Here is a 43,712-nt window from a genome sequence, read left to right as displayed (position 1 = left end):
CCGGGCGCGTTTGCCCGTGAGCACGAACAGCGCATTGGCCACGGCCGGCGCCAGCGGCGGCACACCGATCTCGCCCACGCCGCCGGGCGAGCGCTCACTGGGCACGATCCAGGTTTCCACCAGCGGCGCCTGCGCCAGCTTCACCATGGGATAGTTTGGGAAGTTGCTCTGCTGCACCTTGCCGGCCTGGATGTCGACGCGGCTGTACAGCGCGGCCGTCAGCCCGAAAATCACCGCGCCTTCGATCTGCTGCGCCACGATGTTGGGGTTGATGACGGTGCCGCAGTCGACGGCGCAGACGACGCGGTGCACGCGCGGCGCCCTGTCCTGCAGCGACACTTCGACCACCTGCGCCACGATGGAGCCGAAAGACTCATGCAGCGCGACGCCGCGCGCGCGCCCGGGCGCCAGCGCACCGCCCCAGCCGGCTTTTGCCGCGGCCAGATCCAGCACCGCCAGGTAACGCGGCGTTTGCTGCAGCAACTTGCGCCGGAATTCGACTGGATCCTGGCGGGTTTGTGCGGCCAGCTCGTCCATGAAGCTTTCGATGAAAAAGGCGTTATGCGAATGCCCGACCGAGCGCCAATAACCCACCGGCACGCCCATGCGCGTGGCCACGTGGGCCATGTGCTGGTGCGCAAAGCCGTAGGACTGGTCGAACAAGCCCTCGTCCGTGGTCTTGTCGGGCAGGTCGAACGGGCCCGACAGGTAGGGGATGGCACGCTGCATCCAGCGCGGGGTGATGGCGTCGCCGGCCGATTTGATGCGCAGACTCTGAACCTGGCCCTGGCCATCGAGCGCGGCGCGCAGCATGGCGACATTCATCGGCCGGTAGAAATCGTGCGTCGTGTCTTCCTCGCGCGACCACGCGAGCTGCACCGGGCGGCCGCCGCACGCCATGGCCACGCGCACGGCCTGAGCCACGTAATCCACATCCAGCCGCCGGCCAAAGCCGCCGCCCAGCAGCATCACGTGCAGCGTGACCCGGTCCACCGGCACCCCCGCCACCCTGGCCGCGATGGCGCGCGCCGGGCCGGGCGCCTGGGTCGGCGCCCACACATCCACCTTGCCGTCCAGCACCCGCGCCGTGCAGTTCATCGGCTCCATCGTGGCGTGTGCCAGGTAGGGCGCGCTATAAGACGCCTCCACCAGACGCGCGGCCTTCGCTTCCGCCGCGGCTATGTCGCCCTGGCTGAAAAACGTGATGCCTTTTTCCGCCCGCAGTGCAGCGCCTATCTGGGCCTCGATCTGCTTCGAATCGAGCGCTCCCTCAGCGCGCTGCTGCCACTGCACCTGCACGGCCTGCACGCCCTGGCGCGCGTGCCAGGTGGTTTGGCCCACCACGGCAAAGCCGGCGGTCGAGCCGGCATAGGCGGGCAGCGGCACCAGTTGCTGCACACCCGGCAGGGCCAGTGCGGCTTTGGCGTCAAGCGGCCCGGGCGCGCCGCCCAGCATCGGGCACAGGCGGATCGCGGCGTACAGCAGGCCGGGCGGGCGCGCGTCGAGGCCGAAGCGCGCGCTGCCATCGACCTTGGCGGGAACGTCGCGCCGCGGCGCGGGCCGGCCGATCAGTGTCCAGTCCTTGCGGGCCTTGAGTTTTACCTCGCCCGGCGGTGTGGCCGCCGCGAACTTCGCAAGCTTGCCATAGGTGGCCGATTTGCCGGAGGGGTGGGACACCACCCCGTCCTTCACCGACAGCTCGGCCAGCGGCAGCTTCCACTGCGCTGACGCGGCGCCCAGCAGCGATGCGCGTGCCGAAGCTGCGGCCACGCGCAGCACGTCCCACATGTCGGCCACGCTGGACGAGCCGCCGGTGGCGTTGATGCCCAGTTCGCGCGCCAGCTTGCCCACCATCCAGCGGCCCAGCCTGACCTTGAGGGGCCGGGGCTCGGCCTCCAGCTCCAGTGGATGGAACGGCAGGCTCTCCTGCAGCATGGCGACGTTGCCATAGATCGTGTCGAAGCCTGCCTGCTCGATGCGGACACTGCCGAGTGGCACATCCAGCTCTTCCGCGGCCAGCATGGGCAGCGCGGTGTACACGCCCTGGCCCATCTCGCTGCGCGCCATCGCCAGCACCACACTGCCGTCCGCGGCGATCTTGATCCAGCCGTTCAGCGCGACGTCGCCCGCCTCGGGCAGCATCAGATCCGGCGAGCCCAGGCGCGAGCGCGCGGGCAGGATGCTCCAGCCGACCACCAGCGCGCCGGCGGTGCCCGCGGCGCTCAACAACCAGGTGCGGCGCCTCATGAATGACTCCCGGCATCGAGCAATGCCACCGCCACGGCGGGCAGGCCCGCGGGCGAACGCGCTGGCGGGCGGCTCTCCGCCGCCCGGTGAATCGCCGCGCGCACCCGCTGGTAGGTGCCGCAGCGGCAGATATTCGTCATGGCCTCGTCGATGTCGGCATCGGTCGGCTGCGGCTTGGCTTCGAGCAGCGCCGCGGCGGCCATCAGCATGCCGCTCTGGCAGTAGCCGCATTGCGGCACCTGTTCGGCAATCCAGGCCACCTGCAGCGGATGCGGCTGCTGCGACGTGCCCAGCGCCTCGATGGTCTGGATGCGCTTGCCCGCCACTGCGGACACCGGCAGCACGCACGAGCGCACGGCCTGGCCGTCGATGTGCACGGTGCAGGCGCCGCAGGCCGCCACGCCGCAGCCGAATTTAGTGCCCGTCATATTCAACACATCGCGCAGCACCCACAGCAGCGGCATATTGGGATCGGCATCGACCTGGACCGGCTGGCCGTTGATTTGCAATTCCACAGGATCTCCTCAAGTTAAGCGGCGCGCCAAGGCGCTGACAACCCACTATAGAACGCCCCTGATGGCGGCGATAGGGAGGGCTCCCGGTAAACGCACCGGATAATCGCTCCCCACATGGCACTTATTACCCTTCTCGACGCCCAACTGGCCTTTGGACACGTCGCACTGCTCGATAAAACCGGCTTTTCCCTTGAATCCGCGGAACGTGTGGGCCTGATCGGCCGCAACGGCGCGGGCAAGTCCTCGCTGCTCAAAATCCTGGGCGGGCTCGAAAAGCCCGACGACGGCACGCTGCAGGTGCAGCAGGGCCTGCGCATCGCCTTTGTCGCGCAGGAGCCCGTGCTTGACCCCGACGCTACGGTTTTCGTAGCTGCCAGCGCAGGACTGGCGGGGGTGATTGCCGTGCGGGAGCAATATTTGTCGGGCGCCGACGGGGTCGACCTGGATGCCCTGCAGTCGCAGATCGAGGCCTTTGACGCCTGGAACTGGGAGCAGCGCGTGGAGGAAACCCTGCACCGCCTGCACCTGGACCCGCAGGCTGTCATCAGCACCCTGTCGGGCGGCACCCGCAAGCGCGTGGCGCTGGCGCAGGCGCTGGTGGCCAAGCCCGATGTGCTGCTGCTCGACGAGCCGACCAACCACCTGGACCTGGACTCGATCGAGTGGCTGGAGGATTTGCTGGTCGATTTCAAGGGCAGCATCGTCACCATCACGCACGACCGCAGCTTCCTGGACCGCGTGGCGACCCGCATCGTCGAGCTGGACCGCGGCCAACTGCGCTCGTACCCCGGCAACTTCGGCCAGTACCTGCTGCAAAAGGAAGATCAACTGGCGCAGGAAGCCGTCATCAGCGCCAAGGCCGACAAGCTGCTGGCGCAGGAAGAAGTCTGGATCCGCAAGGGCGTGGAGGCGCGCCGCACACGCAGCCAGAGCCGCATCGGACGCCTGCAGGCGATGCGCGCCAGCCGCGCGGCACGGCGTGACGCGCTGGGCAGCGTCAACCTGGACGTCGCGACCGGCCAGTCGAGCGGCAAAATCGTGGCCGAACTGAGCCACGTCAGCAAGGCCTTCGGCGACAAGATCATCGTGAAGGATTTCAGCGCCACCATCCTGCGCGGCGACAAGGTGGGCCTGCTGGGCCCGAACGGCGCCGGCAAGACCACGCTGCTGAAACTGATCCTGGGCGAGCTGGCGCCCGACAGTGGCCGCCTGCGCCAGGGCACGAATCTGCAGGTGGCCTATTTTGACCAGATGCGCAACACGCTCGATCTGGACGCCACGCTGGAAGACTTCATCAGCCCGGGCAGCGAGTGGATCGAGATCGGCAACCAGCGCAAGCACGTCAAGAGCTACCTGGGCGACTTCCTGTTTTCGCCGGCGCGCGCCAACTCGCCGGTGCGCTCGCTGTCGGGCGGCGAGCGCAACCGGCTGCTGCTGGCGCGCCTGTTCGCGCGCCCCGCAAATGTGCTGGTGCTCGACGAGCCGACCAACGACCTGGACATCGACACGCTGGAGCTGCTCGAAGACCTGCTGCAGAACTACGAAGGCACGGTGTTCCTGGTCAGCCACGACCGCACCTTCCTGGACAACGTGGTCACCAGCATCATCGCCTGCGAGGCCGAGCCCGCCCGCCCCGGCTTCTGGCGCGAATACGAAGGCAGCGTGCAGGACTGGCTGGTGCAGTCCAAACGCACGCGCGAACTGGCGCAGCAGGTGCAACCCGCGCCCGTTCAGAGTCAAATCGCCCCCAAACCCAGTACCGACGGGCGCGCTGCGCTATCAAAAAAGAAGCCGAGCTACAAGGAACAGCGCGAGCTGGACGGCCTGCCCGCGCTGATTGCCGCGCTCGAGGCCGAACAACAGTCGATTGCCGAGCAACTGGCCGATGGCAGCCTGTACGCCAGCGATGCCGCACGCGCCGCCGCGCTCAACGCGCGCAACGCGCAGATCGAGCAAGAACTGATGAGCGCGCTGGAACGCTGGGAAGTGCTGGGCAGCGCGGCCTAAACGGCCGGCAAGGGCTAAAGGCCTGAAACACCAACAAACTTAGTTCATCGCATCGCGCAGCCGCGCGAACACCTTCCAGAACGCCACCTCCTGCGTCGTCGCGAAGTTGATGCGCATCAGCGTGCTGGGCTGGCGGCTGGCGTGGAACAGCGCGCCGGGCGCCAGCAGGTAGCCCTCGTCGAGCATGCGCTGCGACAGCGCGTCGGTGTCCACACCGGTCTCGACCCAACCGAACAGCCCGGCCGGCTCGGCCGCAAAGGTGCAGCCGTGTGCCAGCGCCAGCTTCACGCTGCGCGCGCGCGCCAGATCGAGCCGGGTGCGGATGCGCTCGGCGTGGCGCCGCAGCTGGCCCTGGTCGATGCACCAGGCCAGCGCCTTCTCCAGCAGCGCGGGCGTGGTCAGCGTGGCCAGCAACTTGGTGTCCAGCAGGCGTTCGACCAGGTTGGGCGGCGCCGCCAGAAAGCCGACGCGCCAGTTGGGCGCCAGGATCTTGGCAAAGCCGCTGACATAGATCGTGCGCTGCAGGCCGTCGAGCGCGCACAGGCGGGTGGCGTGCACGGGCGCCAGGTGGCTGTAGGTGTCGTCTTCGACGATATGGAAGTTGTGCTCGTTGGCCAGTTGCAGCACGCGGTGCGCGCTGCCCGGCGTGAGGCAGTAGCCGGTCGGGTTGTGGAACACGCTGACGCTGACAAACAGCTTGGGCGCATGCGCCGCGCAGTACTGCGCCATCACGGCCAGGTCAGGCCCGTCGGCGCGGCGCGGCACCGGCAGGATGCGCATGCCCAGCGCAGACAGGCGCGCAAATTCAACCGCCCAGCCGGGCTCCTCCACCATCACATGGTCACCGGGGCGCAAGAGCGTGCGGCTCACGACGTCGAGCGCATGGGTGGCACCCACGGTGGTGACGATCTGCGCCGGCAACGCTGGCACATTGAGTCCCGCCAGCTTTTTGGACAGCGACCGGCGCAGGCCGCTGTCGCCCGCGGGCTCACCGTATTGCAGCGAGAACTCCTGCAGCGCGCGGGTGCCGGTGACCTTGCGCACCGCCGCCGGCATGAAGGTGGTCTCCAGCCACTGCGGCGGCAACACGCCCATGCCGGGCTGCGGCTTGTCGCTGGAGCCGTGGAACATGCCGCGGATCAGCGCGGTGGCGTTGACCGGTGCGTGGGGTGAGGGTGCGCCGGCTGTGATTTTTGCAGACGCTACTTGATTCATAGCGCCTGGTGCATGCGTATCAAGGGCTGCAGCCATTTCCCGCACAAAAAAGCCGCGGTTCTTGCGGGCCTCGACCAGGCCCTGCGCGAGCAGCTGGTCATAGGCCGCCACCACGGTGGACGGGCTCACGCCCTGCTGCTGCGCGCACTGGCGCACGGAAGGCAGGCGCGCGCCGGGCGCCAGCAGGCGGTTGCGGATGCGCTCGCCAAAGCGCGTGGCGAGCTGCTCCGTGAGCGACTGGGCGGCGGTTTTCATCAGCATGGCAAGACCTTTGCAAGACCGCTGGGGCAGGCGTTAAAGTGGCGCTGTGCTGCCAAGGCGGACCATACAGATTCTCAAGTGAGGCGATTAACTGTATTGGTTGTGTACTGGTTTCGACTATAAAGTAGGACGCCTGCACAGGCAAGCCCTTCACGCCCTCACGATCCGGAACCTTCCATGAACGCCACCGAATTCACCGCGCTGCTGGTGCTCTCCACCGCCATGAGCTTCACGCCGGGGCCGAACACCACGCTGTCCACCGCACTCGCGGCCAATCACGGCCTCAAACGCGCGCTGCCCTTTGTCTGCTCGGTGCCTATCGGCTTCGGTGCGCTGCTGGGCGTGTGTGCGCTCGGCCTGGGCGCGCTGCTGCTGGCGCTGCCGCTGCTGGGCTGGGTCGTGAAGATCGTGGGCGTGGCCTATTTGCTGTGGCTGGCGTGGAAGTTGATCCAGGCCACCGGACTGGCCTCGGCCAATGCGGCGCAGATGAACGTCGGTTTCTGGCAGGGCGCGAGCCTGCAGTTCATGAACATCAAGGGCTGGATGCTGGCACTGGCCATCATGGGCGGCTGGATCGCCGGGCGCGACCATCCGGGCGCGCGCTTTGCCATCGTGCTGCCGGTGCTGCTGGTCTTTACCTTCGCGAGCACCCTGAGCTACGCGCTGATGGGCTCGCTGTTGCGCGACTGGCTGGCCGGCCCGGCACAGACCGGGCGACGTCTGCGCTGGTTCAACCGCGCCATGGCCGCCGTGCTGGTGCTGACCGCCGGCTGGATGCTCACGGTATGAACGCCACCAGCAAGGGCCTGTGGCTCGGCACGCTGGGCGTGCTGATCTTCTCGCTCACGCTGCCGCTGACGCGCATGGCGGTGGGCTCGGTGGCGCAGCCGCAACTCTCGGGCGTGTTCATCGCGATGGGCCGGGCCGCGGTGGCGGGGATCCTGAGCCTGTTTTTTCTGCTCGCCACGCGCGCCCCAAGGCCGCGGCGCGGCGACTGGCCGCTGATCCTGGCGACCTCACTGGGCGCCGTGTTCGGCTTTCCGCTGTTCACCTCGATCGCCATGCGCTATGTGGAGGCAGTGCATGCCAGCGTCATGCTGGGCGTGCTGCCGCTGGCCACCGCCATGGTCGGCGCCTGGCTGCACCGCCAGCGCCCTTCGGCCGGCTTCTGGCTCTGCGCTGTGGTCGGCAGCGCGCTGGTGGCGGCTTTTTCGATGCTGCACGCGGGCAACGCGAGTTCGTCCGCCGGCATGGGCGTGCATTGGGCCGACGCGCTGCTGCTGCTCGCCATGCTGTGCGCCGCGGTCAGCTATGGCGCGGGCGCCAAACTCGCAGGCCGCATGCGCGCCGACCACGTGATTTGCTGGGCGCTGGTGATCGCCCTGCCCCTCAGCCTGCCGGCTGTCCTCGCGGCGTGGCCGCAGGGCGTCATCACACCGCAGGCGTGGTGGGCCTTTGGCTATGTGGCGGTATTCTCGATGTGGATCGGCTTTTTTGCCTGGTACCGGGGCCTTGCGCTCGGCGGCACCGTGCGCGTGAGCCAGGTGCAGCTGATCCAGCCGTTTTTGAGCATGCTGTTTGCCGTGCCGCTGCTGGGCGAGACGCTGGACGCGGTGACGGTCGCGTTTGGGCTGGCGGTCATCGCCACCGTCTTTATCGGCAAGAAAATGCCCGTTGGAACCGCCGCCAAAATGGCAACTGGAGTGATCCCATGAGTTTGAACCTGCTTGATCAACCCGGCTTCTGGCAGCTGGCCGCCCGCGCCGAAAAAATGAACCCCTCGGTGATCCGCGAGATCCTGAAGGTGACCGAGAAGCCCGGCATCATCAGCTTTGCGGGCGGCCTGCCCTCGCCCAAGACCTTTCCGGTGGCCGAGTTTGCCGCGGCCTGCGCCAAGGTGCTGCGCGAGGATGCGCACGCCTCGCTGCAGTACGCGGCCAGCGAGGGCTACGGCCCGCTGCGCGAGATGGTCGCCGCCGCGCTGCCCTGGCCGGCGGACGCCGCGCAGGTGCTGATCACGACCGGCTCGCAGCAGGGACTGGACCTGCTGGCCAAGGTGCTGATCGACGAAGGCAGCCGCATTCTGGTGGAGACCCCGACCTACCTGGGCGCGCTGCAGGCCTTCGCGCCGATGCAGCCCGAGGTGGTCAGCGTGCAAAGCGACGACGAAGGCGTGGTGATCGACGATCTGGAGCGCAAAGCCAAAGGCGCGCGCTTTCTCTACGTGCTGCCCAACTTCCAGAACCCGACCGGCCGCACCATGACCGAGGCGCGCCGCGCGGCATTGTCCGGGCGCGCGGCGGCACTGGGCCTGCCGCTGGTGGAAGACAACCCGTACGGCGACCTCTGGTTCGACGCGCCGCCGCCCGCGCCCATGACGGCGCGCAACCCGGACGGCTGCGTGTATCTCGGCTCGTTTTCCAAGGTGCTGGCGCCGGGGCTGCGGCTCGGTTACCTGGTGGCGCCGAAGGGGCTGTACCCCAAGCTGCTGCAGGCCAAGCAGGCGGCCGACCTGCACAGCGCCGGCTTCAACCAGCGCGTGGTGGCCGAAGTCATGGCGGACGGTTTTCTGGAGCGCCACGTGCCCAGCATCCGCGCGCTGTACAAGTCGCAGCAGGGCGCCATGCTGGCCGCGATGCGCGAGCACATGCCCGCGGGCGTGAGCTGGAACACCCCGGCCGGCGGCATGTTCCTGTGGGCGCGCCTGCCCGAGGGCATGGACGCCGTCCGGCTGCTGCCCAGGGCGGTCGAGCACAACGTGGCCTTTGTGCCGGGCGCGGCGTTCTATGCCGACCACGGCGACCCGCGCACCCTGCGCCTGAGTTTCGTGACCGCCAGCGTGGATGAAATCAGGATAGGCGTGGCCGCGCTGGCACAGGCCATCCGGCTCGCCGGCCAGAAGTAGCCGCCATGCAGCGCCCGTTCAAACAGGTCGATGTGTTCACCGCCGAGCCCTACCTCGGCAACGCGCTGGCCGTGGTGCTGGACGGCGCGGGCCTTGCCGACGCGCAGATGCAGCGTTTTGCGCGCTGGACGAATCTGTCGGAGACCACGTTCGTGCTGGAGCCGACCGCGGCGGGCCGGGCAGCGGGCGCCGACTACCGGGTGCGCATCTTCACGCCCGGCGGCGAGCTGCCCTTTGCCGGGCACCCAACGCTGGGCAGTTGCCATGCATGGTTGCAGGTGGGCGGCCAGCCGCAATCGGCTGACATCATCACGCAGGAATGCCAGGTGGGTTTGGTGAAGATTCGCCGCGATGGCGAGCGGCTGGCGTTTGCCGCACCGCCGCTCCAGCGCAGCAACCCGGCGCCGGCCCTGCTGGCCCAGGTCAGCCAGGCATTGGGCCTGCGGCCGGCCCAGATCGTGGCCGCGCAACTGCTGGACAACGGCCCGGTCTGGCTGGGCCTGTGGCTGGACAGCAGCGACACGGTGCTGGCGCTCGCGCCCGACCACGCACGGCTCAGAACTTTGGGACAAAAAGTGGGCGTAGCCGGCACCTATTCTGCGCAATACGCTACGCCTTTGATAGCGCGCTCGAATCGCGAGGCACGTGCCTTTGCGGGCCGCACCGAGCCCGCCGCGGCCGCACCGGACCTCGAGGTGCGCGCCTTCGCCGCGCCGCTCGGCGTCAACGAGGACCCCGTCACCGGCAGCTTCAATGCGAGCCTGGCACAGTGGCTGATTGCGGATGGCCTGGCACCCGCGCGCTACCTGGCGGCGCAGGGCAGTTGCCTGGACCGCGCCGGGCGCGTGCACATCGAGCGCGATGCAGGCGGTCAGGTCTGGGTCGGCGGCGAGTCGGTAACCTGTATCGAAGGCACGGTGACGCTGTGAGCGCGGCCCTTGATCACCTCGTGGTGATGGCGGCCAGCCTCGATGAAGGCGTGGCCTGGTGCGAGGACCGGCTGGGCGTCGCGCCCGGGCCGGGCGGCGAGCACCCGCTGATGGGCACGCACAACCGCGTCTTGGGCCTGGCGTCACCCGAATTTCCGCGCGCTTACCTCGAAATCATTGCTATCAACCCAGGAGCAATCCACGCACTCCTGGCGGGGGCCAGACGCTGGTTTGACATGGATGATGCGGCCTTGCGCGCACGCGTCGCGCAGCATGGGCCGCAACTGATTCACTGGGTGGCCCGTGTGCCCGACATCCAGCCAGCCGTGGCCGCCCTGCAGGCGCTGGGCATCGAGCGCGGCGCCGTGCTGCAGGCCAGCCGCGGCACCTTGCGCTGGCAGATCACCGTGCGGGACGACGGCCAGCGCCTGTTCGACGGTTGCCTGCCGACACTGATCCAGTGGGGCGACGTACACCCGTCACACACCATGCCAGGCAGCGGCATTGCGCTGCATGGCTTGCGCGTGGTGCACCCCGAGGCCGACGCCCTGCGAGCCGCGTACCGCGCCATCGGACTGGCGCATGTGCCCATCGAGGCCGGGCCGGCGCGCCTCACCGCCCAACTGCAAACTCCCGACGGCCTGCTGGAAATCCACTCATGAACCTGCCCACCCTGCCAGACATCGAAGCCGCCGCCCGGGTGGTGTACCGCGAATTCCAGGCCACGCCGCAGTATCGCTGGGGGCTGCTGTCCGAGCGGCTGGGCACCGAGTGCTGGGTCAAGCATGAGAACCATACACCGGTGGGCGCCTTCAAGCTGCGCGGCGGGCTCACTTATTTCGACCAGTTGCGCCAGCGCGGCGAGCTGCCGCGCGAGGTCGTCAGCGCCACGCGCGGCAACCACGGCCAGAGCATCGGCTGGGCCGCGCGCGCGCATGGCGTGGCCTGCACCATCGTGGTTCCGCACGGCAATTCGCTGGAGAAAAATGCGGCCATGCGCGCGCTCGGCGTTGCGTTGATCGAGCACGGACAGGACTTCCAGGAAAGCCGCGAGTTCGCCATGCGGCTGGCGGCGGGGCGCGGCGCCCACATGGTGCCGAGCTACCACCTGGACCTGGTGCGCGGCGTCAGCACCTACTGGTGGGAATTTTTCAAGGCGGCCCCACAGCTCAACGTCGTGTACGTGCCGATCGGCCAGGGTTCGGGCGCGTGCGCGGCGATTGCCGCCAGGCTGGCGCTGGGTCATCGGGCCAGGATCATCGGCGTGGTCAGCGCGCACGCCACCACCTATGCCGATTCGCTGGCCGCGGGCCGCGTGGTGGAGGCGCCCGTGACCACCGTGCTGGCCGACGGCATGGCCTGCCGCGTCGCAGACCCCGTCGCGCTCGACATCCTGGCCGCGCACATCGACCACATCGTCAAGGTCACCGACCTGGAAGTGGCGCAGGCCATGCGCGACCTGTACACCGCCACCCACAACGTGGCCGAGGGCGCGGGCGCCGCCGCCTTTGCCGGCGCCATGCAGGAGCGCGGTCAACTGTCCGGGCAGGCCGTCGGCGTCGCGCTCAGTGGCGGCAATGTGGACAGCGGGACTGTCGCCAAGGTGCTTCTGAACGCAGCTTGAGGTCGCCCCCGGGACAAGGGGCGCAGACCCGTTTGCCCTAAATTGCAGGCATGGGAACCCTTTACCTCGTGCGCCACGGCCAAGCCTCGTTTGGCGCCGAAGACTACGACCAACTGAGCGATCTGGGCAAGAAGCAGAGCGTGCGCCTCGGCGAGTATTTCCGCCAAAAAGGCCTGACGTTTGATGCCGTGCTGACCGGTACCTTGCACCGCCATGCGCAAACCTGGGCAGGCATTTGCGAGGGAATGGCCCCCACGCTCGGCACTGACGTGTCCTCGCTGCCCCCCGAGGGGGCCCTCGCGGCTAGGGGCGGCCCGTCGCCGCTCATGCCGCAAGCGCTGCTCTGGCCCGGCTTGAATGAATACGACAGCGAAGCGGTAATCGGTGCAATCCATCCGCACAAGCTGGAGAAGCCCGACTCGCCCGAGATGTACCGGCACCATTTCCGCCTGCTGCGCGATGGTCTGGCCCAGTGGATGGCAGGCGTGGTCAGCCCCAGGGGTATGCCGAGCTACACGGAATTCGCGGCCGGTGTGACCAGCGCGCTGGACCACGTGCGTGCCCGCCACCACGGCGGCCGGGTGCTGATCGTCTCCAGCGGCGGCCCGATTGCCACCGCGGTCGGCCATGTGCTGGGCACCACGCCCGAGACCACGATCGAACTGAACCTGCGCATCCGCAACGCCTCCGTCACCGAATTCGCCTTCACGCCCAAGCGCCACATGCTGCTGACCTACAACACCCTGCCGCACCTGGACGCGCCGGAGCACGCGGACTGGGTCACGTATTCATGAAGCCGTGATGCGCTACTAACGCAGGTGATGCACCTCGGCCTGCCCATAGACCGGGGTCTCGATGCCTTCTTTTCGCGCCTTGAGCTGCAGCGACAGGAACTGCGAGTAGTGGCGCGACTGGTGCAGGTTGCCGCCGTGAAACCACAGGTGCGGCACCTGGGTCGGCTTCCACATGTTGCGCAGCTCGCCCTCCCAGGGACCGGGGTCCTTGGGCGTGTCCGAACCAAGACCCCAGACCTTGCCCACCTTGTCGGCAATCTCCGGCGAGATGAGGTCGGCCAGCCAGCCATTCATGGAACCATAGCCCGTCGCGTAAACCAGCAGGTCGGCCGGCAGTTCCGTGCCGTCGGAGAGCGTGACCGAGTGTTCATTGACCCGCTCGATGTTCACGCCGCTCTTGAGCTTGACGCTGCCGTTGGCCACCAGTTCCGAGGCACCCACATCGATGTAGTAGCCCGAACCGCGCCGCAGGTATTTCATGAACAGGCCGGAGCCGTCCGCGCCGAAGTCGAGCATGAAGCCGGCCTTCTCCAGCCGCGCATACAGATCGGCATCGCGCTTCTTCATCTCCTCATACACCGGGATGTGAAAGGTGTGCATGATCTTGTAGGGCACCGAGGCAAAGATCAGATCGGCCTTGTGGTGATCGATGCCATTTTTCACCGCCTGCTCGGAATACAGGCCGCCCAGCGCCAGTTCCATCAGCGAATTCGAGGGCGCGATGTGGGTCGAACTGCGCTGGATCATGGTCACGTCGGCGCCGTTTTCCCAGAGTGCAGCGCAGATGTCATGCGCCGAGTTGTTGGAGCCCAGCACCACACATTTTTTGCCCTTGTAGGCCTCGGGTCCGGCGTGCTGGCTGGAGTGATGCTGCTCGCCCTTAAAGTTCTCGGCACCGGCGATCCTGGGCACGTTGGGACGGCCCGACACCCCCAGCGCGAACACCAGTTCCTTGGGCCGCAGCGTGATCTCCCGGCCGGCGCGCTCGACCACCACTTCCCACTCCTGCGCGGCCTCGTTGTACCTTGCCTTTTTGGCGGTGGTCGAGCCCCAGTAGTTCAGCTCCATCACCTTGGTGTACATCTCGAGCCAGTCGCCAACCTTGTCCTTGGGCGCGAACACCGGCCAGTCGTCCGGAAAAGACAGGTAGGGCAGATGGTCGTACCACACCGGGTCGTGCAGGCACAGGCTCTTGTAGCGCTTGCGCCAGGAGTCGCCGGGCTTCTCGTTCTTCTCGACGATGATGGCCGGCACGCCAAGCCGGCGCAGCCGCGCGCCCAGCGCAATGCCGCCCTGGCCGCCGCCGACGATCACCACATAAGGCTGCTCGGTTGTTCCCAGGGTTTCGGCTTCTTCCTGGCGTTTCTCGAGCCAGCTCTTGCGGCCCTTTTGCACGCCGTGCTCGGCACCCTTGATGCGGTGCTCACCCTTGCGCTCCTCGAAGCCCTTGAGTTCGGTCATGGTCGTCAGCAGGGTCCAGGCCTTGCCATCCTTCAGCCGCAGGTGGCCGCGGCCACGCGCCACACCGGTCTCGAAGGTGAACCAGGCGTCCGTCACGCCGTCGGCCTCGGTCGCCTCGCCCTCCAATGCGAAGTTCGACGGTTTGGTGTCGGCCAGGCGCGCATCGAGCATTCTGCGGATGGCGTCCTTGCCCTCCATCGTCCTGATGTTCCAGGTCCATGAGACCAGATCGCGCCAATAACTCTCGTCGGCAAACAGCGCCAGCGCGGCGTTGATGTCGCGCTGGCCCAGCGCCGCTGCCAGCTGTGCCAGCCATTGCGCTGCCTGCTGGGTCGGTGAATTCACACTGTCCGTCATGCTTCTTGTCTCCGGTGATGTGCAACGCCGGAAGATCCCGGCCCGACATGGAGTGCAAGCCCCGTGCCCGTCGTGCAAACGCGCCGGCCCGGGCGCTTAACTGCTTGATGGCATTGGATTTTCCCGCTCCCGGCAGCTCTGCTGCGGTGCGACACACTGGCGTGTGCAGGCGTCACACTGAGACAGGTGTCACAGCTCCGGGTGTGACACCTGAACGGCGGCTCAAGGCAACGCCTGATCGTCCCGCTGGTTGGGCGAGCTGATACCCCAGCGCTTCATGCGCCGGTACAGCGTCATGCGGGAGATGCCCAGTTGGCGCGCCACCGCAGTCACGTTCCAGCGCGCGGCACGCAATTGCTGCAGCAGTTGCGTCGCCTCGCTGGTGGCGGCCGCTGTGCGCGGCGCCAGTGCCTGCGGAGCCGCCGCCGTACCCGGCGTATCGGGCAGGTCGCCCAGTTCGATGTAGCCCTGGCTGCAGACCGTGCGGGCGTACTCGATCACGTTGCGCAGCTCGCGCAGATTGCCCGGCCAGCGGTGTGCCAGCAGCCAGGCACGCGCAGCGGGCGCGAGCTCCGGCGCGTCCTTGAGCGCGGCGCCCGACACATCCTGACCCAGCATGCGGTCCAGCATCCAGCCCAGGTCGCGCCGCTCGCGCAGCGGCGGCAGCATGATGTGGGCACCGTTGAGGCGGTAGTACAGGTCGTCGCGAAAACAGCCCTCGCGCACCAGCGCTTCCAGGTCGCAGTGGGTCGCGGCAATCACACGGATGTTCACCGGCATCGGCCGCGTCGCGCCAATCGGCAGCACCTCGCGCTCGGCCAGCACGCGCAGCAGGCGGCCCTGCAGGGCGCGCGGCATGTCGCCGATCTCGTCGAGGAACAGCGTGCCGCCATCGGCCTCCTGAATCAGGCCACGCTTGCCCTTGGGGCCGGCACCCGAGAAGCTGCCGGGCAGGTGGCCGAACAGTTCGCTCTCGATCAGGGTTTCGGGAATGGCCGCGCAGTTCACCGCCACGAACGGCTGGCGTCGGCGCTCGCTGCTCTCGTGCAGCGCCTTCGCGAAATACTCCTTGCCGGTGCCGGTCTCGCCCGTCAGCAGCATGCTGACGGGTGAATTGACGAGCCGGGCCGCCCGTTCGATTTGCCGGTCCAGCGCCGGGTCGCCGCCCGACAGGCCCGCCAGCGGAGCCGGCAGCTTGCGCTCCAGGGCCTGGGCCGGCGCGGCCCCGCGCACCGGCGGCGGTGCGACCAGCATGAACAGCAGCCGCGCACTGCCGGCCAGGGTGATGGCCCGCTGGTCGCTCGGACGCACGCGCACGAAGCGCCCGAGGTCATTGAAGGAGGCATTGAACAGCCGCTCGAACGGCTGGCCCAGCACCGGCGGGCCGTTCGTGTCCGCCTCGAGCAACAACTGGGCACGCCGGTTGTGGCCGATCACTCGGCCCGCGCTGTCCACGGCCAGCAGGTACTCGGGATTCATGTCGAGAAACTGGGGCGCGCCGCTCAGGCGCAGGATCCAGTCATGACGAAAGCGGTGCAGGAAGCTCGCATTCTCGACGTGGTTGGCATACACCTTGACCAGTTGCAGCGCGAGGTGCTGGCTCTGCTTGGCGCTGGGCGACGTGAGCGCGGAGATATCGAGCACCGCATTGAGCTGGCCGAGCGCGTCGTACACCGGAGCGGTGGTGCAGGTCAGCGGGATGTGGGTCGCGTCAAAGTGGTCGTCGAGGTGCACGGTCAGCGCCTCGCCGGTGGCGATGCAGGTGCCCACGCCGCAGGTGCCGGCATGGTGTTCGCTCCAGTCCGCGCCCAGGTACAGGCCGGCCTTGCGCAGGCTCGGCTCGAACACCAGATCACCGAGAAAATCCACTGTGACGCCGCGCGCATCGGTAAGCAGCACGCAGTAGCCCATGCCGGCCACCTGCTGGTACAGCGTCTCCAGGCCATGGCGCGCAATATGCAGGAACTCTTCCATCTGGTCCTGGTGCTCGCGCAGGCGCTCGCTGGGCAGGATGACGGCTTCCTGCATGCGCGTGGGGTCCAGCCGGTGTTCGTGCACGCAGCGCTGCCAAGAGGCGCGAATGATCTCGTCGTGCGTCGTCGCGTGACCCGATGCGAGCCCGTCGCCGGCCACCTGCATGACCGTCGCAATATGCTCGCGTTGCTGCAAATGCATGCTGTGTCTCCTGCTCGAAGGTGCGGCTCGCGCGGACCGGCGCGGCGGCACTCTCCGGCACTATAGCGCGGCATCGACAGCGCCACACCAGCGTCTGGCGTCCCGGTGTGACGCACTGGGGGCGCACTGGGGGCGCACTGGGGGCGCTGCCACGACTGCTTACAAATTGAGTATCAAACTCCCAGCTGGTGTCCAATCACGCACGACCCACGCAATCCGTGGGCGCCAAGTACCCGCTTCAGACTGGGTGCTGTCGCTCAGGTCCGGCAGTTGAACGACAGCTGCCGCAGGAACCTGCCGTTCGTCGTCTGTGCGGCCGTCTGGCCGCTGTATCCCGGAACCAGTCAATGAATCGCCGTCGGGCCGATGATTCTGCCCACCGTGCCGCGGGCTACCGGCCAGAGCCAGCTTCTTCCGGCTGCGAACGGGGACTCCCGACCCATTGCCGACTCAGCGCCCGCTCTAAACCGGTCATACAAACTTGGACTAGCGGTCATTAGAAAACCGGGTATTGCCACCTCGGAAAAAAAAAGGGGCGGCGGTTGATATTTGAGGAAGGGAAAAGCAAGTTTTGTATGACTTGTAGGCTTGTAAGAGTTAGCTGCGTGGCATCTTCTCGAAATCACTTAGGGCGGTGGCGCGGAAGACGGGCAGGATTTCACAGTGTTCGGCCAAGGTGATCAGAGAGGCGTGGGCGGTGGGTGACAGCACTTCATCCATCCGATCCTGCATGTACCAGACCAGCGTGGTGATCATGACATCGGCATGGGTGAGCGTTGCCCCGCAGGCATAGGGTGTGGCAAGGCGGCGGGTCAGTTCGTCGAGGCCAGCGCGGGCCTGGCCAAGGCAGCGGTCAAGCCAGTCGGTGCTTCGATGTTCGGGGGAATGGAAGTGCCTCTCGTAAACCACAGCCGCGACCTTTTCGAGGGTGCCTTGAGCCAGTGCCGTCATCTGGAGGACGAGCCGGCGCGCAGGGCCGGAGGCGGGGATCAGCGCCGCGTCGTCCGCCTGTTCGTCGAGATGATCAAGGATGGCGGCGCTGTCGATCAGCACCTCCCCATCGTCGAGGACGAGGGCCGGGATACGAGTCAGGGGGCTGATCTTCCCGACCGCCGCCGCATCGCCAAAGATCGAGCGGGTGTCGCGGGTGAAGGGTATGCCGTAGTGATGCAGCGCGATTGCGACGCGGCGGGTGACGGGGCTGTCATATTGGCCGACGAGGATCATGGGGCGGGTCCCTGAGTATAGGAATTTCAAACACTATCTTTCAAGAATTCTGAACGTATCTGGCGACACACTAGCGGTCAAACGTGCGGCCATTTGCTGAAAACGCGCTGTTTTCTCAAATCGCCCGACATAAGGCGTCTGTTTGCCACCTCATCCACGCGCTTGCGCGAGCGCTGGCCGGACGCGAACGCCCGCTTCGGAGCAATTTTGGCAGCGTGTTTGCATTTCCGCTTTTGGCCGATAGTGTGATTTCGGCGTTATCCCCGGAAGCAGAGCTTCGGTAGAAATGGTTCGCTCTCCGGGTGGCGGCTTCCTGACGCAGCGGCGAACTGGCGCTCTCGGCCAAGAGCGGTCCCTAGTAGTCCGCCTAAAAGCGGACCTTCGAAGGCGCGACCACCTCCAGCTGCTAGGTAGTGCTCAGGTGGCGTTTCGCTGGGCAGGTTTGAGTGCCATGGCGCCATCGCCAAGGAGGTACAGAGCGATCAGACCGACCATCCAGAAGGCCGGAAATTCCCAGCCGCCACCCTTGTTTGTGAACAGCCACCCGTTGGCGCCATGCGCGAACACGATTGTGCCGAGCATCTCCAGGGCTAAAGGCAACGCGACCAACGGAGCGTAGACGCCAAGGATCAGGGCAAGACCACCGAAGAATTCGAGCGCGACGACGGCATAAGCAAGAATCGCTGGCAAGCCGAGAGATCCAAAATAGCCGACGAAGCCGGGAATGGTGAACACGAACACCTTGAGGCCGACGTGCGCCAAAAACATGATGCCCAAGCTTACACGCAGGAGTAGTGCCGCATAGGGGGCCGTAGACGCTTTGATCATGTTGATCTCCAATTCCGAAATTGTTGGTTGATTGGTACCGCCGACTTGGCGCAGCGGGTCTCGCTTCTGCAAAGTCCGCAGCATCATCGCACAGGAACGATCGACGACCTCGAGTCGGTCATTGCTGATTGATTTAGGTCGCAGGAGTGCCGTTCCCTCACTTGACGCCCTCTTGATTGATGGGATGGACTCCCCCTTGCTTTTTTTGCGCCACATTGGCGTCCTGGTGTTCATTGGCGTGGAGTCAACCGCCCCAACATGCGCTTGGTTCCCATCAAGCAACTTGCGCCACAGCTTTGCCACCCAGCTTTTGCAGGCGGGCAGCGACATCCGCACGGTGCAAGAACTGCCAGTCCGCTGGATGCCATGTCCCTGGCGCGTTGAGGCACCGCTTTGGGAAATGTGCGGGATTGTCTGCTTGGGGTCGGCAGCACCTGTTGACCTCGTTGAATAGCGGTCGTTCAAGCGGGTGAACGGACTGGCCGACACGCGTTTCCAGTGCCAGCGACCCCTGTGCCTTGAAAGCCGCCGGTGCCTCCGTGGTTGGCCAGATCTCGAACTGTCAGGTAGATGGCAGGTAGCTGCCGCACGACGGCTCCGATCGATTGGCCGGTGCCGCTGCGAAACGGAAGTTCACGGCATCATTTCAAAAGTCGGCAGGGGGCCCACCAGACGGTGACAGGAATCCAGCAACTTCGCCCCCGGTATCTTGCCGTCATTCGGCGATACGAGTTTGACCGTCACGTGTCGGCCGGATCGCATCCAACCCACGCGACCCGCGGGCACCGCTGACCGTCAGAACGGAACGCCGTCCAGCGTGCCCATTTTCCCGCTCGCATAGTCGCGTCTGGCCTGGGCCAGACGTTCCGGCGTGTCCATCACGAAGGGACCGGAGAACAGGATCGGGCCTTCGACCGGCGCGCCGCCGAGCAGGGCGACATCAAGCGGCTGCTGCGCGGTCGCGGCGATGCGCACGCTGGCGTCACCCGATGTCAGCAGCGCCAGGCTGCCGGACCCGACGGGCGGTTCCGCGCCGCGTTCGAGGAAGCCATCGAGCACGTAGAGGCCGAGCTCGGCGGTGGCATCGACCGTCAGCGTGATGCTGGCGCCGGGCGCGAGCCGCAGCACCGCCCAGGTGGTGGGCGAGGCCAGCTTCATGGGGCCTTCGACGCCGTCGACCCGGCCCGCCAGCACGCGCACCTGCGCGCCGTCGCGCGCAATTTCCGGAATCGCGGCAGCGCGGAACGAGGCATAGGCCGGCTCCACCAGCTTTTGCGCCGGGGGCAGCGCGGTCCAGAGCTGCAGGCCGTGCCGCCCGCCCTGCGGCTGCTCGGCGTGGATCGTGCCGCGGCCGGCGCGGATGTGCTGCGCATCGCCCGGTCCGAGCCGGTCGGTGCGCCCCATGCTGTCGCGATGCTCGACGCTGCCCTCCAGCAGGTAGCTCAGCACCTCGATGCCCGCGTGCGGGTGCGGCCGGTCGCCGATGCCGCGCCGGCTCTGGTGGCGGTAGTGATCGATGAAGACGAACGGCCCCAAGTGGTCGCGCCCACTCGTCGGCAAGGCGCGCCACAGCAGCATGTCGCCGTCGTCGATCACGCGCTGGCCCGGCAGCACGTTGGTGATGGTGCGTGTCATGGTGCGGGTCCTTCACTGGTGAATGGATGGCTAATGGGTGATGGCGCGAATGCCGCTGCCGATGACCGGGGCCGACGCGCGCCCGGCCGACAGGCCGATCAGGTCCGCCGTGATGACCACCTGCGGGTCGGCCTGCATGTTCCACATGCGTGAAGGCGCCTGGATCGCGTACACGCCGAAGCCCTGCGGACGGTCGCCCTGGGAGCGCGTGTCGGCGGCGGCGACATCCAGCCCCGCGACCTCCACATGCCCGCTGCGCACCTTGTCGCGCGCCAAAATCTGCACCTGGCCGACCGTCATCAGGTCGGCCAGATGGCCCTGGACCACGATGGTGTGCGGCTCGGCCTTTCGAGCGGCGGCGAGCAACCCATCGACGCTGGAAACCAGGGATTGACGCAACGCCATGGCAGACTCCTTGGATGGTGATTTGATAAAGACAGCGAAGAGTACGCCACAAATGTGTCGGATCAGGAGCCCCGCCGCAAGTTCCGGCGCGGCCGATCCGGCAAGCAGGGATCAGGAATGGAATCGGTTGAAATGGTGTTGTTCATGTTGCTGGCGGTGGTCGCCAGCGGCTATCTGGTGCGCGTCGCGCCGTTCTCGCTGCCGCTGCCGCTGGTGCAGATCGCGCTCGGCGCGCTGATCGCGGGTGGCTTCAACCACGGCGTGACGCTGGATCCGGAAATCTTTTTCTTGCTGTTCCTGCCGCCGCTGCTGTTTCTGGACGGCTGGCGCATCCCGAAGGATGGCCTGTTTCGCGACCGCACGGCGATCCTGGCGCTGGCGCTGGGGCTGGTGGTGTTCACCGTGGTCGGGGCCGGCTTCCTGATCCACTGGATGATCCCGGCCATGCCGGCGGCGGTGGCCTTCGCGCTGGCCGCCATCGTGTCGCCGACCGATCCGGTGGCCGTGTCGTCGATCACCGCGCGTGTGCCGATCCCGAAACGGCTGCTGCATATCCTGGAGGGCGAATCGCTGCTCAACGACGCGACGGGACTGGTCTGCTTTCGCTTCGCGGTGGCGGCGGCCGTGACCGGCAGCTTCTCGCTGGCCTCGGCCTCGCTCACGTTCCTGTGGCTGGCGCTGGCGGGCCTGGGGCTGGGCGTCGGCGTGACGCTGGTGGTGAGTTCCGCGCAGCGCTGGCTGTCGCAGCATGTCGGCGAGGAAAGCGGCTCGCCCATCCTGATCAGCCTGCTGATCCCGTTCGGCGCCTACCTGCTGGCTGAACAGTTGCGGGCCTCAGGCATCCTGGCCGCGGTGGCGGCGGGCGTCACCATGAGCTACGTCGAACTGACCGGCCGCGCGCTGGCGACCACGCGGGTGCAACGCGCAGCGGTCTGGAACACGGTGCAGCTTGCGTTGAACGGCACCATGTTCGTGCTGCTGGGCGAGCAACTGCCCGACATGCTGCGCGGTGCGGTGGCATCGGTGAGGCAAAGCGGCCATCTGAATCCCTGGTGGCTGGCGGCCTATGCGCTGGCCATCACGCTGGGGCTGGCGCTGCTGCGTTTTATCTGGGTCTGGGTGTCGCTGCGCCGGGCCCTGTTCAAGGCGCGCCGGCGCGGCACGCCGGGAACCCGGCCGCACTGGCGGTTGCTGCTGGCGACCTCGCTGGCCGGGGTGCGCGGCGCCATTACCCTGGCCGGCGTGATGACCCTGCCGCTGCTGATGCCGGATGGCACGCCGTTCCCGGCGCGCGACCTGGCCGTGTTTCTGGCCACGGCGGTGATCCTGCTATCGCTGCTGATGGCCAGCGTGGGACTGCCGCGGCTGCTCAAGGGGCTGGTGCTGCCGGAAGAGCCCACCGCCAGCCGGGAAGAAGACCTGGCCCGCCACGATGCCGCCATCGCGGCCATCGCCGCGATCGAGAAGGTGCAGCGTGCCGAGCTGCGCGAGACCTTTGACGCCGACCTGCACACCCAGGCCGCCGCGCGCGTGATCGCGCTGTACCAGCGCCGGCTCGATGGCGGTGCCACCGGCGAGAGTGCCGGACAACTGCGCAAAGCCGAGCAGATCGAGCGCACGCTGCGTGTGGCGGCCCTGCAGGCGGAGCGCGAGGTCGTCTTCAACCTGGCACGACATCGCCGGATCTCCGACGAGACGTCGCGCCGGCTGGTGCGCGAGATCGACCTGATGGAGGCGCGCTACCGCTAGTACAGCGAAGGGCCGCGCTGGATGAGCAAATTCAGCCGGGCAGCACCGGACCATCCACCAGCGTGGACAGCGGCAGCGCCGCGACTTCCTGTAATAACAGTGCGAGCTGCTGCCCTGCCGCGTCGACCACGGCGCGTCCTTTGTCGGCCGTGGCCGCCGCCGCGTTGCCGACCGCGCCCGCGGCGTTGTAGTCCTGCATGGCCCAGCCGAGCTTGGCGCTGCGGCCGTTGCCCAGGATCGGACATTGCACCGCCCGCACCTGCGAGGTCGACTTGAAGTCGCGCGCCTGCGCCATGTCCACGAACTGCGGTCGCAGCGCCAGCATCATCGAGGTCTCGATCTCGCCCGCATGGACGCCGAAGCGGTGCTCGTCGGCGCTGAACAGGCCATCCACCGCCTCGCCCAGCGGCAGGCTGTACCAGCTGGCGCTATAGACGAGCATGCCGGCGCGCACGCGCAGCTCGCGCGCCACGATGTCCATCAGGCTGACCTGGCCGCCGTGCGCATTGAACAGCACCAGTTTTTTGACGCCCGCGCGCGCCACGCATTCGCCAAGCTCGATCCAGCTTGCCACCGCGGTGGCGCTCGAGAGCGTCAGCGTGCCGGCAAAGGCCTGGTGCTCGGGGCTGTAGCCCACCGCCTGGGTCGGCAGGAACAGCACGGGCAGCTCTGCGGGCAGATGGGGCAGCGCGGCCGCGATCACGCCATCGACCAACGTCTGGTCCACGCTCAGCGGCAGGTGCGGCCCATGCTGCTCGGTCGCGGCCACCGGCAGCACGGCTACGGTGCTGGTGGCGTCAAGCCGCGCGAAGTCGCGCGTGTTCAGGTCGGCCCAGAAGCGGAATTTGAGTGTCATGTTTATATTTTATTATCCGAATCCGTGAACCCAAGAGTGAAGTGGCTCACCTCACGGGCACGGTCGCCTTCGGCGCCTACCTCTTTTGGCCTGGACCGCCTCGTTACTTCGCCGATATGCGCGCAGCGTCGTTGTCGGCGTTGAAAACGATGCGTGAGGGCCAGGGCTTCCAGACCGTGCCTAGCGCGTCGTTGTTCGGGTCACCGGTGCGCGCGAAGGCGCCGATGGTTTTCATCATCGCCCTGGAGAGGGCCAGGCGACCCGATCGGTTGGCCTTCGTGAACATGATGTTCGAATACAGCGAAGGCCCGAAGTTGCCGAACACGAAGGGCAGATCGAAGGTGTGCGCGGCGCCGTAAATCGTGTCGAAGGGCTTGGGCAGCCGGTCCCAGTCGAACTCGTAGAACCAGACGTCGGGCTGCCGCGACCGCAACGCATTCAGCGCGTCGTCGCGGATTGCCTCGAACCAGATCCGGCCGAGCTCGGCCGTGCGAGCGTTGAAACCGGTGCCCGGCTTGTCGGCCGGCAGGTAGGCCGGCGGGATCCACTGCCCGATGGTGGTCGCCGGTGGTGCCTCGGGGTCGTAGTGCGAGACAAGGGCGAACACGGCCGCATCGTCAAGCAGGCGGCCGCTAACGCCGCCAAGGTTGGGGCGGATGGCGAGCAGTTGCGGGAACAGTCTTGTCTCGTCGCGCGTGTTGCCCGCGAGGACGGGTACCTTGACGTAGTGCCCTGCGCGGATGGCGGCGATCGGATCTGGAGCGACGACCCATCCATCCGGGATCGGGTTCGACGTCGCCATGCCCCGCGGCGCGAGCCGCGTGTGGACGGTGGTAAGGAGCGCGTCGGCGGAGCGCCCGCGCAGGTACGCTGCCATCGCCTTCGCGCCGTGCGTCTCGACGAGCCCACGCCCAGCGGCCTCGTCGGCCGCCTGGCCGTCCGCGACAAGCGACTGCAGCAGCAAGGTGTTGCCGCGCGTCGCCCAGACCGACGCCGGCAGGACACCCGGGATTGAGCCCTTGGGCAGCGTGGCCGCGGTCGAGATGCCGCCGCTCAACACGACCACACGCTGAAAGAGCGGCGACGCCCGCGCGGCGAGCATCGGCGAGGCGAGCAGGGCGTAAACGTTCACGGCACCGGCCGACTGTCCCATCAGCGTGACGCGGCCTGGGTCGCCGCCGAAGCTGGCGATGTTGCGCTGGACGAATTCAAGGCCTTTGACAATGTCGAGCAGCGCAAAGTCGCCGGAATCGTTCTCGGCGTTGCCGGTCTTGAGTTGCGCCATGTTCAGGAAGCCAAAGATCCCAACCCGGTAAGCGACCGAGACGACCACCGCGTTCTGGCTTTTCGCGAGTGCACTGCCGTCGTAGACGGGGTCGGCGGTGTAGCCGGTGATGTTGCTGCCGCCATAGATCCAGACGATGACCGGGCGCGGTGTGGCCGAGGGCGTGGATGGCGCCCAGATGTTGAGATAGAGGCAGTCCTCGGAGCCGACCGTCTTCCCGAGCCTGCTGCCGATCGTCGCGTCGTAGCCGTTGCTTGCGCCGGGGCTGTACAGGCGCCCGGTCTGCGCGCAGGCCGGGGCGAACGCAGTAGCCGGCCGGGCCGTGGTCCAGCGCTCGGGATCCACCGGCGCCTTCCAGCGCAGATCGCCCACCGGCGGCCGCGCGAACGGCACGCCCTTCCAGCTGTACGTGCCTTCGGAAGCCGAGGCGTCGGCGCCGACGACCGGGCCAAACGACGTGTCGCGTTGCAGGGCATGTGGCGTGCTGGCAATGTGGACGCAGCCATGCAGGAGTGCGAGCGCGGCGAGCGCGCTCGCCAGGAAGATGCGCGTCATGGGAGTGCCCCTTAGTCGGCGACGACGATATTCGCGGCCTTGATGATCTGCGCCCATTTGCGCGTTTCACCGTCGATGAACGCCCCGAACTCGGCGGGCGTGCCGCCGCGCAGCTGCAGGCCGACGGCATTGACCTTCTTGCGGATCTCGGCGTCGGCGAGTGCGGCGTTGGTCTCGGTGTTGAGCCGCGCGATGATAGGGGCGGGTGTGCCGGTGGGCGCCATCAGCCCATACCAGCCATAACCCACGATGGTCGGATGGCCTTGCTCGCGAAATGTCGGCGCCTGTGGATACACGGACGTCCGCTCCTCGGTGGCGACCGCGAGCACGCGCAGCTTGTTCGCCTGGATGTGCGGCAGCGCCGCAGAGATCGCCGTGAGGGTCGCGTCGATGCGACCTGCCAGAAGCTCAAGGTAGGCTGGCGCGTCACCGCGGAACTGGATCGTAATGCCCTTGACGCCGGTCGCGCGCAAGAACAACTCGGCCGTGAGGTGGGGCGCGGAGCCTACACCCGGCGAGCCGAACGTCAGACCCTTCGGCTTGCTTTTGCCGTACTGGATGAATTCGGCCAGCGTCTTGTAGGGTGCATCGGCGTTGACAATGAGAAACAGCGGCGCGATGGCCGTGCTCACGATCGGCGCGAAGTCCTTGTGCACGTCGTACGGCAGCTTCTTGTAGAGCGCCTCGCCGATCGCGACTGGCGCAGCCGCATGCAGGATCGTGTATCCGTCGGGTGCCGCGTGCGCCACATATTCGTTGGCGATCCTCGTTCCGGCGCCCGCCTTGTTCTCGACGATGATGCTTTGCCCGAGCTTGTCCGACAAATATTGGCCGAGCAGGCGCGTCAGGATGTCGCTTGCGCCACCGGCAGCGTAGGGCGATATGAGATGGATCGGGCGCGCCGGCCACGCCTGAGCGAAGGCCGGCAGGTTGAAGGAAGCGGCGAGCGCGGTAGCGGTGGTGCCCAGAAGGCGCCGGCGGTTGATGGTCATGGTTGTCTCCTTTTGATATTTTCCGGTCAATTACAGGCGCCGCAGCGGTGGATAGGCGTAGCGGTACTCGAGGTGGTCGGCGTGCGGCTGGTACAGACGCAGCACGACGTAGAAGAGCTCGCCGGGTGGCGCGGGAAGCCAGTTGACCCCGGGGCCGGGGTCGGCAGCCTGGATGCGAATCGCCAGGCTTCCATCGGCGTCATGGCTGAGGCCCGGTGTGCGGTCGCCGATTGAATACCGGCCGAGGGCATTGGCCACGAGCAGGCAGTCACTGCGGCGGTACAGCGTGAGCGACCAGAAGGCGCCGACCTTCGGGCCTGCGCCCGGTGGGAAGCGCAGCTCGTAAGCGTGGGTGCCGTCGAGCGGCTTGCCGTCGGCATCGATTTCGGCGGTGGGGTACATCGCCTCCTCGACGCCGAGAGCGCCGATGAAGTTGCGCGCCACCCGTGCCCGGGTCAAGTAGTCCTGGCCCCAACTGGTGCGCACGGTGACTGGGATCGCCCAGCCGCCGCCAAGCTCGTGCGGCTGTGCGTGCCGGCGCAACTCGTCGAAAACACGGGGCAACAGAGCCGCGAGCGCCTCGGGCGCCACGGGCCAGTCCGGCCGCTCGCCGGCTGGTGGGGGATTGCGCGAAAGCGCCTCGTCAACGAGGGCCTGGTACAGCGTCGCCGACGGCACCTCCACGGGTTGGCCGTCGAGTCGTGTGTCGATGTGCATCGCTGCGTCGCATCCGTCGAGGCGCGAGATCCGCAGTTGATTCTGCAGCACCCGCACGCGCGCTATATCGGCTTCGTCGCTGTCGACCAGGATGCGCCCGATGATCCAGACGTCGGCGCCGGGCGCCGCGATCACGTGGGTGACGTCGTCCGGTAAAGTGCCGCACCAACCCGGGCCGTGAACCAGCGTGCGCTGGCGGTGGTTGCCCGTGGTCCTGCGGCCTACGTAAGCAAACGGGTTGGTCCAGGCATCAAGCAGCCCGAGCGTCCAGTACCGCTCGCCCATGTCGGGCGAATCGACCAGTACCGGCCCTTCCGACAAGTCCAGCCATGCATTGCTGAAAACGGTGTCGTTGTTCGGGCTCACGACCTCGCGATCGTTCGGTCCGAGCCGCCGATGCGTGTGCGTGAACTGGTTGACCCAGCGCAGAGGCGACGCACGGTCGTCGGAGGCGAAGCCGAGCACGGCGTGCCGGCGCGCCGTTGTCACCGCGCGCATACGCATCATCTCGAAGAGCGGCAACGTCTGAATGACCGCGCCGCGGATGGTCGCGTCGATCGGTGCGCCGTGAAGGATTGATTCGTCGTTCATGTTTTCAGGCCACGACGCCTGCGTGCCGCAGTTCCGCGATTTCGGTGTCGTTGTAGCCAGCCTCGGCGAGCACGGCGTCGGTGTCCGCGCCGCACGCGGGGGCGGCCGGCGGAGTGGCATGCGGCGCATTGCCGAGGCGATAGGGCAGGCCCAGGGCGCGGTAGCGTGTGCCGTCGGCGGCCTTGGCCTCGACGAGGATGCCGCTCCCCTCGATGTCGGGGCTCGCCAGCACCTGGCCGTACGTGCGGACCGCGCCCGCGACGATCTGGTGGCGACCAAGCAGCGTCACGCATTCGTCGCTGGTCATGTCCGAGAAGCACTCGCGCAGCACCGCGCGCAGCGCGACGCGGTGCTCGACCCGGCGTGCGTTCGTGCAAAAGCGCGGATCGGTGACGAACTCCTCGCGGCCCATCACGCGGCACAAGCGTGCCCAATGCTCGTCGGCATAAGCCGAGAGCACGATGTGCCCATCGTGCGTCGAGATAACCTCGGCTGCCGGTGCGTTGTTCGGCTGGCCGTCGCCGATGCGAGTCGGCTCCGGCGCGCCGCCCAGGTAGTCGCACCAGGTGGTGGCCTGCAAATGCATCGCGACTTCAAGCAGCGAGGTCTCGAGCGTCTCGCCGACGCCGCTCTTCTCGCGGCCGTACAGAGCCGCGAGTACCGCTTGCGCGCCGAGATGTGCCGCCGCGGCGTCGATGATCGGCACGCCGACCTTCTGCGGCGGCCGGTCGGGCTCCCCGGTGACCGACATCAGGCCGCTCTCCGCTTGCGCCGCGATGTCGTAGCCCGGGCGCTCGCGCGAGGGCCCGCGACTGCCGAAGCCGGAGATCGAGAGGTAGATCACCCGCGGGAATCGCTCGCGCACGGCGCGCGGGCCGATGCCGAGCTTGTCGACAACGCCAGGGCGCAGGTTCTGGATCACAACGTCGCTGCGTGCGATCAGGCGCAATGCTGCCTCGCGGCCTGCGTCGCTCTTGAGGTCGAGCGCGATCGACCGTTTGCCCCGGTTGTAGGCACGAATCATGGACTCACCGTATCGGCCGATGTGCCGGGCCTGGTCACCCGCGAGTGGCTCCACCTTGATCACGCTTGCGCCGAGCTCGGCGAGTGCCATGGCGGCGCCGGGGCCAGCGATGTACTGGCCGAGGTCCACCACGCGCACCCCACTCAGGGGCGCGGCGGGTTCGGGCGAATCGACTGTCCGTTCGGTATTCATCGACGCTGATAATAGGCTCCACCGCCATTCGTGAAAACTCAATAATCCTGATCTCATGATTACTAATAGTGATTACTTCAGCCAGGGCTGGCCTCGATCGTTCGCGGTTGAGGGCGCGAGGGAATACGCATGACCGGCGGCGTTGACTACCTGGTGCGCAGGCTGCGGCTAAGGCACCTAGAGTTGCTCGTCGCGCTGGCCGAGACGGGCAGCACGCGCGGGGCTGCCGACCGTCTGCACTTGAGCCAACCCGCGATCAGCAAGATGCTTAACGAGATTGAGGGCGGATTTGGAGCACGCCTTTTCGATCGCAGCCATCAGGGAGTGCAGGCCAATGCGTTCGGGGCGGCGGCCGTCTACCGGGCTCGCGTGATCCTGAGCGAACTTGCGCGGGCTCAGGACGAGATTGACGCGCTGCGCGCCGGGGCGTCTGCGGTGCTGCGCGTGGGAGCGCCCTCGGTGACTGTCACCGTGCCGGCAGCAGTCGTACTGCTGCGCGCGCGCATGCCCGCCGCCTCGGTGCAGATACGCGAAGGGCGGGTGAGCGAGCTGATCCAGCGCTTGCTCGACGGCGAGCTCGACTGCGTGTTCGGCGCCGTCACCCCGCAGCTGCTGTCGAGCGACCTCCTTCCGTTACTGCAGTCGGAGTTGCTCCTCGAGGACCAGCTTTGCGTGCTGGCCGCAGCCTCCAATGTGAACGTGCGGCGGCGCGGGCTGCGCTGGGCCGACCTGCGATCGGCGCAATGGGTGGCGCCGCCGAAAGAGACTCTGGTGCGCCAGGCCTTCATGACCGCCTTCTTGAACGACGGGGTCGAGCCGCCCGAGCCAGTGATCGAGGCGATGTCGTCAGTCACCGTCGGCGCGCTGCTGCGCATGGACCCGTCGCTCCTGTGTGCGGTTCGCTTCGAGCACGCGCGCGACGAGGTGGCACGGGGCAACGTGCGCAAGGTGCCGGTGTTACCGGCGATACCGCTGCCGTCGCTGGGTCTTTTCACACGCCGGGCAGCAATTGGGCAGCCGGCGGTGGTGCAGGAATTCGCACGCGCGATCCGCAAGGCGGGGGCAAGAGCCGGTCCGAGAGCTGCGCCTCGAAGCCGCTAAACGGACTGCAGTTGCTCCGGGTTAAATAGACGGCGCGCGCTATCCATGCCTTGCAAGGGCATGCAGCGCCGCGCGCACGATGCTCTGCGCATCCACACCAAAGTGCTCGCGCAGCGCAGCCCTGGTATCGCTGCGGCCGAAACCGTCGGTGCCGAGCGTGAGGTAGCGCCGGCCTGCGGGCACGAAGGCGCGGATGCCCTCCGGCACCGCGCGCACGTAGTCGGTGGCTGCAATCATCGGGCCCTGGCTGGCCTGCAACTGCTGCGCGATGAAAGGCTGGCCCGGCGCCGGATCGCCGGCCAGCGCGCGCTGCTCGCAGGCCTGGCCGTCGCGCGCGAGTTCGCTCCAGCTGGTGACGCTGAACACCTCGGCCGCGATGCCCTGTGCGGCCAGCAGCTGCGCGGCCTTGACGACCTCGGTCAGGATCGCGCCGGAACCCAGCAGCGCCACGTTTTTAGACGTTTTAGCGCTGTAGCCATTATCAGGTATCGGCAAGTAGCTATTAAATTTATAGCAACCGCGAATCACCTCGGCCGCCACGCCAGCCGGCAGGCTGGGCTGCGCGTAGTTCTCGTTCATCAGCGTGACGTAATAGAAAACATCTTTTTGCTCGACCAGCATCTCGCGCATGCCGTGGTCGATGATCACCGCCATCTCGCCCGCAAACGCGGGGTCGTAGGCGCGGCAGTTGGGAATGGTGGCCGCGACCAGATGGCTCGTGCCGTCCTGGTGCTGCAGCCCCTCGCCGCCGAGTGTCGTGCGCCCCGAGGTCGCCCCGAGGAGAAAGCCGCGCGCACGCTGGTCGGCCGCGGCCCAGATCGCGTCGCCGACGCGCTGGAAGCCGAACATCGAGTAGTAGATGTAGAACGGCAGCATCGCCAGAGCGTGCACGCTGTAGCTGGTGGCGGCGGCCGTCCAGCTCGCGATGGCGCCGGCCTCGCTGATGCCTTCCTCGAGGATCTGGCCGTCGAGCGCCTCGCGGTAGCTCAGCACCGAGCCGATGTCTTCGGGCGCGTAGCGCTGGCCCACGCTGGAGTAGATGCCAATCTGCTTGAACAGGTTCGCCATGCCGAAGGTGCGCGCCTCGTCGGCCACGATCGGCACGATGCGCGGCCCCAGGGCCTTGTCTTTCAGCAGGCCCCCGAGCAGGCGCACGAAGGCCATGGTGGTGCTCATCTCCTTGCCGTTGGCGGCGAGCGCGAACGCCGCGTAGCTGTCGATGGCGGGCACGGGCACCACGTCGCAGGCGGTCTCGCGCTTCGGCAGGTAGCCGCCGAGCCGCTGGCGGTGCTCGTGCATGTATTGCATCTCGGGGCTGTCGGCGGCCGGCTTGTAAAAGCTCAGCGAGGTGACCTGCTCGTCGCTGAGCGGCAGGTTGAAGCGGTTGCGGAATTCGATCAGGTCGGTCTCATCGAACTTCTTTTGCGAGTGCGTGGTCATCTTGCCCTGGCCGCCGCTGCCCATGCCGTAGCCCTTCTTGGTGTGCGCCAGGATCACGGTGGGCTGGCCAGTGTGGGCCGCGGCTGCGGCATAGGCGGCATGGATTTTCACCAGGTCGTGGCCGCCGCGCTTGAGCCGGTCGATCTGCTCGTCGGTGAGGCCCTGCGCGAGCCGCGCCAGCTCCTCGTTCTGGCCGAAAAAGTTGTCGCGGTTGAAGCGCCCGTCCTTCGCGGCAAAGGTCTGCATCTGGCCGTCCACGGTGTGGGCGAAGGCGCGCGTCAGCGCGCCGGTGGTGTCGCGCGCGAACAGGCCGTCCCAGTCCGAGCCCCAGACCAGCTTGATCACGTTCCAGCCGGCGCCGGCGAAGAGCTTTTCCAGCTCGTCGATGATGCGGCCATTGCCGCGCACCGGGCCGTCGAGCCGCTGAAGGTTGCAGTTGACGACCCACACCAGGTTGTCGAGCCGCTCGCGCGCGGCCAGCGTGAGCGCGGACATGCTCTCGGGCTCGTCCATCTCGCCGTCGCCGAACACGCCCCATACGCGTCGCTTGTCGACGTGTATTCCGTTCTCTTTGCGTCCTTCGCAATTCAGGAGCTTGCGGTGCGTGAGGTAGCGCATGAAGCGCGCATGGTAGATCGAGCTGATCGGCCCGATGCCCATGGAGCCGGTCGGGAACTGCCAGAAGTCGGGCATCAGGTACGGGTGCGGGTAGCTGGTCAGGCCGCGCGCGCCCTGGCCCGTTTGGGCCGCGGGGGCGGTGAGTTCCTGGCGGAAGTGCATCAAGTCCTGCTCCGCCAGGCGCCCTTCCAGATAGGCGCGCGCGTACACGCCAGGCGAGCTGTGCGGCTGGAAGAACACCAGATCCCCGCGATGACGGTTGGCCCCCACGCTTGCCACTTCGTGTGCTGCGCTGCCCCCCGCGGGGGCGCTGCCTTGCTCGGGGCGGCCCGGCGCGGCGGCACTGTCATTGCGCGCGTGGAAGAAATGGTTGAAGCCGACCTCGAACAGGTCGGCCGCGCTGGCGTAGCTCGCAATGTGGCCGCCGAGCTCGCCATACGCCTGATTCGCGCGCACCACCATCGCCAGCGCGTTCCAGCGCATCAGCGAGCCGAGACGCTCCTCGATCGCAAGGTCGCCCGGGAATACCGGCTGCGCATCGACGGCGATGGTGTTGAAGTAGGGCGTGGACAGCTCGGGCTGCCAGCCGATGCGGCCGGCGCGCGCGAGGCGGGCCAGTTCGTCAAGCATCTGGCGCGCACGCGCCGGGCCCTGGCTGGCCGCCAGCGCGAGGAACGCCTCGCGCCATTCGGCGGTTTCCTGGGGATCGGGGTCGATGGTGAGGGACTCGTTGGGCATGGCAGAGAGCAGGTGCTGAAGTGGAAGGGGTGCGTTCACGGCAGTAAAGGCAGTGTGACAAAGATAAGGACCTTCGTGCAGGGACTTTAGGCCAGCGGCCGCGAAATGTGGCGCCCCAAGCCATTAAGCGCCATAAATCCATCCCAGCTTTGCGCTTGTGGGAGGGGCGCTAGAAGCTAGAAGACAGGGCAGAGACAGTGCGGCAGCCGCGCCGGCGCCGCAATACACCTGCGGGGGCATGAAAAAAGCCCCGCCGCTATCATTCCCGCATGACCCAAGACCTTTTTCGCCAGGACGCTTACCTGCGCGAGTGCAGCGCGAGCGTCACCGCCATTTCCGGGCAAGGCATCGTGCTGGACCGCACCGTGTTCTACCCGCTGGGCGGCGGACAGGCGGGCGACGCCGGCGTGCTGGTGCTGGCCGATGGCCGCGAACTGGCGATTGTCGATACCCGCAAAGGCAAGGATGCCGACGGCGCATTCACCAGTGATATCTGCCATTTGCCCGCACCTGGTCAAGAAGATGCGCTATCAAAACTGAAGTCAGGCGATGCGGTGACAGCTCGCATCGACTGGGCGCGCCGCCACCGGCTGATGCGTTTTCACACCACCACGCACCTGCTGTGCCATTTGGTGCCGCAACTGGTGAACGGCTGCTCGATCACGCCCGACTACGCGCGGCTGGACTTCAACATGACCGAGCCGCTGGACAAGGACGCCTTGAGCGCCGGGATCGCGCGGCTGGTGGCCGGCGCGCACCCTCTGGTGGTGGGCAGCATCACCGATGAAGAACTGGACGCCAACCCGGCGCTGGTCAAGAGCATGAGCGTGCAGCCACCGCGCGGAACGGGGCGCATCCGCACGATCCGGATCGGCGCCGCCGAGACGCTGATCGACTTCCAGCCCTGCGGCGGCACGCATGTGGCGAACACGGCCGAGATCGGCCAGGTCATAGTGACCAAAATAGAGAAGAAATCGGCAGCCACCCGCAGGGTGGTGCTGGGCTTCGCGTCGTGATTTGACCCACTCGCCCGACTGAACCAAAGGCGCCGCGCGCGCTCCTATACGGCAATGACTGCTTTTCAACGTTTCTTCCGCCTGCTGTTGGCTATTATTTTCATAGCTGGAAGCGCTTTGTCCACGGTAGCCAAGGCCCAAATTGTTTCACCAACCAAGGCCGCCGCCGTGGTCAGCACCGAACGCGTGCGCGCCGAGCTCATGGCGCAGGCGCCGGACGGTGTGGTGCCGGGCCAGTCGGTCTGGGTTGGCCTGCAACTGGCGCACCAGCCCCATTGGCACACCTACTGGAAGAACGCGGGCGACTCGGGCCTGCCGACCCAGTTGCAGTGGACGCTGCCGCCCGGTGTGACGGCCGGCGACATTGCGTGGCCGGTGCCGCAGAAAATTTCGATCGGCACGCTGGCCAACTACGGCTACGAGGGCACGGTGCTGCTGCCGGTGCCGCTCACCATCGCGCCGGACTTCAAGCCGCCGCTGTTCGCCAGCAACCTCGAGGTCAAGCTCAAGGCCTCATGGCTGGTATGCCGCACCGAATGCATTCCCGAAGACGGTGAGTTTGTGCTCAAGATTCCGCTCAAGGGCTCGACCGCGCTCAATCGGGCAGCGTTTGAGTCCGCGCTGGCGGCCCATCCCAAGCCGCTCGTGGGCGACAGCCGGGTGGAGATTGCGGGCGACACCCTCAAGGTGAGTGTGGCCGGCCTGCCTGCCGCGATACGAGGCAAGACGCTGGCGTTTTTCCCCGAGACGCCCGAGGTGATCGAGACGGCGGCGCCCTTCACACAAGCCTGGCAGGGCAATGTCTGGACCGCGCAGGTGCCGCTCTCCAGCCAGCGCAGCAACAGCCCGGCCGTGATGCCTGTGGTGCTCGAATACCGTAGCGGCGACACCGTCACGGGTTATCGGGCCGAGGCCAGGGTCCTGGGCACTTGGCCCAAGCTCGCCGCAGCAGCCACCGTTTCGCCCGCGCTGGATGCCGCGCTCAAGGCCAACGCCGGCGCCGGCGCGAACCCGACCGGGCCGGCCGGCTCGTTGAGCCTGGTGGCCGCGCTGCTGGGCGCGCTGCTCGGTGGCCTGCTGCTGAACCTGATGCCCTGCGTGTTCCCGGTGCTGGCCATCAAGGTGATCGGCTTCACCCGCCATGCGGGCGACCGGCGCGCCCACAGCATCAGCGCGCTGGCCTACACCGCGGGCGTGCTGGCCTCGTTTCTGGCGCTGGGCGCGCTGATGCTGGGCCTGCGCGCGGCCGGCGAGCAGTTGGGCTGGGGCTTTCAACTGCAGTCGCCCGCGGTCGTGGCGGCGCTGGCGGCGCTGTTCACGGTGATCGGGCTGAACCTGGCGGGGCTGTTTGAATTCGGGCGGTTCGTGCCCCACCGCGTGGTGGCGCTCGAAGCCAGAAACCCCGCGGCGAACGCGTTCCTGTCGGGCGTGCTGGTGGTGGCGATTGCCTCGCCCTGCACCGCGCCGTTCATGGGCGCATCGCTCGGCCTGGCCGTCGGACTGCCCCCCGCGCAGGCGTTGGCGGTGTTCGGCGCCATCGGCTTCGGGATGGCCTTGCCCTATCTGGCAGCCGGCCTGGTGCCGGCGGTGGCACGCCTGCTGCCGCGCCCCGGCGCCTGGATGGCGACTTTCCGCCACCTGATGGCGTTCCCCATGTTTGCCACGGTGGCCTGGCTGGTCTGGGTGCTGGGCCAGCAAAGCGGCATCGACGGCGCCGGCGCGCTGCTGGCGCTGCTGGTGGCGCTCAGCGCGGTGCTCTGGGCCTTCACGCTGGCGGGGCGTTCGCGCATCGTGATTGCTACGCTTTCGATAGCTGGTTTCGCTTTACTGGCGGCGGCTATCGGCCCAAATATCACAAAACCTTTGGAAAGCGCACCGACCGTGGCGGCAGGCGCGCGCTGGCAGCCGTGGGAGCCGGGCCGGGTCGACCAGATCGTGGCTCGCGGCCAGCCGGTGTTCGTCGATTTCACCGCCGCCTGGTGCGTGACCTGTCAGTACAACAGGAAAACCACGCTGACCAACGCCGCCGTGCTGGCCGACCTGGCGGCCAAGAACGTGGTGCTGCTGCGCGCCGACTGGACCCGGCGCGACCCGGCTATCAGCGCCGCCATCGGCCAGCTGGGTCGCAGCGGCGTGCCGGTTTATGTGATGTACAAACCTGGCAGCGCCCCGCAGGTGCTGCCGGAAGTGCTGAGCGTGGACGAAGTGCGCGCCGCCATCGCCCGGCTCTGAAAACTTAGCTGCCCTTGCGGGTCTGGAACGCCGGCACGAACATGTCCGACCATTTCGCGGGCCGCGTCTTGATGGTCTTGGCCTTGTCCATGAAGGTCACGTAGTTCATCAGGCCATCGGGCGTGGTGCTGAACTGGGTGTCCTTGTCGGCCAGGATCTGCTCCACCTCGGGCTGGGTCATCTTGATCTTGGAGATGCGCAGAAAGGTCTCGGCCGCGCCCTTGCGATTCGCGGCAATATAGGCGTTGGCCTCCTCCTGCGCCGCCATGAAGGCCGCCGTCAGCTTGGGGTTGGCCTCGGTGAACTGCCTGGGCGCGAACACCACGTCGAGCGTGATGTTGCCAAGCAGGTCCGACGAGTTCAGCACGCGCGTGATCTTCGGGTCCTTGGCTTCCTGGTACGAGAACGGCGGCGAGGTGAAGTGCGCCGTGATCTCGGTCTTGCCGCCCAGCAGCGCGCCGACCGCGTCGGGGTGGCTCAGGCTCACCGTGAGCGGATCGAGCTTGGCATAGTTCTCGATGCCAAAGGTCTTGGCCGCCGCCATCTGCAGCACCACGGCCGACAGCGAGGTCTTGATGCCAGGAATGGCGATCTTGTCCTTGGCCGTGAAATCCTTCAGCGACTTGACGTTGGGGTTGTTGGTGTTGAGCCAGAGCGACGAGGTGCTCAGTGCCCCCAGGCCGATGACTTCCGAGCGCGGGATGCCCTGCGCCTTGGACCACAGCGTGATGAAGCCGGGCGCGCCGGTGCCGGCGATGTCGAGGTTGCCGGCCAGCATGGCGTCATTGATGACGTTGCCGCCGTCGAGCGTGAGCCAGGTGGTCTTGACGTCGCCCAGGCCCATTTTCTTGGCCTGCTTCTCGATCAGTTGCTGGTCGCGCATGACCATCAGCGGCAGGTACAGAATGCCGTAGCCGTGCGAGATGCGGATGGCGGATACTTCCGCATGGGCGCTGCCCGCGAAGGTGGACAAGGCCAGCGCACCGGCGGCGACCGCGGTGGTAAATACACGTCGTTTCATTCTCAAGTCTCCTGTTTTACGTTGTCGAAAAGGTGGTGGGTGGCGCGGCGCTCAGTGCTGCATGCCCCAGCGGTGAATGGTGCGTTTTTCAATCGTGGCAAAAACAAAATTCTCGACCACCAGGCCAATGATGATCACGAAGAACAGGCCCGCGAAAACGTTGGCGGTCTCCAGTTGATTGCGGTTTTCAAAGATGTACCAGCCCAGGCCGCCCTTGCCCGAAGACACGCCGAACACCAGCTCGGCTGCGATCAGCGTGCGCCAGGCAAAGGCCCAGCCCACCTTCAACCCCGTCAGGATGCTCGGGAAGGCCGCGGGGATCAGGATGGAGCCGACCAGCGAGAAACCCCTGAGGCCATAGTTCTGGCCGACCATGCGCAAGGTGCTGGACACCGAGCGAAAGCCGCCGTGCGTGTTCAGCGCCACGGCCCACAGCACCGAGTGCACCAGCACGAAGATGATGCTGCCCGTGCCCAGGCCGAACCAGATCAGCGCCAGCGGCAGCAGCGCAATGGCAGGCAGCGGGTTGAACATCGAGGTCAGGGTCTCCAGCAGGTCGGTGCCCATGCGCGAACTGATCGCCACCGTGGTCAGCAGCGCGGCCAGCGCAATGCCCAGGCCGTAGCCGATCAACAGGGTTTGCAGCGACACGGCGGCGCGCTCCAGCAGCACGCCGCTGGCGATGCCTTCGCCAAAGGCGCGCACGGTCTCGGAAAAGCTCGGAAACAGCAGCGGGTTATTGAGCCAGCGGCCGTAGATTTCCCAGATGACGGCGAGCACGGCCAGGATGACGGCCTTGCGCAGCCAGCCCAGGCGGTACAGCGATTCGAACACCGTCAGGGGGCGCAAAACTTCCGTCGTCTCAGGACGCTGGGTGTCGAGCACGAACTCGGGACGAACGAAGGGCTCGATGGAAGTTGTCGCAGTGGTAGATGTGGTCATGTCAAGCCTCAGTGCGCGAACAGCATGTCGTTGATGCGGGTTTCCAGTTGGGCCTGGCTCGCCGTGCCCATCTCGCCGGCGGGCACGCTGTTGAGCTCGGCCTTGACCTGGCCCGGATGCGGCGACAGCAGGAGGATGCGGTTGCCGATGCGGATCGCTTCTTCGATGGAGTGCGTGACGAACAGCACGGTGAAACGCGTGTCGTCCCACAAGCGCAAGAGCTCGTCCTGCATCTTGCGGCGCGTCAGCGCGTCGAGCGCGGCAAAGGGCTCGTCCATCAGCAGCACGTCGGGCTCCATGGCCATGCCGCGCGCGATCGAGACGCGCTGCTTCATGCCGCCCGAGAGCGTGTGCGGGTAGCTGTCGATGAATCCGGCCAGCCCGACTTTTTCGATGTAGTAGGCGGCGCGCTCGGCGGCTTCCTGGCCCTTCAGGCGCCCGCTGGCGTGCAGCGCGAACTCGACGTTCTGGCGCACCGTCTTCCAGGGCAGCAACTGGTCGAACTCCTGGAACACCATCATGCGGTCCGGCCCCGGCTGCGTGACGGTCTGGCCCTTGAGGCGAATGGACCCATGCACGGGCGCCATGTAGCCGCCGATGGCTTTCAGCAGCGTGGACTTCCCGCAGCCCGAGGGGCCGAGCAGAATGTAGCGGTCCGACGGATAGACCTTGAAGCTGACCTGCCTGGTCGCCGTGACCAGATGCTCGCTGGTCTTGTACTGTAGGGTGACGTTGTCGATTTCCAGCAGTGGCGCGGGCGTGCTCGAAGCGGCGCCTGCGTCCGGGCCGGCGCGATCATCGTGACTCATGCTTGTCTCCTAAAATTTCGCTCTTGTGTCTGTGCGGCAATGCTAGTCTGCGAACCTGTAATGAACCTGAACCCCCAAAGGCCTCCTCCATGCGCGTGCTGTTGGTCGAAGACTCGGTAGACGTGGCGCACGCCATCAGCGCGCACCTGGTGCGGCTCGGTCACACGGTGGACTGGGAGGCCGACGGTGCCAAGGCCGCCGCGATGGTGGTGGCGGACCACTACGACCTCATCGTCCTGGACGTCATGCTGCCGGGGCTGGACGGCTACGCGCTGCTAGAGCGCGTGCGCAATGTGCCGCTGCGCACCCAGGTGCTGATGCTCACGGCCTGCGCCGAAATCGAGGAGCGCGTGAAGGCGCTGGACCTGGGCGCCGACGACTACCTGATCAAGCCGTTTGACTTTCGCGAACTGGAGGCGCGCATCCGCGTGCTGCTGCGCCGCGTCGGCGGCGATTCGACCAACCTGCTGAGCTGCGCCAACCTGACGCTGGACCGCAAGAGCCGCACGGTACGCATCGACGGCGTGCCGCTCGAGCTCACGCGCCGCGAGGTGACGCTGCTGGAGATCATCATCTCGCGTCCGGGGCGCATTTACGGCAAGGACGAGCTGCTCGACAAGCTGTTCACGCTGGACGACAACCCGAATGCCAACACGGTGGAGCAGTACATCGCGCGCCTGCGCAAGAAGCTGGCGGGGGCGCACTTCGAGATCCGCACCCTGCGCGGGCTGGGCTACCAGGTCGTGCTGCCGTGACCCTGCTGGGGCGTTCGCTCTACACCCGGCTGGCGCTGCGCGTCGGCCTGGTGCTGGCCATCAGCGGGCTGGTGCTGCTGGTGGCCATCGTGCTCTCCACCAGGCTCGCGGCGAACGACGCCTACGACCGCATCCTGACCGGTAGCGCGCTGCAGATCGCCGAGAACACCTGGTACCAGAACGGCACGGTCAATGTGGATGCGCCCATTTCGGCCTTTTCCATGCTGACCGCCAACGACCAGGTGTTCTACGTCGTGCTCGGCCCCGAGGGCCGCGTGGTCGCGGGCGACGCCGACTTCCGGCCGGCCATCCCATGGAAGAAGCTGATCCAGGGACCCGTGGTGGTTCAAGGCACGTACCTCGAATTGCCCGTGAGCATTGCCTTTGTCGGCCGGCGCATGCCGGTCGCGGGTCCCAACCCCTGGGCGGTGGTGATCCTGGCCCAGACCAACAACGCGCGCGCATCGTTCGCCAAGAATCTGGGCACCAACGCGTCTGTGGTGATCCTCGTGATGGGGCTGCTGACGCTGATCGCGGCGCTGTTCACGCTGTATCAGGCGCTGGCGCCATTGAAACAAATAGGCGCCGCCATCCAGCGCCGCGACCTGAACGATCTGTCGCCGCTCACGCAGGAAGTACCGGCCGAGATCCATGTGCTGGTGGCCTCGATCAACGAGTTCATGCGCCGCCTGGGCGTGCACCGCGCGCTGATGCGCCGTGTCATCGGTGACGCGGCGCACCAGCTGCGCACGCCTGTGGCGGCACTGCTGTCGCAAATGGAACTGCTGTCCATGCAGCATGACGACGCAGGCCGCGCGCAGCACCAGGCGCGGCTGCAGGAGCTGACGCACCACCTGGGCGAGCTAGTGAACCAGCTGATCAATCACGCCATGGTGCAGCACCGGGCCGATTCGGCTTCGCTCGAGACCGTCGATCTGGCCAGCCTCGCGCGCGAGCAAATGACCGACATGCTCTCGCACCACGCCCAGCGCCACCTCGACATCGCGCTGCACGCGCCGGAACACTCGTGCCTGATCCTGGGCGACCCGGTCAGCCTGCGCGAGGCCCTCAAGAACGTGCTCGACAACGCGCTCAAATACGGCGCGAAGACCCTGCTGCACATGACCATCCGGCGCAGCGGCAGCCGCTGGGCGCTGGAGGTCGAAGACGATGGCCCCGGCATCCCGGAGGACGACTGGGAGCGCATCCGCAAGCCGTTTTCCGCGCGCGGCGGCAACCGTCTCGGCGCCAGCCTGGGTTTGTCCATCGCCGAGGAAGTCATGCGCGCGCACCAGGGCGACATGCGCTTTGGCTGGGGCGTGGACCGGCACTTTGTCGTAACCCTGCGCTTTCGCGCCGCTTGACGCCGGCGAACCGCAGCCGCAGGCACTAAACTGGCCGCCATGACCGAATCCGAATCCATTCAAAAGATCCTCGCCAGCTGCCGCACCGTCGCCGTGGTCGGCCTGTCGCCCAAGCCGCACCGCGCCAGCCACGAGGTGGCGCAGTACATGCAGGCGCACGGCTGGCGCATCGTGCCCGTGAATCCGAACGCGCGCGAGGTGCTCGGCGAGAAAGCCTATGCCACCCTGAGCGAGGCCGCGCGCCACGAGCGCATCGAGCTGGTCAACGTGTTCCGCCACAGCGAAGAGATTCCACCCATCGCCGACGAGGCCATTGCCATCGGCGCCAAGGCCCTGTGGCTGCAGCTCGGCATCGAGAACGACGATGCCCTCGCCAAGGCCGCGGCCGCTGGCCTGCTGGTGGTGCAGAACCGGTGCCTCAAGGTGGAGCACGCGAGCGCGTAGCCCCGGGCAGTTGCGCCGGAGCGCCTCCGCACTGGGGACTGCCGACGCCAGGGCTTGCGCATGGCAAGACACACACCTGAGACAATCCCCCCATGTTTGCTCCGCTCCAAAACGACACCTTCCTCCGCGCCTGCCTGCGCCAGGCGACCGACCACACGCCCGTCTGGCTGATGCGCCAGGCCGGCCGCTACCTGCCCGAATACCGCGCCACGCGCGCTCTGGCCGGCAGCTTCATGGGAATGGCCACCAACGTGGACTACGCGACCGAGGCCACGCTGCAGCCTTTGACGCGCTACCCGCTGGACGCCGCGATCTTGTTTTCCGACATTCTGACGGTGCCCGATGCGATGGGGCTGGGCCTGTCGTTTGCACTGGGCGAAGGCCCGAAGTTCGCGCACCCGGTGCGCGACGAAGCCGCCGTGGCCGCGCTGCAGGTACCCGACCTGGACAAGCTGCGCTATGTGTTCGACGCAATGACCTCGGTCCGCAAGGCCCTGGATGGCCGCGTGCCGCTGATCGGCTTCTCGGGCAGCCCCTGGACGCTGGCCTGCTACATGGTCGAGGGCGCGGGATCCAGCGATTACCGGCTCATCAAGACCATGCTGTATGCCCGGCCTGATTTGATGCACCGGATACTGGCCGTCAATGCCGACGCGGTGGCAGCCTACCTGAACGCGCAGATCGAGGCCGGCGCGCAGGCCGTGATGATTTTCGACAGCTGGGGCGGCGTGCTGGCGGACGGTGCGTTCCAGCAATTCAGCCTGGACTACACGGCGCGGGTTCTCGCGCAGCTGAAGCGCGAGCACGACGGCCAGCGCATTCCGCGCATCGTGTTCACCAAGGGCGGCGCGCCGTGGCTGGATGAGATGGGCGGGCTCGATTGCGAGGTGCTGGGCCTGGACTGGACCGCCAGCCTGGCGCACGCACGCGCCGTGGTGGGTGGCACGGTGGGCGGCCCCGGCAAGGCCCTGCAGGGCAACCTCGACCCGAGCGTGCTGTTTGCGCAGCCGGCGCAGATCCGGGCCGAGGCGGCGAAGGTGCTGGAGAGCTTTGGCACGCCGCACACGGAGCGCCGCATCGACCCGGCGACAGGCCTGCCGGTGACAGGTCCGAGCCACATCTTCAACCTCGGGCATGGCATCAGCCAGCACACGCCGCCCGAGAGCGTGGCCGTGCTGGTGGACGCGGTGCACGCCTGTTCGCGCCAGATGCGGCGGTAAAAGAGGCGCAACGCGGCCCTGCAGGCCGCGCGGGGTCGTGCAAAGCCGGCCCCACGCCGCTCTGAACCCCCTGTTTTGACTTTTTATGTAGCACAAAACCTGGCTATGGCGGCCCGACTTATGCACAAAAAATTTGGTGCGGCGCAAAAAATAAGGGGCATCCCCAATAATGATGCTACAAAACCAATAGCGATCGTAAGTTATTGATTTGTATGGATTTGAATGAATGCCATTTTTAAGGGCAATCCAGCCGAAGCCTTTATTTTCAAGGCCTCGCAGGCTGTTGAGCCAATCTATCAACAAAGTTATCCACAGAAATCAGGGATGACGTTGAAAGTGTTTTCAAATCAACGACTTAAGCGTTGTTTCGCAAGTTCACATCAACTAATGATGACAACCAGAGGTTTCATGTGATCCATTGGCTCTCTGTCCTGGTGCAAACGCCGGCACACAGCGCGGTGGCGGGGCCGCTGACCTACCAGAGTGAGCTTCCACTCGCGGCGGGGAGCCTGGTGCGCGTGCCGTTCGGCACCCGCGAGGTTTTGGGCGTGGTCTGGGACGCCCTGGACGCGGCCAGCCTGGACCGGCCCGAGAGCGAGATCCGCGCGATCAGCGCCGTGCTGGAGGGCGTTGCACCATTGACCGTTGCCTGGCGGCAACTGGTGCACTTTGCCGCCAGCTACTACCAGCGCTCGCTCGGCGAGGTGGCGCTGGCCGCCCTGCCGCCCCAGTTGCGTGACCTGAGCGCGGCCCAACTCGCGCGCCGGCTCAAGCGGCCGGCCGGCGGCGCGGTGGACAGCACTTTGACCACTCCTGATTTAATAGCACTCAGCGAAGAACAGGTAAGGGCTATCGCCCGATTTGATGCTGAAGCTGGGCCGTTCCTGCTGTTTGGCGCGACCGGCAGCGGCAAGACCGAGGTCTACCTGCGCTGCGTGCAGGCGCTGCTGGAACGCGACGCCACGGCGCAGGCGCTGGTCATGGTGCCGGAGATCAACCTCACGCCGCAACTGGAGGCGCGTTTTCGCGCGCGCTTTGCGGGCCGCTATGGCGAGGCCGCCGTGGTCTCGCTGCACAGCGGCATGACGAACCCGCAGCGCCTGAAAAGCTGGCTGGCCGCGCACAGCGGCGTGGCGCGCATCGTGCTGGGCACGCGCATGGCGGTGCTGGCGTCGCTGCCGCGGCTGCGCCTGATCGTGGTCGACGAAGAACACGACCCGAGCTACAAGCAGCAGGAAGGCGCGCGCTACTCGGCGCGCGACCTGGCCGTGTACCGCGGCCGGCTCGAGGGCGCCAAGGTGCTGCTCGGTTCGGCCACGCCCTCGCTGGAAAGCTGGCACCATTCGCGCCCCGCGGCCGAGGGCGGGCGCTACCAGCGGCTGGAGATGCCCTCGCGCATCGGCTTGGGTAGCGTGCTGCCCAAGGTGCGCCTGGTGGACATGAGCCTGCAGCCCAAGAAGACGGTG

The 43,712-nt window shown here is 66.9% G+C and carries 36 protein-coding genes (2 of these 36 running past the window's edge); 18 read left to right on the top strand and 18 right to left on the bottom strand.

The genetic code is table 11. From position 1 onward, the window contains the following. Both EUB48_RS01835 and EUB48_RS01830 read right to left on the bottom strand, forming a co-directional pair. Positions 1-2,247: the 5' portion of a xanthine dehydrogenase family protein molybdopterin-binding subunit gene (locus EUB48_RS01835; protein WP_142817355.1), read on the bottom strand. The gene continues 21 nt to the left of window position 1, outside the view; the window shows 2,247 of its 2,268 coding nt (coding positions 1-2,247); it begins with the start codon at positions 2,245-2,247; its stop codon lies off the left edge, out of view. Next, positions 2,244-2,762, bottom strand: a complete 519-nt coding sequence (locus tag EUB48_RS01830) for a (2Fe-2S)-binding protein (protein WP_142817354.1) — start codon at positions 2,760-2,762, stop codon at positions 2,244-2,246. Before EUB48_RS01830 ends, EUB48_RS01835 begins: the two co-directional genes overlap by 4 nt. 114 nt (positions 2,763-2,876) lie before the next feature. Between EUB48_RS01830 and EUB48_RS01825 the strand changes: the two genes are divergently transcribed. Continuing rightward, on the top strand, positions 2,877-4,769 hold the full coding sequence (locus tag EUB48_RS01825; protein ID WP_142817353.1) for an ATP-binding cassette domain-containing protein: 1,893 nt from the start codon (positions 2,877-2,879) through the stop codon (positions 4,767-4,769). Between the two features lie 39 nt (positions 4,770-4,808). On the opposite strand, the gene EUB48_RS01820 is transcribed toward EUB48_RS01825, so the two are convergent. Next, positions 4,809-6,245 (bottom strand): aminotransferase-like domain-containing protein, encoded by a 1,437-nt coding sequence (locus EUB48_RS01820; protein ID WP_142817352.1) that lies wholly within the window; start codon positions 6,243-6,245, stop codon positions 4,809-4,811. Positions 6,246-6,422: 177 nt separating this feature from the next. Here EUB48_RS01820 and EUB48_RS01815 point away from each other — a divergent pair, with 177 nt between their 5' ends. Genes EUB48_RS01815 through EUB48_RS01785 form a run of 7 tightly spaced genes read left to right on the top strand, consistent with a single transcriptional unit; the run spans position 6,423 to position 12,497 of the window. Beyond that, positions 6,423-7,034, top strand: coding sequence for a LysE family translocator (locus tag EUB48_RS01815; protein ID WP_142817351.1), 612 nt, complete (start codon positions 6,423-6,425; stop codon positions 7,032-7,034). Continuing rightward, positions 7,031-7,960, top strand: coding sequence for a DMT family transporter (locus EUB48_RS01810; RefSeq protein ID WP_142817350.1), 930 nt, complete (start codon positions 7,031-7,033; stop codon positions 7,958-7,960). Before EUB48_RS01815 ends, EUB48_RS01810 begins: the two co-directional genes overlap by 4 nt. Continuing rightward, positions 7,957-9,150 (top strand): aminotransferase-like domain-containing protein, encoded by a 1,194-nt coding sequence (locus EUB48_RS01805; RefSeq protein WP_142817349.1) that lies wholly within the window; start codon positions 7,957-7,959, stop codon positions 9,148-9,150. Before EUB48_RS01810 ends, EUB48_RS01805 begins: the two co-directional genes overlap by 4 nt. A 5-nt stretch (positions 9,151-9,155) precedes the next feature. After that, complete coding sequence (locus EUB48_RS01800) at positions 9,156-10,079, top strand: PhzF family phenazine biosynthesis protein (protein WP_142817348.1); 924 nt, start codon at positions 9,156-9,158, stop codon at positions 10,077-10,079. Continuing rightward, positions 10,076-10,741: a VOC family protein gene (locus tag EUB48_RS01795; protein WP_142817347.1), complete on the top strand. Its 666-nt coding sequence runs from the start codon at positions 10,076-10,078 to the stop codon at positions 10,739-10,741. Before EUB48_RS01800 ends, EUB48_RS01795 begins: the two co-directional genes overlap by 4 nt. Continuing rightward, positions 10,738-11,703, top strand: coding sequence for a threonine dehydratase (locus EUB48_RS01790; protein WP_142817346.1), 966 nt, complete (start codon positions 10,738-10,740; stop codon positions 11,701-11,703). The genes EUB48_RS01795 and EUB48_RS01790 overlap by 4 nt, the downstream gene beginning before the upstream one ends. A 50-nt stretch (positions 11,704-11,753) precedes the next feature. Further along, entirely contained in the window at positions 11,754-12,497 is a 744-nt protein-coding gene (locus tag EUB48_RS01785; protein ID WP_142817345.1) for a histidine phosphatase family protein, read from the top strand. A gap of 15 nt (positions 12,498-12,512) precedes the next feature. On the opposite strand, the gene EUB48_RS01780 is transcribed toward EUB48_RS01785, so the two are convergent. From EUB48_RS01780 to EUB48_RS01750, 6 genes are all read right to left on the bottom strand, one after another. Then, positions 12,513-14,315, bottom strand: coding sequence for an NAD(P)/FAD-dependent oxidoreductase (locus EUB48_RS01780; RefSeq protein WP_142817344.1), 1,803 nt, complete (start codon positions 14,313-14,315; stop codon positions 12,513-12,515). Positions 14,316-14,537: 222 nt separating this feature from the next. Beyond that, on the bottom strand, positions 14,538-16,490 hold the full coding sequence (locus EUB48_RS01775) for a sigma-54-dependent Fis family transcriptional regulator (RefSeq protein WP_142817343.1): 1,953 nt from the start codon (positions 16,488-16,490) through the stop codon (positions 14,538-14,540). A gap of 597 nt (positions 16,491-17,087) precedes the next feature. Beyond that, positions 17,088-17,717: a glutathione S-transferase family protein gene (locus tag EUB48_RS01770; RefSeq protein WP_142817342.1), complete on the bottom strand. Its 630-nt coding sequence runs from the start codon at positions 17,715-17,717 to the stop codon at positions 17,088-17,090. Between the two features lie 417 nt (positions 17,718-18,134). Continuing rightward, a complete protein-coding gene (locus EUB48_RS21890; protein ID WP_338052415.1) occupies positions 18,135-18,875 on the bottom strand; it encodes a DoxX family protein in 741 nt (246 codons plus the stop codon). A 465-nt stretch (positions 18,876-19,340) separates the two neighbouring features. After that, the gene (locus tag EUB48_RS01755; RefSeq protein ID WP_142817340.1) at positions 19,341-20,180 is read right to left on the bottom strand and encodes a pirin family protein; all 840 of its coding nucleotides are present in this window, start codon (positions 20,178-20,180) and stop codon (positions 19,341-19,343) included. Between the two features lie 30 nt (positions 20,181-20,210). Then, a complete protein-coding gene (locus EUB48_RS01750) occupies positions 20,211-20,585 on the bottom strand; it encodes a hypothetical protein (protein WP_142817339.1) in 375 nt (124 codons plus the stop codon). Positions 20,586-20,702: 117 nt separating this feature from the next. Here EUB48_RS01750 and EUB48_RS01745 point away from each other — a divergent pair, with 117 nt between their 5' ends. After that, complete coding sequence (locus EUB48_RS01745; protein WP_142817338.1) at positions 20,703-22,334, top strand: Na+/H+ antiporter; 1,632 nt, start codon at positions 20,703-20,705, stop codon at positions 22,332-22,334. A gap of 31 nt (positions 22,335-22,365) precedes the next feature. Here the strand turns inward: EUB48_RS01745 and EUB48_RS01740 are convergent, their stop codons facing one another. The 5 genes from EUB48_RS01740 to EUB48_RS01720 form a co-directional block, all read right to left on the bottom strand. Next, positions 22,366-23,190 carry a creatininase family protein gene (locus EUB48_RS01740; RefSeq protein ID WP_142817337.1) on the bottom strand — a complete coding sequence of 275 codons (825 nt, stop codon included), beginning with the start codon at positions 23,188-23,190 and terminating at the stop codon, positions 22,366-22,368. Between the two features lie 103 nt (positions 23,191-23,293). Further along, positions 23,294-25,030, bottom strand: coding sequence for a carboxylesterase/lipase family protein (locus EUB48_RS01735; RefSeq protein WP_142817336.1), 1,737 nt, complete (start codon positions 25,028-25,030; stop codon positions 23,294-23,296). Between the two features lie 11 nt (positions 25,031-25,041). Further along, positions 25,042-26,022 (bottom strand): Bug family tripartite tricarboxylate transporter substrate binding protein, encoded by a 981-nt coding sequence (locus tag EUB48_RS01730; RefSeq protein ID WP_142817335.1) that lies wholly within the window; start codon positions 26,020-26,022, stop codon positions 25,042-25,044. Between the two features lie 30 nt (positions 26,023-26,052). Next, the gene (locus EUB48_RS01725) at positions 26,053-27,330 is read right to left on the bottom strand and encodes a DUF1254 domain-containing protein (RefSeq protein ID WP_142817334.1); all 1,278 of its coding nucleotides are present in this window, start codon (positions 27,328-27,330) and stop codon (positions 26,053-26,055) included. Between the two features lie 4 nt (positions 27,331-27,334). After that, positions 27,335-28,546 carry a CaiB/BaiF CoA transferase family protein gene (locus EUB48_RS01720; RefSeq protein WP_142817333.1) on the bottom strand — a complete coding sequence of 404 codons (1,212 nt, stop codon included), beginning with the start codon at positions 28,544-28,546 and terminating at the stop codon, positions 27,335-27,337. A 129-nt stretch (positions 28,547-28,675) separates the two neighbouring features. Between EUB48_RS01720 and EUB48_RS01715 the strand changes: the two genes are divergently transcribed. Next, positions 28,676-29,647 (top strand): LysR family transcriptional regulator, encoded by a 972-nt coding sequence (locus EUB48_RS01715; protein ID WP_142817332.1) that lies wholly within the window; start codon positions 28,676-28,678, stop codon positions 29,645-29,647. Positions 29,648-29,686: 39 nt separating this feature from the next. Here the strand turns inward: EUB48_RS01715 and aceE are convergent, their stop codons facing one another. Then, the gene (gene aceE, locus EUB48_RS01710) at positions 29,687-32,443 is read right to left on the bottom strand and encodes a pyruvate dehydrogenase (acetyl-transferring), homodimeric type (RefSeq protein WP_420821466.1); all 2,757 of its coding nucleotides are present in this window, start codon (positions 32,441-32,443) and stop codon (positions 29,687-29,689) included. A gap of 269 nt (positions 32,444-32,712) precedes the next feature. On the opposite strand from aceE, the gene EUB48_RS01705 reads away from it, so the two are divergent. Together EUB48_RS01705 and EUB48_RS01700 are read left to right on the top strand one after the other, a co-directional pair. Then, entirely contained in the window at positions 32,713-33,459 is a 747-nt protein-coding gene (locus EUB48_RS01705; RefSeq protein WP_142817328.1) for an alanyl-tRNA editing protein, read from the top strand. A gap of 54 nt (positions 33,460-33,513) precedes the next feature. After that, on the top strand, positions 33,514-35,691 hold the full coding sequence (locus tag EUB48_RS01700) for a protein-disulfide reductase DsbD family protein (RefSeq protein ID WP_142817326.1): 2,178 nt from the start codon (positions 33,514-33,516) through the stop codon (positions 35,689-35,691). A 4-nt stretch (positions 35,692-35,695) separates the two neighbouring features. Here EUB48_RS01700 and EUB48_RS01695 read toward each other — a convergent pair whose 3' ends face one another. Genes EUB48_RS01695 through EUB48_RS01685 form a run of 3 tightly spaced genes read right to left on the bottom strand, consistent with a single transcriptional unit; the run spans position 35,696 to position 38,463 of the window. Next, positions 35,696-36,712 carry an ABC transporter substrate-binding protein gene (locus EUB48_RS01695; RefSeq protein ID WP_142817324.1) on the bottom strand — a complete coding sequence of 339 codons (1,017 nt, stop codon included), beginning with the start codon at positions 36,710-36,712 and terminating at the stop codon, positions 35,696-35,698. A 51-nt stretch (positions 36,713-36,763) separates the two neighbouring features. Then, on the bottom strand, positions 36,764-37,654 hold the full coding sequence (locus EUB48_RS01690) for an ABC transporter permease (RefSeq protein ID WP_142817322.1): 891 nt from the start codon (positions 37,652-37,654) through the stop codon (positions 36,764-36,766). Positions 37,655-37,662: 8 nt separating this feature from the next. Next, entirely contained in the window at positions 37,663-38,463 is an 801-nt protein-coding gene (locus EUB48_RS01685; protein WP_142817320.1) for an ABC transporter ATP-binding protein, read from the bottom strand. Between the two features lie 89 nt (positions 38,464-38,552). Here EUB48_RS01685 and EUB48_RS01680 point away from each other — a divergent pair, with 89 nt between their 5' ends. The 6 genes from EUB48_RS01680 to priA form a co-directional block, all read left to right on the top strand. Continuing rightward, positions 38,553-39,218, top strand: coding sequence for a response regulator transcription factor (locus EUB48_RS01680; protein WP_142817318.1), 666 nt, complete (start codon positions 38,553-38,555; stop codon positions 39,216-39,218). Then, positions 39,215-40,582 (top strand): sensor histidine kinase, encoded by a 1,368-nt coding sequence (locus EUB48_RS01675; protein WP_142817316.1) that lies wholly within the window; start codon positions 39,215-39,217, stop codon positions 40,580-40,582. Before EUB48_RS01680 ends, EUB48_RS01675 begins: the two co-directional genes overlap by 4 nt. Before the next feature lie 39 nt (positions 40,583-40,621). Next, positions 40,622-41,026, top strand: coding sequence for a CoA-binding protein (locus EUB48_RS01670; RefSeq protein ID WP_142817314.1), 405 nt, complete (start codon positions 40,622-40,624; stop codon positions 41,024-41,026). A gap of 92 nt (positions 41,027-41,118) precedes the next feature. Continuing rightward, the gene (gene hemE, locus EUB48_RS01665; RefSeq protein WP_142817312.1) at positions 41,119-42,246 is read left to right on the top strand and encodes a uroporphyrinogen decarboxylase; all 1,128 of its coding nucleotides are present in this window, start codon (positions 41,119-41,121) and stop codon (positions 42,244-42,246) included. Positions 42,247-42,468: 222 nt separating this feature from the next. Then, a complete protein-coding gene (locus EUB48_RS21255) occupies positions 42,469-42,660 on the top strand; it encodes a hypothetical protein (RefSeq protein ID WP_168226682.1) in 192 nt (63 codons plus the stop codon). Further along, a protein-coding gene (gene priA, locus EUB48_RS01660; protein ID WP_210411683.1) for a replication restart helicase PriA crosses the window boundary here: on the top strand, positions 42,657-43,712 show its 5' portion. The gene runs 1,071 nt beyond the window's last position; 1,056 of the gene's 2,127 nt are visible here — the first part of the coding sequence; the start codon lies at positions 42,657-42,659; the stop codon falls past the right edge of the window. The genes EUB48_RS21255 and priA overlap by 4 nt, the downstream gene beginning before the upstream one ends.

The organism is Rhodoferax sediminis (genome assembly GCF_006970865.1).
Classification (GTDB): domain Bacteria; phylum Pseudomonadota; class Gammaproteobacteria; order Burkholderiales; family Burkholderiaceae_C; genus Rhodoferax_A; species Rhodoferax_A sediminis.
This window is presented reverse-complemented; position numbering and strand designations above follow the sequence as displayed.

Coding starts and splice junctions, on each gene's coding strand:
- EUB48_RS01695 (WP_142817324.1), bottom strand. CDS start 36,712: ATGAAACGACGTGTATTTACCACCGCGGTCGCCGCCGGTGCGCTGGCC.
- EUB48_RS01815 (WP_142817351.1), top strand. CDS start 6,423: ATGAACGCCACCGAATTCACCGCGCTGCTGGTGCTCTCCACCGCCATG.
- EUB48_RS01785 (WP_142817345.1), top strand. CDS start 11,754: ATGGGAACCCTTTACCTCGTGCGCCACGGCCAAGCCTCGTTTGGCGCC.
- EUB48_RS21890 (WP_338052415.1), bottom strand. CDS start 18,875: ATGTCGCTGCCCGCCTGCAAAAGCTGGGTGGCAAAGCTGTGGCGCAAG.
- EUB48_RS01680 (WP_142817318.1), top strand. CDS start 38,553: ATGCGCGTGCTGTTGGTCGAAGACTCGGTAGACGTGGCGCACGCCATC.
- EUB48_RS01685 (WP_142817320.1), bottom strand. CDS start 38,463: ATGAGTCACGATGATCGCGCCGGCCCGGACGCAGGCGCCGCTTCGAGC.
- EUB48_RS01750 (WP_142817339.1), bottom strand. CDS start 20,585: ATGGCGTTGCGTCAATCCCTGGTTTCCAGCGTCGATGGGTTGCTCGCC.
- EUB48_RS01780 (WP_142817344.1), bottom strand. CDS start 14,315: ATGACGGACAGTGTGAATTCACCGACCCAGCAGGCAGCGCAATGGCTG.
- EUB48_RS21255 (WP_168226682.1), top strand. CDS start 42,469: ATGAATGCCATTTTTAAGGGCAATCCAGCCGAAGCCTTTATTTTCAAG.
- EUB48_RS01700 (WP_142817326.1), top strand. CDS start 33,514: ATGACTGCTTTTCAACGTTTCTTCCGCCTGCTGTTGGCTATTATTTTC.
- EUB48_RS01740 (WP_142817337.1), bottom strand. CDS start 23,190: ATGACACTCAAATTCCGCTTCTGGGCCGACCTGAACACGCGCGACTTC.
- EUB48_RS01745 (WP_142817338.1), top strand. CDS start 20,703: ATGGAATCGGTTGAAATGGTGTTGTTCATGTTGCTGGCGGTGGTCGCC.
- hemE (WP_142817312.1), top strand. CDS start 41,119: ATGTTTGCTCCGCTCCAAAACGACACCTTCCTCCGCGCCTGCCTGCGC.
- EUB48_RS01670 (WP_142817314.1), top strand. CDS start 40,622: ATGACCGAATCCGAATCCATTCAAAAGATCCTCGCCAGCTGCCGCACC.
- EUB48_RS01730 (WP_142817335.1), bottom strand. CDS start 26,022: ATGACCATCAACCGCCGGCGCCTTCTGGGCACCACCGCTACCGCGCTC.
- EUB48_RS01725 (WP_142817334.1), bottom strand. CDS start 27,330: ATGAACGACGAATCAATCCTTCACGGCGCACCGATCGACGCGACCATC.
- EUB48_RS01755 (WP_142817340.1), bottom strand. CDS start 20,180: ATGACACGCACCATCACCAACGTGCTGCCGGGCCAGCGCGTGATCGAC.
- EUB48_RS01715 (WP_142817332.1), top strand. CDS start 28,676: ATGACCGGCGGCGTTGACTACCTGGTGCGCAGGCTGCGGCTAAGGCAC.
- EUB48_RS01705 (WP_142817328.1), top strand. CDS start 32,713: ATGACCCAAGACCTTTTTCGCCAGGACGCTTACCTGCGCGAGTGCAGC.
- EUB48_RS01720 (WP_142817333.1), bottom strand. CDS start 28,546: ATGAATACCGAACGGACAGTCGATTCGCCCGAACCCGCCGCGCCCCTG.
- EUB48_RS01820 (WP_142817352.1), bottom strand. CDS start 6,245: ATGCTGATGAAAACCGCCGCCCAGTCGCTCACGGAGCAGCTCGCCACG.
- EUB48_RS01800 (WP_142817348.1), top strand. CDS start 9,156: ATGCAGCGCCCGTTCAAACAGGTCGATGTGTTCACCGCCGAGCCCTAC.
- EUB48_RS01810 (WP_142817350.1), top strand. CDS start 7,031: ATGAACGCCACCAGCAAGGGCCTGTGGCTCGGCACGCTGGGCGTGCTG.
- EUB48_RS01790 (WP_142817346.1), top strand. CDS start 10,738: ATGAACCTGCCCACCCTGCCAGACATCGAAGCCGCCGCCCGGGTGGTG.
- EUB48_RS01735 (WP_142817336.1), bottom strand. CDS start 25,030: ATGACGCGCATCTTCCTGGCGAGCGCGCTCGCCGCGCTCGCACTCCTG.
- EUB48_RS01775 (WP_142817343.1), bottom strand. CDS start 16,490: ATGCATTTGCAGCAACGCGAGCATATTGCGACGGTCATGCAGGTGGCC.
- EUB48_RS01770 (WP_142817342.1), bottom strand. CDS start 17,717: ATGATCCTCGTCGGCCAATATGACAGCCCCGTCACCCGCCGCGTCGCA.
- EUB48_RS01825 (WP_142817353.1), top strand. CDS start 2,877: ATGGCACTTATTACCCTTCTCGACGCCCAACTGGCCTTTGGACACGTC.
- EUB48_RS01690 (WP_142817322.1), bottom strand. CDS start 37,654: ATGACCACATCTACCACTGCGACAACTTCCATCGAGCCCTTCGTTCGT.
- aceE (WP_420821466.1), bottom strand. CDS start 32,443: ATGCCCAACGAGTCCCTCACCATCGACCCCGATCCCCAGGAAACCGCC.
- EUB48_RS01805 (WP_142817349.1), top strand. CDS start 7,957: ATGAGTTTGAACCTGCTTGATCAACCCGGCTTCTGGCAGCTGGCCGCC.